This is a genomic window from Curtobacterium sp. MEB011, assembly GCF_030209655.1.
Taxonomy (GTDB): domain Bacteria; phylum Actinomycetota; class Actinomycetes; order Actinomycetales; family Microbacteriaceae; genus Curtobacterium; species Curtobacterium poinsettiae.
Window position 1 is genome coordinate 1 of sequence record NZ_JARVRN010000003.1, and the last position, 57409, is coordinate 57409.

At 70.6% G+C, this 57409-nt stretch carries 51 protein-coding genes (1 of these 51 cut by a window edge); 25 read left to right on the top strand and 26 right to left on the bottom strand.

Annotation, left to right across the window (positions count from 1 at the left end; genetic code table 11):
- Window positions 1-49: 49 nt before the first annotated feature.
- The 4 genes from QRN30_RS04050 to pnuC form a co-directional block, all read right to left on the bottom strand.
- Window positions 50-358 carry a winged helix-turn-helix domain-containing protein gene (locus QRN30_RS04050; protein ID WP_017888415.1) on the bottom strand — a complete coding sequence of 103 codons (309 nt, stop codon included), beginning with the start codon at window positions 356-358 and terminating at the stop codon, window positions 50-52.
- Window positions 355-789 (bottom strand): hypothetical protein, encoded by a 435-nt coding sequence (locus tag QRN30_RS04055; protein ID WP_017888414.1) that lies wholly within the window; start codon window positions 787-789, stop codon window positions 355-357. The genes QRN30_RS04050 and QRN30_RS04055 overlap by 4 nt, the downstream gene beginning before the upstream one ends.
- Before the next feature lie 142 nt (window positions 790-931).
- A complete protein-coding gene (locus QRN30_RS04060) occupies window positions 932-1564 on the bottom strand; it encodes a TetR/AcrR family transcriptional regulator (protein WP_042540330.1) in 633 nt (210 codons plus the stop codon).
- Between the two features lie 66 nt (window positions 1565-1630).
- Window positions 1631-2296, bottom strand: coding sequence for a nicotinamide riboside transporter PnuC (gene pnuC, locus QRN30_RS04065; protein WP_017888412.1), 666 nt, complete (start codon window positions 2294-2296; stop codon window positions 1631-1633).
- A gap of 395 nt (window positions 2297-2691) precedes the next feature.
- Here pnuC and QRN30_RS04070 point away from each other — a divergent pair, with 395 nt between their 5' ends.
- The 7 genes from QRN30_RS04070 (at window position 2692) to QRN30_RS04100 (ending at window position 8350) form a co-directional block, all read left to right on the top strand.
- Entirely contained in the window at window positions 2692-3246 is a 555-nt protein-coding gene (locus tag QRN30_RS04070) for an alternate-type signal peptide domain-containing protein (RefSeq protein ID WP_056070388.1), read from the top strand.
- A 49-nt stretch (window positions 3247-3295) separates the two neighbouring features.
- Window positions 3296-3874 carry a TasA family protein gene (locus QRN30_RS04075; RefSeq protein WP_071251972.1) on the top strand — a complete coding sequence of 193 codons (579 nt, stop codon included), beginning with the start codon at window positions 3296-3298 and terminating at the stop codon, window positions 3872-3874.
- A complete protein-coding gene (locus QRN30_RS04080) occupies window positions 3871-4767 on the top strand; it encodes a hypothetical protein (RefSeq protein WP_020381115.1) in 897 nt (298 codons plus the stop codon). Before QRN30_RS04075 ends, QRN30_RS04080 begins: the two co-directional genes overlap by 4 nt.
- Window positions 4764-5537, top strand: a complete 774-nt coding sequence (locus QRN30_RS04085; RefSeq protein ID WP_284760528.1) for a signal peptidase I — start codon at window positions 4764-4766, stop codon at window positions 5535-5537. Before QRN30_RS04080 ends, QRN30_RS04085 begins: the two co-directional genes overlap by 4 nt.
- A 7-nt stretch (window positions 5538-5544) precedes the next feature.
- The gene (locus QRN30_RS04090; protein WP_017888408.1) at window positions 5545-5934 is read left to right on the top strand and encodes a hypothetical protein; all 390 of its coding nucleotides are present in this window, start codon (window positions 5545-5547) and stop codon (window positions 5932-5934) included.
- 632 nt (window positions 5935-6566) lie between these two features.
- Window positions 6567-7886, top strand: coding sequence for a GNAT family N-acetyltransferase (locus tag QRN30_RS04095; RefSeq protein WP_262117870.1), 1320 nt, complete (start codon window positions 6567-6569; stop codon window positions 7884-7886).
- Window positions 7886-8350 carry a DUF2087 domain-containing protein gene (locus QRN30_RS04100; RefSeq protein ID WP_071251969.1) on the top strand — a complete coding sequence of 155 codons (465 nt, stop codon included), beginning with the start codon at window positions 7886-7888 and terminating at the stop codon, window positions 8348-8350. Before QRN30_RS04095 ends, QRN30_RS04100 begins: the two co-directional genes overlap by 1 nt.
- A gap of 213 nt (window positions 8351-8563) precedes the next feature.
- On the opposite strand, the gene QRN30_RS04105 is transcribed toward QRN30_RS04100, so the two are convergent.
- From QRN30_RS04105 to QRN30_RS04150, 10 genes are all read right to left on the bottom strand, one after another.
- The gene (locus tag QRN30_RS04105) at window positions 8564-9568 is read right to left on the bottom strand and encodes an ABC transporter permease (protein WP_017888405.1); all 1005 of its coding nucleotides are present in this window, start codon (window positions 9566-9568) and stop codon (window positions 8564-8566) included.
- A complete protein-coding gene (locus tag QRN30_RS04110; RefSeq protein ID WP_017888404.1) occupies window positions 9565-10500 on the bottom strand; it encodes an ABC transporter permease in 936 nt (311 codons plus the stop codon). Before QRN30_RS04110 ends, QRN30_RS04105 begins: the two co-directional genes overlap by 4 nt.
- Entirely contained in the window at window positions 10497-12299 is a 1803-nt protein-coding gene (locus QRN30_RS04115; protein WP_071251968.1) for a dipeptide ABC transporter ATP-binding protein, read from the bottom strand. The genes QRN30_RS04110 and QRN30_RS04115 overlap by 4 nt, the downstream gene beginning before the upstream one ends.
- A complete protein-coding gene (locus tag QRN30_RS04120) occupies window positions 12296-13963 on the bottom strand; it encodes an ABC transporter substrate-binding protein (RefSeq protein ID WP_071252045.1) in 1668 nt (555 codons plus the stop codon). Before QRN30_RS04120 ends, QRN30_RS04115 begins: the two co-directional genes overlap by 4 nt.
- A 203-nt stretch (window positions 13964-14166) precedes the next feature.
- Window positions 14167-15087: a DUF3106 domain-containing protein gene (locus QRN30_RS04125; protein ID WP_259576079.1), complete on the bottom strand. Its 921-nt coding sequence runs from the start codon at window positions 15085-15087 to the stop codon at window positions 14167-14169.
- A 511-nt stretch (window positions 15088-15598) separates the two neighbouring features.
- A complete protein-coding gene (locus QRN30_RS04130) occupies window positions 15599-16873 on the bottom strand; it encodes a D-arabinono-1,4-lactone oxidase (protein WP_214519565.1) in 1275 nt (424 codons plus the stop codon).
- A gap of 17 nt (window positions 16874-16890) precedes the next feature.
- A complete protein-coding gene (gene araA, locus QRN30_RS04135) occupies window positions 16891-18426 on the bottom strand; it encodes an L-arabinose isomerase (protein ID WP_017888398.1) in 1536 nt (511 codons plus the stop codon).
- On the bottom strand, window positions 18423-19133 hold the full coding sequence (locus tag QRN30_RS04140) for an L-ribulose-5-phosphate 4-epimerase (protein WP_017888397.1): 711 nt from the start codon (window positions 19131-19133) through the stop codon (window positions 18423-18425). The genes araA and QRN30_RS04140 overlap by 4 nt, the downstream gene beginning before the upstream one ends.
- Window positions 19130-20833, bottom strand: coding sequence for a xylulokinase (locus QRN30_RS04145; RefSeq protein WP_284760529.1), 1704 nt, complete (start codon window positions 20831-20833; stop codon window positions 19130-19132). The genes QRN30_RS04140 and QRN30_RS04145 overlap by 4 nt, the downstream gene beginning before the upstream one ends.
- A 486-nt stretch (window positions 20834-21319) precedes the next feature.
- On the bottom strand, window positions 21320-22318 hold the full coding sequence (locus QRN30_RS04150; RefSeq protein WP_017888395.1) for a LacI family DNA-binding transcriptional regulator: 999 nt from the start codon (window positions 22316-22318) through the stop codon (window positions 21320-21322).
- A 162-nt stretch (window positions 22319-22480) separates the two neighbouring features.
- Between QRN30_RS04150 and QRN30_RS04155 the strand changes: the two genes are divergently transcribed.
- The 4 genes from QRN30_RS04155 (at window position 22481) to QRN30_RS04170 (ending at window position 27807) form a co-directional block, all read left to right on the top strand.
- Window positions 22481-24490 (top strand): glycoside hydrolase family 127 protein, encoded by a 2010-nt coding sequence (locus QRN30_RS04155; protein ID WP_214532206.1) that lies wholly within the window; start codon window positions 22481-22483, stop codon window positions 24488-24490.
- Window positions 24487-25803: an ABC transporter substrate-binding protein gene (locus QRN30_RS04160; protein ID WP_236559471.1), complete on the top strand. Its 1317-nt coding sequence runs from the start codon at window positions 24487-24489 to the stop codon at window positions 25801-25803. Before QRN30_RS04155 ends, QRN30_RS04160 begins: the two co-directional genes overlap by 4 nt.
- A 77-nt stretch (window positions 25804-25880) precedes the next feature.
- A complete protein-coding gene (locus QRN30_RS04165; RefSeq protein ID WP_159556005.1) occupies window positions 25881-26849 on the top strand; it encodes a carbohydrate ABC transporter permease in 969 nt (322 codons plus the stop codon).
- A 4-nt stretch (window positions 26850-26853) separates the two neighbouring features.
- The gene (locus QRN30_RS04170) at window positions 26854-27807 is read left to right on the top strand and encodes a carbohydrate ABC transporter permease (RefSeq protein ID WP_284760530.1); all 954 of its coding nucleotides are present in this window, start codon (window positions 26854-26856) and stop codon (window positions 27805-27807) included.
- Window positions 27808-28059: 252 nt separating this feature from the next.
- Here the strand turns inward: QRN30_RS04170 and QRN30_RS04175 are convergent, their stop codons facing one another.
- Window positions 28060-29109 carry a LacI family DNA-binding transcriptional regulator gene (locus tag QRN30_RS04175; RefSeq protein WP_017888390.1) on the bottom strand — a complete coding sequence of 350 codons (1050 nt, stop codon included), beginning with the start codon at window positions 29107-29109 and terminating at the stop codon, window positions 28060-28062.
- A gap of 180 nt (window positions 29110-29289) precedes the next feature.
- Between QRN30_RS04175 and chvE the strand changes: the two genes are divergently transcribed.
- The 3 genes from chvE (at window position 29290) to mmsB (ending at window position 33245) form a co-directional block, all read left to right on the top strand.
- Entirely contained in the window at window positions 29290-30417 is a 1128-nt protein-coding gene (chvE, locus tag QRN30_RS04180; protein ID WP_017888389.1) for a multiple monosaccharide ABC transporter substrate-binding protein, read from the top strand.
- 106 nt (window positions 30418-30523) lie between these two features.
- On the top strand, window positions 30524-32077 hold the full coding sequence (gene mmsA, locus QRN30_RS04185) for a multiple monosaccharide ABC transporter ATP-binding protein (RefSeq protein WP_284760531.1): 1554 nt from the start codon (window positions 30524-30526) through the stop codon (window positions 32075-32077).
- Window positions 32064-33245, top strand: coding sequence for a multiple monosaccharide ABC transporter permease (mmsB, locus tag QRN30_RS04190; RefSeq protein ID WP_017888387.1), 1182 nt, complete (start codon window positions 32064-32066; stop codon window positions 33243-33245). The genes mmsA and mmsB overlap by 14 nt, the downstream gene beginning before the upstream one ends.
- An 81-nt stretch (window positions 33246-33326) precedes the next feature.
- On the opposite strand, the gene QRN30_RS04195 is transcribed toward mmsB, so the two are convergent.
- The gene (locus QRN30_RS04195) at window positions 33327-34667 is read right to left on the bottom strand and encodes an alpha-amylase family glycosyl hydrolase (protein ID WP_284760532.1); all 1341 of its coding nucleotides are present in this window, start codon (window positions 34665-34667) and stop codon (window positions 33327-33329) included.
- An 81-nt stretch (window positions 34668-34748) separates the two neighbouring features.
- On the opposite strand from QRN30_RS04195, the gene QRN30_RS04200 reads away from it, so the two are divergent.
- Complete coding sequence (locus QRN30_RS04200) at window positions 34749-35147, top strand: DUF3253 domain-containing protein (protein WP_017888385.1); 399 nt, start codon at window positions 34749-34751, stop codon at window positions 35145-35147.
- Between the two features lie 22 nt (window positions 35148-35169).
- Here QRN30_RS04200 and QRN30_RS04205 read toward each other — a convergent pair whose 3' ends face one another.
- The gene (locus QRN30_RS04205; protein WP_156463826.1) at window positions 35170-35556 is read right to left on the bottom strand and encodes a hypothetical protein; all 387 of its coding nucleotides are present in this window, start codon (window positions 35554-35556) and stop codon (window positions 35170-35172) included.
- 11 nt (window positions 35557-35567) lie between these two features.
- On the bottom strand, window positions 35568-36161 hold the full coding sequence (locus tag QRN30_RS04210) for a nucleotidyltransferase domain-containing protein (RefSeq protein ID WP_052481899.1): 594 nt from the start codon (window positions 36159-36161) through the stop codon (window positions 35568-35570).
- Between the two features lie 122 nt (window positions 36162-36283).
- Here QRN30_RS04210 and QRN30_RS04215 point away from each other — a divergent pair, with 122 nt between their 5' ends.
- On the top strand, window positions 36284-37384 hold the full coding sequence (locus QRN30_RS04215; RefSeq protein ID WP_042540354.1) for an SDR family oxidoreductase: 1101 nt from the start codon (window positions 36284-36286) through the stop codon (window positions 37382-37384).
- Window positions 37385-37399: 15 nt separating this feature from the next.
- Here QRN30_RS04215 and QRN30_RS04220 read toward each other — a convergent pair whose 3' ends face one another.
- Complete coding sequence (locus QRN30_RS04220) at window positions 37400-38473, bottom strand: spore photoproduct lyase family protein (protein ID WP_042540356.1); 1074 nt, start codon at window positions 38471-38473, stop codon at window positions 37400-37402.
- Window positions 38474-38514: 41 nt separating this feature from the next.
- Between QRN30_RS04220 and QRN30_RS04225 the strand changes: the two genes are divergently transcribed.
- Window positions 38515-38820 carry a hypothetical protein gene (locus QRN30_RS04225; RefSeq protein WP_056070334.1) on the top strand — a complete coding sequence of 102 codons (306 nt, stop codon included), beginning with the start codon at window positions 38515-38517 and terminating at the stop codon, window positions 38818-38820.
- Window positions 38821-38935: 115 nt separating this feature from the next.
- On the opposite strand, the gene QRN30_RS04230 is transcribed toward QRN30_RS04225, so the two are convergent.
- From QRN30_RS04230 to QRN30_RS04245, 4 genes are all read right to left on the bottom strand, one after another.
- The gene (locus QRN30_RS04230) at window positions 38936-40765 is read right to left on the bottom strand and encodes a glycoside hydrolase family 35 protein (RefSeq protein WP_284760533.1); all 1830 of its coding nucleotides are present in this window, start codon (window positions 40763-40765) and stop codon (window positions 38936-38938) included.
- Between the two features lie 87 nt (window positions 40766-40852).
- Complete coding sequence (locus QRN30_RS04235; RefSeq protein WP_017888380.1) at window positions 40853-42187, bottom strand: ABC transporter substrate-binding protein; 1335 nt, start codon at window positions 42185-42187, stop codon at window positions 40853-40855.
- 97 nt (window positions 42188-42284) lie between these two features.
- Window positions 42285-43256 (bottom strand): carbohydrate ABC transporter permease, encoded by a 972-nt coding sequence (locus QRN30_RS04240; protein WP_017888379.1) that lies wholly within the window; start codon window positions 43254-43256, stop codon window positions 42285-42287.
- Window positions 43253-44197 carry a carbohydrate ABC transporter permease gene (locus QRN30_RS04245; RefSeq protein WP_017888378.1) on the bottom strand — a complete coding sequence of 315 codons (945 nt, stop codon included), beginning with the start codon at window positions 44195-44197 and terminating at the stop codon, window positions 43253-43255. The genes QRN30_RS04240 and QRN30_RS04245 overlap by 4 nt, the downstream gene beginning before the upstream one ends.
- A 197-nt stretch (window positions 44198-44394) precedes the next feature.
- On the opposite strand from QRN30_RS04245, the gene QRN30_RS04250 reads away from it, so the two are divergent.
- Window positions 44395-45420: a LacI family DNA-binding transcriptional regulator gene (locus QRN30_RS04250; protein WP_031260382.1), complete on the top strand. Its 1026-nt coding sequence runs from the start codon at window positions 44395-44397 to the stop codon at window positions 45418-45420.
- Window positions 45421-45770: 350 nt separating this feature from the next.
- Here QRN30_RS04250 and arfA read toward each other — a convergent pair whose 3' ends face one another.
- On the bottom strand, window positions 45771-47276 hold the full coding sequence (gene arfA, locus QRN30_RS04255; RefSeq protein ID WP_017888376.1) for an arabinosylfuranosidase ArfA: 1506 nt from the start codon (window positions 47274-47276) through the stop codon (window positions 45771-45773).
- Window positions 47277-47570: 294 nt separating this feature from the next.
- Between arfA and QRN30_RS04260 the strand changes: the two genes are divergently transcribed.
- Genes QRN30_RS04260 through QRN30_RS04270 form a run of 3 tightly spaced genes read left to right on the top strand, consistent with a single transcriptional unit; the run spans window position 47571 to window position 50856 of the window.
- The gene (locus QRN30_RS04260; RefSeq protein ID WP_194590711.1) at window positions 47571-48923 is read left to right on the top strand and encodes an extracellular solute-binding protein; all 1353 of its coding nucleotides are present in this window, start codon (window positions 47571-47573) and stop codon (window positions 48921-48923) included.
- 54 nt (window positions 48924-48977) lie between these two features.
- Window positions 48978-49943, top strand: a complete 966-nt coding sequence (locus QRN30_RS04265) for a carbohydrate ABC transporter permease (protein ID WP_017888374.1) — start codon at window positions 48978-48980, stop codon at window positions 49941-49943.
- A 1-nt stretch (window position 49944) separates the two neighbouring features.
- Entirely contained in the window at window positions 49945-50856 is a 912-nt protein-coding gene (locus QRN30_RS04270) for a carbohydrate ABC transporter permease (RefSeq protein WP_017888373.1), read from the top strand.
- A 144-nt stretch (window positions 50857-51000) separates the two neighbouring features.
- On the opposite strand, the gene QRN30_RS04275 is transcribed toward QRN30_RS04270, so the two are convergent.
- The gene (locus QRN30_RS04275) at window positions 51001-51831 is read right to left on the bottom strand and encodes a siderophore-interacting protein (protein WP_042540362.1); all 831 of its coding nucleotides are present in this window, start codon (window positions 51829-51831) and stop codon (window positions 51001-51003) included.
- 28 nt (window positions 51832-51859) lie between these two features.
- Here QRN30_RS04275 and QRN30_RS04280 point away from each other — a divergent pair, with 28 nt between their 5' ends.
- Genes QRN30_RS04280 through QRN30_RS04295 form a run of 4 tightly spaced genes read left to right on the top strand, consistent with a single transcriptional unit; the run spans window position 51860 to window position 56062 of the window.
- Complete coding sequence (locus QRN30_RS04280; protein ID WP_231564117.1) at window positions 51860-52963, top strand: FecCD family ABC transporter permease; 1104 nt, start codon at window positions 51860-51862, stop codon at window positions 52961-52963.
- A gap of 50 nt (window positions 52964-53013) precedes the next feature.
- Window positions 53014-54120 (top strand): FecCD family ABC transporter permease, encoded by a 1107-nt coding sequence (locus tag QRN30_RS04285; RefSeq protein ID WP_042540364.1) that lies wholly within the window; start codon window positions 53014-53016, stop codon window positions 54118-54120.
- Window positions 54117-55031, top strand: a complete 915-nt coding sequence (locus QRN30_RS04290) for an ABC transporter ATP-binding protein (protein WP_259552895.1) — start codon at window positions 54117-54119, stop codon at window positions 55029-55031. Before QRN30_RS04285 ends, QRN30_RS04290 begins: the two co-directional genes overlap by 4 nt.
- Before the next feature lie 11 nt (window positions 55032-55042).
- A complete protein-coding gene (locus QRN30_RS04295; protein WP_284760534.1) occupies window positions 55043-56062 on the top strand; it encodes an ABC transporter substrate-binding protein in 1020 nt (339 codons plus the stop codon).
- Window positions 56063-56143: 81 nt separating this feature from the next.
- Here the strand turns inward: QRN30_RS04295 and QRN30_RS04300 are convergent, their stop codons facing one another.
- Window positions 56144-57409, bottom strand: the 3' portion of a protein-coding gene (locus QRN30_RS04300; RefSeq protein ID WP_052481901.1) for a transglycosylase domain-containing protein. Its footprint extends 789 nt past the window's final position; the window shows 1266 of its 2055 coding nt (coding positions 790-2055); its start codon lies beyond the right edge, outside the window — the gene reads right to left on this strand; its stop codon occupies window positions 56144-56146.

A 57409-nucleotide genomic window follows, 5' to 3' on the forward strand; every position in this document is an offset into this window, starting at 1 on the left:
AGACAGGGCTGACCGGCGGCGCGAGCGCCCGCAGCGCTCGCGCCGCCGGTCAGCCGGCGGCGATGCGGCGGAGCGCGTCCAGGTGGGCGGCCCAGACGGCCCGGCCCGAGGCGGTCAGGGTGATCGACGTCCGGGGCGTCTTGCCCACGAAGCCCTTCCCCACCGACACGTAGCCGGCCGCCTCGAGCGCGGACACCTGCTTGCTCAGCACCGAGTCACTGACCTCGACCGCGTCCCGCACCTCGCGGAACCCCAGCGTGCCGGCGCGGGTCAGGGCGGCGATCACCGAGAAGCGCACCGGGTGCTGCAGCAGGTCGTCGAGCTCGTGCCGCGGGTGCGTCCGTTCCGTGGTGCTCACGAGCGGGCCTCACGAGCCGCACAGACGAGCGCGACCAGCAGGACGAGCCCCGAGGTGATGCCCGACCAGAGCACCGAGCCGTGCACCCACCCGACCACGGCGATCGCCGCCAGGTAGGTGACCGCCCAGCTGGCGATGTAGACGGTCCAGCGGCGGCTCCGGGCGAAGGCCGAGCGGCCGCGGATGCTCACCATGAAGAACACCACCAGGGCGAACAGCGCGACGAGGGTACCGACGTAGACCGCGGCGAACGCGTCCCCCGTCGTGAGTCCCATGCCGAGCGTGCCGAGCGACGTCGCGACGCCGAGCGCGGTGATGAACGTGACGTACGGCCAGCGGACGGCGTCGTGCGCGCGTCGGCCGATCCGGTCCGCCTGGTCGAGCAGTCGGGCCGCCTCGGCGGGTCCGGGTCGTGCGGTGGTGTGGTCCATGGTGTCCCCTCTCGTTGACACCAGTATGGCAAGTACTTTCCAAATTGGCAAGCAGTTTCCGTATGCGCGAGTCCGCTCGCGATCCGCTTGCGTTCGCGGTGCGCGCTCGTTCGCGGTGCGCTCGCGTTCGCGCTCGCGGCCCTCAGACGCGGACAGGCGTCTCGTCGAGGTCCCACGAGGGAACGGCATGCCGCTTCCACCCCTGACGCAGGGTGTCGGCCGCACGGTCGAACTCGACCAGGACGTCGATGTGCGGGCGGACGAGCATCTGGATCTGCAGCCCCTCGTACATCGCGAGCAGCTGTGTCGCCGCCTGGTACGCGGGGATCCCGGCCTCTTCGGCGCCCTTGTCGAAGTCGCGCTGCAGCCCGACGGTCAGCTGCTCGGCGTACTCCTCGAACCGCTTGCGGAACAGTTCGGCGAACCCGGACTCCGAGCTGGCCACGGTGATCAGTCCGGCGAGGACCCGGACGAGGCCCGGATCGGCGACGTCCTCGGCGAGGGTCAGGCGGACGTGCTCGATCATGCACGTCGGCGGGGCCTTCCGTCGGGTCCCGCGCAGCCGCACCCACCGGTCGTAGGTGACCAGCAGCAGGGCGTGCCAGGTCGGGAACAGCCGCTCGACCGTCTCGAGCGGAACGCCGGCGACGTCGGCGATGACCGCGGCGTCGACGTCGTCGAACGGGTGCAACCGGTACGCGCGGATGGCTGCGCGCACGGTGCGCTCTGCGAGGGACTCGTCGTCCTCGACGCGTTCGCCGTGCAGGGGTTCCATCCGACCATTGCAGCGCATCGCGGGCCGTTTGTCTCGTCCCAGAGCGGGGGCCGTGCCCCCAGGCCGTCAGCCGACGGTGATCGGCGCCGCCGGCGGGCGGACCCGCTGGCGCATCCACACGAAGAACCCGGTCAGGGTGAAGACGCCGTAGAAGACGTACATCAGCCCCGATGCGTAGTACCCGGCGGAGAACAGCAGCGGCACGCCGACCAGGTCGACCGCCACCCAGATGAGCCAGAACTCGACCCACCCCTTGGCCATGCCGTAGGTGGCGAGCAGCGAGCCGACGAAGATCCAGGCGTCGCTCCACACCGGTTCGTAGGATCCGAGCGCGCGGAAGACGGGGGTCAGCAGGGCGGTGCCGCCGACCAGGCCGACGACGAGCAGCAGGCGGGACCGCCAGGAGGCCCAGTGCGGGTCGATCACGGTCGTCGCGTCCTCGGGGCGGTGCGTCCACCGGTACCAGCCGTAGACGCTCACGATGATGAACATGACCTGACGGCCCGCCTGGCCGAGCAGGTTGACGGGGTTGGGGGTGTCGAACAGCGCACCCATGAAGACGGTGAAGAGCAGGGCGTTGCCGACCAGTCCGACCGGCCAGGCCCAGACCTTGCGACGCATGCCGCCGAGGGCGCTGAGCAACCCGAAGACGTTGCCGATCACCTCACGCCACAGCACCGTCTGGTCGCCGATGACGATCTGCGCGTCGAACAACCAACGCACGATGTCCATGGGCCCTCCTCGTTTCCGCCGGACGGTGCAACGACGCCACCCGTACCGGCATTCCTTCCGGGTTTCCCCTGTCCGCACGGAGCGCACACCCAGAAATCGGGGTACAAACCATGTCCTCCAACACGAGGACTCAAATGCCCCCCGTTCTGGGGTCCCGGTGAACGCTCGTTCTCGCTTGTCCGCACTTTGGGGGACAGCTAACGTCGTCCCCAGAGCGAGTCCAGCCCGCCCGAGCAGCAGTCCCTGCGCTCAGAGGCCCGGCGACCGTTCTCGGCACCGGTCAGCCGCGACCCCTTCCAACCACTGGGTCGATGACAACCTCCCCACCGGGCAGGACACCCGAACGTCCCCGGTGGGCTTCAGCGCGCCCAGGCACGCAGGAACGGAACCACTCCATGCACAAGATCGTCACCGGTGCCATCGCCGGCGCAGCAGGCGTCGCACTCCTCCTCGGCGGTGCCGGCACGTTCGCCCTCTGGAACGCCAGCGCCTCGAGCGCCGCGTCCGCGGTGAGCGCCGGCACCCTGACGCTCAGCGCCAACAACGACGGCGCCTGGACCGACATCACGAACGGTCGTTCCGCCGCGATCGACCCGACGAAGGCGCTGATGGTGCCGGGCAACACGTTCCAGTTCACGCAGACGCTGAACATCGGCGCGACCGGCCAGGACCTCAAGGCCAACCTGACCTACGCCAACCAGAGCATCACCGGTGACAGCGCGCTGATCGCCGCCACGACGAAGACGCTGGCCGTCACGTCGACGAGCGCCTCGATCGTGCAGTCCTCGTCGAACGCGAACACCTTCGTCGTCTCGCCGTCGTCGTCCACCTCGACGGTCAAGGTCGTCTTCACCGTGACGCTGCCCGCCGCCGCGACCACCGGTCAGGGCGGATCGCTCAACCTCAGCGCGCTCGCCTTCACGCTGACCCAGACCGCGATCGGTTCCTGACCCACCGATCGCCCCCACCCCACCGACCACGACGACCAGGAGCAGGGACATGACCGCCACACCGCGGACGACGGGACGCCACCGCGCCTCCCGACGCCACCGCTGGGTGTGGCCGGTCGCGCTCGGCCTGGTCGTCGCGGTCGGCACGGCGCTCCTCGGCGTCGGCGGCACCTACGCACTCTGGAACGGCACGGCCAGCACGGCCGCCACCACCGTGCGCTCCGCGACGGCGACCATCACCGTCGGCGGCACGACGGCGATGAACACCGCGGTCCTCGGGCCGGGCACCAGCACCACCGGCACGTTCACCATGCGGAACACCGGGTCGATCCCGCTCTCCGTGCGCGTCACGACGACGTCCTCGAAGTCATCCGTCGCGGCGGCGTCCGGTGAGCTGACGCTCCACCTCGCGATGGTGTCGTCGACCGCGAAGTGCGTGCCCGGGCTCACCGGCACGAGCGCGCGGCTCGCCACCTTCGACACGGGCTCAGGTGTCGTCACCCTGCCGGCCGGGGGCAGCGGCATCGCATGCCTCGAGATGGCCCTCGACGCCGACGCCCCGCAGACCGTCGCCGGCGCAACCACCGACTTCACCCTCACCGTCACCGGAACGCAGGTCGCCGCATGAACCGCCGCCTCCGGCTCCTCGTCGCCGTGCTCCTCACCGCCGTGTTCGTCGGTGGCACCTCGAGTGCCGCGTGGGCCTTGTGGAGCGCCTCGGGCACCACCGCGGCGAGCACGACGGTCGGCACCGTCACGGCGTCGATCGGCGGCACGAGCGCACTCACCACCGCCTTCTCGGCGAGCGTCACCTCGACGACGAAGCCGATCACCCTGACCGACTCGGGCACCCTCGGCGGCACCGCCACCACCACGGTCTCGGTCGCCTCCGGCAGCTCCACCGCACTCGCCAAGGCCGTCACCGTCGTCGCCTGGCCGGTCGCCTCGACCACGGCCTGCACCACGAGCACGGCCGTCGGAACCGGATCCGTCAGCGGAACCTGGGCGTCGCTGCCGAGCATGAGCGCGAAGCTCGCCGCCGGGGCCTCCGCGATCTGGTGCACGCGCAGCACCCTGCAGTCGTCGGCCCCGGCCGGTGCGACCACCACAGTGAACGTCGGCCTCACCGTCACGAGCGGCACCTGGAGCTCGGGCGTCGTCACCGGCAGCTTCACGCTGACCACCCCGGCGGCGACCGTCGACACCACCCCGTCGCTGGTCTGCACCGACCACGGCGGCTGGTACGTCGAGGTGCGCTGGGACGCCGCGAACCGCCCGCAGGACACCTGGTACGGGGCCTTCGTCGGCTCGACCCCGGTCGGGAAGAAGGCGCAGGACTACTCCGCGTTCATCACGATCGCACCGCCGGACGTCCCCGCGAGCGCCGGCACCTCGGGCACGCTCACCGTCACCGTCAAGGTGCTCGACAGCGCCGGCAACCCCACCTCGACCGTCGCGGGCACCGGCAAGGTCACGCTCTTCACGCAGGACAACGGGGCGGCGATCCGATGCGGCGCATGAGCACCCCCGCCCCACACACCGGGTGGCGAGCGGTCGTCCGCGCCGTCGCGTTCGGGCTCAGCACCGGGCTCCTGCTCATCGTGGCTGCGCTGGCCGTCGTGCTGATCGTCGTCCCGAAGGCCACGGGGTCGATGCCGCTCACCGTCCTGACGCAGTCGATGGAGCCGACACTCCCCCCGGGCACCCTGCTCGTGGTCCGGCCGACCCCGGTCGAGGACATCCAGGTCGGCGACGTCGTCACCTACCAGATCGTCTCCGGCCAGCCCGCGGTCATCAGCCACCGCGTGGTGTCGGTGTCCTCGTCGTCGGACGGCGGACGGACCTTCGTCCTCAAGGGCGACAACAACGCCGAGGCCGACCCCGCCCCCGTCACCGCCGTGCAGATCCGCGGTGTCCTCTGGTACAGCGTCCCGGAGATCGGCCTGGTCAACCAGCTCGTCAACGGATCGCGCAGCTGGCTCATCCCGCTGGTCGCCGGCGTGCTCCTGACGTACGGCGCGGTCATGATGACCGCGGGCTTCGTCAGCACCGCTCGTCGTCGTCGGGCGGGCACCGGCCGCGGGCGTCGCAGCGCAGCACACCACGTCGAACGGAGCACCACCGAGACCACGACCCCCACCCGGTCTAGGCTCGGTGGACGTGACGGACGGAGTGCAGCGGGCGCGGGAGCTCCTCGACGCAGCGGCCCGACGGCTCCGCGCCGCGGACGTCCCCGACGAAGCGCTCGGCGAGTACGTCCAGCCGAAGGCCGTCCTCGGGATCCGTCGTGACCCCACCATGCGGCCGCTCGGGCGGGTGTGGCGGGTCGGAGCGCTCCTGATCGGGTCGTCCCCCGAGACCGCCGGCGGTGTCTGGGCCACCGGGTCGATCACCCGGGTCACCGAACCCGGTCGTTCGCAGTACCAGTCGGTCTCCGCCGAGGTCCGTCGCGCCTACCGTGCCGCCGCCGCGAAGGGACACTTCGCCGCCGGTGAGACGGTCAACCACGGCGCCGTCCCGATCCCCGTCGACGAGACCCTGGTCGCCGCCGACGGCGTGCTCTTCGTCGCCGACGACGTGCCCTCCGTCCGGTGGTCCCCGACGGCCGGCGCCGCCGTCCCCCTCGCCGACTACCTGGCCGACCGCGTCGGACTGCTCGTCGATCCCCCGCGGGGCGCGACCGACTGACACGGCACCGCCCGTCGCACGGTGCGGGGTTCGTCGTGCGGTGCAGGTTCGTCGCGCCTGCGCACCGTGCAGCGCGGGAGACTCCGTGCGCGTTCCCGCTCCCGGTGCGAGCTCCTGCCGCAGAGCAGCAGAGCCGCACCGTGCCGGATCGCCCGACCCGTGCGAACCTGCCCGCCCCGTGCCCCGCCACAACCCCGCACCGAGCCACCTCCACCGCCCCGGCCCACGAACCCCGCACCGTGCGGCTTCGGTCGAGCCCCCAGGACGCGACCACGGAACCGCACCGCGCCGGGTTCGTCGTGCGGTGCAGGGTTCGTCGTGCGGTGCAGGGTTCGTCGCGCGGTGCCGGTTCGTCGCGCCTGCGCACCGTGCCGGATCGCCCGACCCGTGCGAACTTGCCCGCCCCGTGCCCCGCCACAACCCCGCACCGAGCCACCTCCACCGCCCTGACCCACGAACCCCGCACCGTGCGCCCCGCACCCACCGCACACCGCCCACCGCCCCGCACGACGAACCCCGCACCGTGCGCCCCGCACCCCGCACCCCGCACCCCGACACCCAACTCCCGGCGCGTGACCCCATGCAGACCACCCGGCTGTCGCGACGTCACCCGGTCCCGATAGTGTCGGAACGTGAGCAACGATGCATTCGACGACCGCTACGAGCTGCGCGAGTTCGCGCCCGGGACGGACGGCAAGGGGGCACCGAACGCCGAGACGGCACCGTGGATGCAGGCCGTCGGGATGGGCTTCCACGAAGCCGACCCCGACGCCGAGGGCGCAGCCCGCATGGCGTCGCACTTCATCGCCGACGAAGAGACCTTCCTCGGGGTCTACGTGCGGAAGCCGTTCCCGGGGTCCGTCGACGAGACCTGGCCGGCCGGCACCTTCACCTGGTTCCGCAAGGCGCTGAGCTGGGGAGACGGGTCCTCCGTCGACACCCAGGCGATCTCCGCGGTCACCGTCCGTCCGACCGAACGCCGCCGCGGCATCCTGCGCCGGATGATGACGCACGCGCTCGAGCGGGGCGTCGCCGAGGGCTACGCCGTGGCGTCGCTGACCGCGTCCGAGGGCACCATCTACCGCCGCTTCGGCTTCGGCAGCGCCATCCGCGAGCGCGCGATCCACGTCCGCCGCGAACGCGCGCTCCCCCTGCTGGCGCCGACCTCCGGCACGGTGTCGGTCGTGACGCCGCAGTGGCTCGCCGACGGCCCGGGCAAAGCCGTCTTCGACCGCTTCCACGCCCGCACCCCCGGCTCCATGCTCCGCAACACCGGCACCTGGGACGTCGTCTTCGGCCTGCGTGGCCCCGACGGCCAGAAGGCGAAGGACGTCCGCGCTGCCGTGCACCGGCCCGACGGTTCGGACGACATCGACGGCTACGTCACCTGGCGCGTCAAGGAGACCAGCGGTTCCGACACCGCGCTCGAGATCGTCGACCTGGTCTACGCGGACGACCGGGCCTACACCGCCCTGTGGGAGTTCCTGCTGTCGGTCGACCTCAACGACGTCGTGAAGTACAACCGGTCCCGCCTCGACGACCCGATCGTCGCGGCGCTCGGCGACAACCGTGCGTACGACGTCGACCACGAGGAGGACCACGTCTGGCTGCGCGTGCTCGACGTGGCGGCGGTGCTCGAGTCGAGGCCGTTCGCCACCGACGGCTCGCTGACACTCGCGGTCACCGATGCGCTCGGCCACACGACCGGCACGTACCGGCTGGACGTCCAGGAGGCCCGTGGCACCGTCACGCGCGTCGCCGACGACGTCGACGTGGCCGGGTCTGACGTCCAGCTCGACGTCGCGGAGCTCGGTGCGGTGCTGATCGGCTCGGTCTCCCCCGTCACCCTGGCGGCCGCCGGCCTGGTCCGCGCTGCGGACCCGGCGTCGGTGGAGCTGCTCCGCGCGATGCTGTTGCCGCCGCGGACGCCGCACGGCATCACGTACTTCTGATGGACGTCGCCCGGGTGGTCGGCCGGGCGCGTCAGGTCGTCTCCGTCCTGGCGTCCCCGGCCCTCCGTGCGGCGGTGTTCGCCGGAGCCCCCGCCGACGACCGCACCCGGGCGGCGGTCGGCTCGTTCGACTGGGTCACCGACGACGGCCCCGACGCCGCGGTGCTCGGTCGGACGGCACGGGAACTCCAGCGATTGCAGTCGCCGGCAGCGGTGCTCGAGTTCGACCGGATCGAGCGGATGCCGGTGAAGGACGTCGAACGACATGCGCTGTCCGTCCGGATCGTGGAGCTCGTGTTCGAGCGCCTCGGGCGTGACCGCGCCGTGCCGGAGGCCGTGCTGAACGCCGCGATCGGCATGCTGGCGGCCGACGTGTCCATCGTGCGCCGGGATGCGGTGGACCTCGGTGTGCTGACGCGGACCGACGACGGCTCGGTCTACCGGTTCGTGGGGCGCCCGGCCTGAGGCAGCCGGGCAGGCGGGCAGGCGGGCAGCCGGGGCAGGGCGGGGCGGGCAGCCGTCGCAGGGCGGGGCGAGCCGGGCCCGGCGCAGACGCACGGTGCAGGGTTCGTCGGACCGTGACGGGCTACCCGCTCGGTGCGGCGCCGTAGTGCAGCACGGAGCGGGCAACCTCGCACGGACCAGCGCGCCCCGCACGGTGCGCGGGCCGACCGCGCCCTACGCCCGGCGCCGCACCCGCGGGTCGACGAACGCGTAGACGATGTCGACGATCACGTTCGCGGTCACGATCAGCAGCGCCGAGAACAGCGTGAAGCCGACGACCACCTGCAGGTCGAGCGTGTGCACCGCGTCGATCAGCAGCGCGCCGAGACCCTGCATCGAGAACACCTTCTCGGTGATGACTGCACCGCCGAGCAGCGACCCGAGGTCGAGCCCGAACAGCGTCACCACGGGCAGGATCGCCGTCCGGAGTCCGTGCCGCACGACGACCTGGCGCTCGCGCAGTCCCTTGGCCCGAGCGGTCCGGACGAAGTCCTGCGACATCGACTCGAGCATCTCGCCGCGGGTCAACCGGGCGTAGATCGCAGCGCTGATGAAGGCCAGCACGCACCACGGCAGGATCAGGTGGGTGAACCAGCCGACCGGGTCGTCACCGAAGGCCACGTAGCCGCTCGTCGGCAGGATCCCGAGCACGAACCCGAACAGCAGGATGCCGAGCAGTCCGACCAGGTACGCCGGCGACGAGACACCCGCGACCGCGACCGTCATCACGGCCCGGTCGACGAAGGTGCCGCGACGCAGCGCCGAGACGGTGCCCCCGAACACCCCGGCCACGAGCCACAGCACAGCGGCTCCGACGGCGATCGAGGCGGTGACGGGCAGGCGCGCGAGGATGAGCTCGGTGACGCTCTCGTGCAGCTGGAACGAGTACCCGAAGCACGGCGCCGCGCACTCGATGACGCTGTTGCCGCTGCCGAAGGTCCGGCCGGTGAAGATGCCGGCCAGGTAGGCGCCGAACTGTGCGAGCCAGGGCTTGTCGGTGCCCAGGAACGCCTGCACCTCGCGCAGTCGGTCCGGGGTGCAGGGCTTGTCGCAGATCGCCCGCGCCGGGTTGGTCGGCAGCAGCATGAAGAGCGCGTACGTGATGGCCGCGACGACGAGCAGCACGACCGCCGCACCGAGCAGGCGGATCGCGAGGAAGCGCAGGGTCGCGGCGTTCACGCGGTGCCCCCTCGCGGGTCGAGGGCGTCGCGCAGGGCGTCGCCGAGCACGTTGAAGGCGAGGGTGATGAGGAACAGTGCGGCTCCGGGGAACACGAGGTACATGGGGTCGGTCTGCACCCATCCGATGGCGTCACCGATGCTGCGACCCCACGACGGCGTCGGCGGGTTGACCCCGACGGCGAGGAACGAGAGCGCGGCCTCGGCACCGATCATCGACGGGATCGAGATCGTCGCGTAGACGGTGATGGTCGCGGCGAGGTTCGGCAGCAGCTGCGTGCGGATGACGTGCCACCGGCCGGCACCCATCGCGGTGGAGGCCACGACGTAGTTCCGGCTGACGAGCGACAGCGTCTGCCCTCGCACGACACGGGCCACGGCCGGCCAGCCGAAGAACCCGATGACGAGCACGACGAGCACGGGCTTCGGGAACGACGACGGCACGATCGCGGTGAGGGCGATCATGAACACGAGCGACGGGAACCCGAAGATCACGTCGACGACCCGCGAGAGCACCCGGTCGTACCAGCCGCCGAAGAACCCGGTCGTGACGCCGACGAGCACGCCGATGACGATCGACACCAGGGTGGCGGCGAGTCCGATGCCGAGCGAGGTCCGCGCGCCGTACGTGACGATCGAGAACAGGTCGCGCCCGGTCAGGGGCTCGACGCCGAACCAGTGCTCGCCGCTGATGCCGCCGCCCGGACCGCGCGGAGCGCCGAACGAGTTGAGCGCGTCGATGTCGTACGAGTACGGGTCCTGCCCGGACGCCTTCGCGATGAGCGGGGCCGCCACGGCGACCACCAGGAACACCGCGATGACGACGGCCGAGGCCACCGCCCAGCGGTCTTGCCGCACCCGCCGCACGACGGCCCGGAAGCCGGTCGTACGGCCGGACGGTGCGACCGGTCGGTCGACGACATTGGCCGTCACGAGGCCACTCCTTCCCACGCGCGCCACGCCTCGCGGCGGGCGGCCTGTCGCACGGGATCGGCGACGGGCGCTGCGGCGAGGAGCATGCGCGTGTAGTCCTGTTGCGGGTCGTCGAGCACCGCGTCGGTGCTCCCCCGTTCGACGATCCGGCCGTCGCGCAGCACGATCACCTGGTCGGCGAGCTGGCGGACGACGGCGAGGTCGTGGCTGATGAGCAGCATGCCGAAGCCGAACTCCTGCTGCAGGCCGGCGAGCAGGTCGAGCACGGCGGCCTGCACCGTCACGTCGAGTGCCGAGGTCGGTTCGTCGGCGATCACGAGTGCCGGCCGCAGCGCGAGCGCACGCGCGACGGCGACTCGCTGCCGCTGGCCGCCGGACAGCTGGTGCGGGAACCGCTCGGCCCACGTCGGGTCGAGCTGCACGGCGATCAGCAGTTCGCGGACACGCTCGGCGCGTTCGGCTGCGGAGTCGGTGCCGTGCACGAGCAGCGGTTCCGCGATGCTCCAGCCGATGGTCTGCCGCGGGTTGAGCGACGATGCCGGGTCCTGGAACACGATGCCGACCCGGCTGCGCAGTTCGCGCAGCCGGCGTCCGCGAGCAGTGCGCAGGTCGCTGCCGTCCACCTCGACCGAGCCGGCGACGACGGGCACCAGGCCCGCGAGCGCACGCCCGATCGTCGACTTGCCGGAACCGGATTCGCCCACCAGGCCGACGGTCTCACCGGCGTGCAGGTCGAGGTCGATACCGGACACGGTGGGTCCGCCTCGGCGCGAGTACCGCACGGCGACGTCGCGCAGGCGCGCCACGAGCGGACTGGGCCCACGCCGCCGGTTCCGGTCCGACGCGCCAGCGGCGGGCCGGCCGTGCCGGTGGGGAGAGGCGCGACTCGCGTCGTCGACGTCGGCCGGGGCCGAGGCGGTGCTCGCGTCTGCGGACAGATTGCGGCTTGCCGGAGCCGCGTCCGGTCCGGCAGGCCGAGTCTCGGTCGACGCGAGCGGCTCGGCGGAGCTTCCACGCGCCTCCAGGCTGGGGACGGCCGCGAGGAGCTCGCGCGTGTAGTCGGCGGTCGGGTGTGCGAAGACCTCGGCGACGGTCCCGTGCTCGACCGGGTCGCCGCGACGCAGCACCAGCAGGTCGTCCGCGACGTCCGCCACCACGCCCATGTCGTGGGTGATGAGCAACACGGCCAGGGAACGCTCGCGGCCGAGCCGCCGCAGCAGGTCGAGGATGCCGGCCTGCACGGTGACGTCGAGGGCGGTCGTGGGCTCGTCGGCGAAGAGTGCGACCGGGTCGCCGGCCAGGGCCATCGCGATCATCGCGCGCTGGAGCTGGCCGCCGGACAGTTCGTGCGGGTAGGCCTTCCGGATGCGCTCGGGGTCGGCGAGCCCGGCGTCACGGAGCAGTTCGTCGACGCGTGCCCGGACCCCGGCGCGGTCGAGTCCCGACGGGTGTACCCGGACGGCCTCGGCGATCTGGGTGCCGATCGACAGGACCGGTGTGAACGAGTTCATCGGCTCCTGGAACACCACCCCGATGCCCGCACCACGGACGGCGCGCACGGTCTCGGTGGGGGCACCGATGAGCTCCTCGCCGCGGAACCGGGCGCTGCCGGACACCGTGGCCTGCGTCGGCAGGAGCCCGAGCACGCTCATGGCGCTGACGGACTTGCCCGAGCCGGACTCCCCCACCAGGGCGAGGACCCGGCCGGGCGTCAGGTCGAAGGAGACGTTACGGACGACGGGCTCCGCGTCGCCGAACGCGACGCGGAGCCCCTCGACCTGCAGGATCGGATCGGTCACTGCTTGAGCGAGACCTTGAGGTAGTTCGGGTACGCGGGGAAGTCCGCGATCTGGAAGTTCTGCACGTTCGACCCGGCGAGGAACGACTGCTTCGCGTAGATCAGCGGTACGACCGGAGCGTCGGCCATGATCTTCTGGTCGGCCTGGGCCCAGAGCTTCTGCGCGGCGTCCTGGTCGACCGTCGAGCTCGCCTTCACGATGAGGGCGTCGACCTCGGGGTTGCGGTACTTCGAGACGTTGTAGCCGCCGCCACCGATCTGCGACGAGGCGTAGAGCGGCTGGAGGTTGGCGTTCGCGCTCGGGAAGTCCGGCTGCCAGCTCGACAGCGACAGGTCGAAGTCGGTGCCGTTGGTGGTCGCCTGCGTGAAGGAGTCGTAGTCGAGCGGCTTGAGCGTCACCGTGATCCCGGCACGCTTCAGGCCGGACTGCAGCGCCTGCGCCTGGGCGAGGTACGTCGGGTCGTTCTGCGTGACGAGGGTCAGCTTCAGGCCCGAGACACCGGCCTCCTTGAGCAGCTGCTTCGCCTTGTCGACGTCGCCGGTGGCCTTCGTCTTGTACAGGTCGTAGTCCTGGCGCCCCGCGATGCCCGGGGTGATCAGGGTCGAGGCGTACGACCCGGCGATCGCGCCGCCGGCGGCGATCCGGAACGACTTGCGGTCGACGGCGTACTGCAGGGCCTGTCGGACCTTGAGGTCCTTGAGCGCACCGCGCTGCGTGTTGATCGCCATGTAGCTGATCGGGCCGGCCTTCGAGGTGGCGAGGCGGTCCTGGGCGGCCGGGTTGCTGCGCACCTGGTTCAGCTCCGCGGCACCGAGGTAGATCGCCCCGAAGGAGTTCTTGGCGTCGCCGTTGTCCGCGATCAGGGTCTGCGTGGCCGTGGACTGGTCCTGGCTCTCCTTGAACACGATCTTCGACGGGCCGGCCGTGCGGACCTCGTCGGTCTTCGCACTCCAGTTCTTGTTGCGGACCAGCGTGACCTGCGAGCCCTGCGTGTTCGACTGCACCTGGTACGGGCCGGACGCGACCGGCTTCAGGTCGTAGGCGCCGGTGTCCTTGCCGTCGCCCTCGGGCACCGGGGTGAACGCCGGCATCGACGCGAGCCACGGCCAGTCGCCGTACGCGGCGTTGAGCTTGAAGACGATGGTCTTGTCGTTCGGGGTCTCGATGCTGTCGAGCGACTTGCCGTCGAACGGGCCCTTGTAGGAGTCACCACCGACCAGGAGCGACTTGTGGTAGCTCAGGCCACCGCTCAGCGTCGGCGCGAACGAGCGCTCGATGCCCCACTTGATGTCCTTCGTGGTGATCGGCGTGCCGTCCTGGAACTCGACGCCGTCCTTCAGCGTGTAGGTCCAGGTCTTGCCGTCGTCGCTCGAGACGCCGGTGTTGGTCGCCAGGTCGGGCACGACCTTCGCCGTCTTGCCCGGCTCGACGTCCCAGGTGGTGAGTCGACGCGCGACGAGCCCCATCGACGTGATGCCGAGACTCTGGCTGGTCGCCGGGTCGAGGTGGAACGAGGTCTGCGGCGTCAGGATGTTGAGCGTGCCGCCCTTGGCCGTGCCGTCGGCACCGTCGTCGGACGAGCCCCCACCCGAGCAGCCGGTCAGGACCAGGGCTGCTGCTGCGGCGACGGCCGCGGTGATCGTCAGGCGGTTGGGGCGTCTCATGACGGGGCTGCTCCTCGGGGAAGGGGGCGCGATCGCGGTGGCGGTCGCTGCGACGGCGGAACGGTCCACCCGCCGGGCGGCATCTATCCTGACACCGCGACGGTGGCCCGTCCGAATCTCGCGTGCGTCGGACGACGCACGACGAAACATTGCAAGCGCCGGACGCCGTCCCGCTATTCCCGATGCGTTCGCACCGTCGTGTGTCAGCGGTCGAAGAGCCCACCGAGGAAGTCGTTGCCGAGGTTCGACGCCTGCTCGCCGAGACCGGACGCCTGCTCACCGAAGCCACCGAGGAGCTGCTCACCCTGACCGGCGAGTCCCTCGACGCCACCGCTGAGGTCACCGAGCCCGAGGTCACCCATGCCCGAGGCGATGCCCTCGAAGTCCACGCCGAGGTCGGCAGCCCCGGCCAGCACCGGACCGGCGGCGGCGCTCAGCACCGCTCCCCCGGCCACCGCGGCGGCGAGGCCACCGAACGCCATCGCGCCAGCGCCGACCGCTGCACCGCCGGCGAAGGCCCCGGCGCGGCCGCGACCGTTGCCGTTGGCGTTGCCCGAGCGGCCGGAACCCCCGAGGACCCGTCGGACCAGACCCGGACGCGACATCTCCCCGCGGGTCATCGCACGGGCCATGCCGCCCGCCGAGTCGTCGCGCAGGTGCTCGTGGGGCGGGAGCTCGGAGTTCAGGCGGTCGCGGACCTGCTGGCGCTGCCCGGGGGTGAGCCGCGCGAAGGCGTCGTGGTGGACCTGTTCGAGCTGCTCCGGCGACGAGGTGCGGAGCAGGTAGTCGTACTTCGCCAGGGCGACCTTGTCGGCGTCGGCCCCGTGCTGCGGCGTGCCTGCGTGCTGCTGCTGGCCGTACTGCTGCGGCTGGCCGTACTGCTGCGGCTGGCCGTACTGCTGTGGCTGGCCATACTGCTGCGGCTGGCCGTACTGCTGCGGCGGCTGCTGCTGGCCCCGGTCGTCGCCGGTCAGCTTGTCCGCGGCGCTCCGCACGATGCCACGCCAGTCGGTTCCGCCCTGCTGCGATCCGGCGCCGGGCGCGGTTCCCCCCTGCCCACGCTTCTGGAGCTGCTTGTCGATGACCTTCGAGGCCATGCCGATGATGCGGTTGAGGTTCGCCATGCCCCGACCTTTGCGTCCTCACATGTGGACGACCGGTACCGAAGCGGGGGTTCGCCGGGGCATCCGATGGGGATCCCCTGTGAGAGTCGATCTGCATATCAGCGGACACATGCACGTCGGCTGGCTCCGGTCGCGTCACCGCCGGAGCGCGACCTGGGCGAAAGCGTGAGGCCCGGGACTGCGACAACAGTTCCGGGCCTCGATTCGCCTTCCGAGTGGAAAGCCAAGGGATGCATCAACCATCCCGATTCCAACGCTCGGAACCGATGGTAGCCGAGCCCGCTCGGCGACGCATCCCTCGGCCGAAGCTCCTCGTGTCAGCCGGCGACGACACCAGGAGGTCAGCGATGTCGAACGACGCCGATGATCGGTCCAGGCGTCGGGTGCCCTGGCTGGGGATCGCGAGCTTGCTCGTGACCGTGGTCAGGCTCCTGATCGACCTGTCCCGCAAGGACTGAGGACCCGGGTGTCCCGCACCACAGCCGGTGGTGCGGGACACCTGTCAATCGCGTCAGGACAGGATGCGCGCGAGGAACGCGTTGCGGAACCGCCCCGTGGGGTCGAGGTCACGGGCGAGTGCGGCGAAGTCGGACAGCCGCGGGTACGCCTCGTGCAGCCGCTCGGCGCCGGCAGCGGAGACCTTGCCCCAGTGCGGCCGCGGGTCGAAGGGCTCGAGGACGTCCTCGATCCGGGTGACCGCCGCGGCCACGGCGGCGGCGTCCCGGCGGAACGTGAAGTGCAGACCGACCGACTGTCGGCCGGATGACGGCGCGAGCCAGGCGGTGTCGGCCGCGATGGCGCGGACCTCGGCGGCGATGAGGATCGGCGCGAACAGCGACGCCAGCGGTCGGAGCGCCTCGAGTGCCGCCACGGCCGAGGCCGCGGGGATCAGGTACTCGGCCTGGATCTCGGCCCCGGTCGAGGGGGTGAACGAGGACCGGAAGTGCGGCAGCCGCTCGGCCCACGGCCCTGGCACGCCGCCCTGCTCGGTGACCCCGGCAGGGTCGTTCTCACCCGGGTGCACCGGACCCGAGGCCGCACGTGCTCCGAGGGCCACGAGGTCGACCGTCGGTGCGGCCTCGTCGACGCGGTGCTTGACCCAGACCTGCCGGGCGCCCCGGTCGTCGAACGACGTGAACATCGACACCGAGTACGCGTCGGACATCACCGGGTCGAACTGCGCGGCCACGGCCTCCCACGGCAGGTCGAGGTGCACCGTCGTGGCGACCTGGAACGTCGGCTCGATCGCGAGCTCCACCGCGGTGACGACGCCGAGCGCGCCGATCCCCACGCGGTGGGCGTCGAGCAGCCCGTCCGGCGACGCAGCGTCGACGTGGTCGAGCGCGCCGGAGGCGCGCACCACGTCGAGGCCGACCACCGCCTGCGCGAGCGACGGGTTCCGCACACCGGAGCCGTGCGTCCCCGTGGCGACGGCACCGGCCGTGGAGATGTGCGGCAGGGACGCGAGGTTCCCGAGGGCCCAGCCACGGGCCTCCAGTCCGGCCGCGACCTGGCTGTGCGTCATGCCCGCGGCCACACGGACCACCCGCCGGGCCGTGTCGATGTCGAGCACGGGCGGCAGGTCCGACAGCGAGACCTGGACGGCATCCGTGTCGGCGATGGTGTTGAACGAGTGTCGCGAGCCGAGCGCCGTCAGGCGCGGCGTCGAGGCGACGAGCTGCTGGAGCTCGTCCACCGACGTCGGGCGGGCCAGCGCCGAGGCGCGGTAGGTGACGTTGCCCGCCCAGTTCGTGCGCGTGCGCTCGGCCGCGATCACGTCGTCCATCGTGGGTCCTGACTCCCCTAGAAGCCGCGGTCGAGACGGTGCCACGTCTGCTGGAGACGCAGCTCGTCGCGGAACCCGCGTGCGGTGGTGTGCTCGTCGATCACCAGGAACTCCGTGCCGACCATCGTCGCGAAGTCCTCGACGACCTGCAGGCCGACCGCCGTCGTCATGACGGTGTGGTGCGCGGCGCCGGCGGTGAGCCAGGCCTCGGCGGCGACGGGGAACGACGGCCGGGGCTCCCAGACCGCACGGCCGACGGGAAGCTTCGGCAGGGCCTCGGTCGGGGGCACGACGTCGACGACGTTCGCGGTGAGGCGGAACCCGTCGCGGGTGTCGGAGAGCGCGACGACGACGGCCTCGCCGGAGTCGGCGGTGAAGACCAAGCGGACCGGGTCGTCCTTGCCGCCGATGCCGAGCGGGTGGATCTCGAGCGTCGGCTTCGTGGTGGTGAGCGTCGGCGAGACCTCGAGCATGTGCGCCCCGAGGATCTTCTCGGCGCCCGGGGTGAGGTCGTAGGTGTAGTCCTCCATCAGGCTCGCACCACCGGGCAGGCCGGCGCCGGCGACGTTCATCGCGCGGACCAGGACCGAGGTCTTCCAGTCGCCCTCGGCGCCGAAGCCGTAGCCGTCGGCCATCAGGCGCTGCACGGCCAGGCCCGGCAGCTGCTTGAGCGAGCCGAGGTCCTCGAAGTTCGTGGTGAAGGCGGCGCTTCCGTTCTGCGCGAGCAGCGTGCGGAGGCCGATCTCGATGGCGGCGCCGTCGCGGAGCGCGGCGTGACGCTCGCCACCGTCGCTGCGGAGTGACGGGTCCACGTCGTAGTCGCGCTCGTACGTCGCCACGAGCGCGTCGACCGCTGCCGTGTCCGCTGCTGCGGCGTCCACCGCTGCTGCGAGCTCGTTGACCGCCCACGTGTTGACCTGCACGCCGAGCTCGATCTCGGCCTCGGTCTTGTCGCCCTCGGTGACGGCGACGTAGCGCATGTTGTCGCCGAAGCGGGTGAGCTTCAGCTCGCGGACGGCCGCGGCACCTGCGGCGGCACGGGTCCAGTTCGCGACGCGCTGCTGGACGCGCGGGTCCGAGACGTGGCCGACGGCCGTGGCGTGCCGGACGCCCAGGCGGGCCAGGGCGTAGCCGAACTCACGGTCGCCGTGCGCGGCCTGGTTGAGGTTCATGAAGTCGAAGTCGATGTCCGCCCAGGGCAGCGTGACGTTCGCCTGCGTGTGCAGGTGCAGCAGCGGCTTGGTCAGGGCCTGCAGGCCGCCGATCCACATCTTGGCCGGGCTGAACGTGTGCATCCACGTGGTGACACCGATGACCTTGTCGTCGGCGCTCGCCTCGATGAGCGCCCGGCGGATGCCGTCGGCGTCCTTGAGGACGGGCTTCCAGACGAGCTGCACCGGCAGGTGCCCGGCGAGCTCCGCGTGGACGGCCTTGCTCTGCTCCTCGACCTGGCGCAGGGTCTCCTCGCCGTAGAGCCCCTGGGAGCCGGTGAGGAACCAGACCTCGTAGCTGTCGAGCGTGGCCTGGGGGTCGACGGTGGTGTCCTGCGTCATCGCATGGCTCCTTCGGGGTTCTGTCCGTAGACGTTCTGGTAGCGATCGAAGAGTCGATCGATGTCTGCTTCGGGGATCGGGACGACCTCGCCTCCCTGCTTCGCGATGTGGACGGTCCGTGCCACGTCCTCGCACATCACGGCGGCCTTGACGGCGTCCTTCGCGTCCTTGCCGATCGTGAAGACGCCGTGGTTCTGCATCAGGACCGCACGGCTGCGGTGACCGCTCAGGGTGTCGACGATGCCGTGGCCGATCGAGTCGTCGCCGATGATCGCGAACGGGCCGACCGGGATCGGTCCGCCGAACTCGTCCGCCATCGCCGTGATCACGCACGGGATCGCCTCGGCGCGGGCGGCCCAGGCGGTGGCGTACGTCGAGTGGGTGTGCACGACACCGCCGACCTCGGGCATGTTCCGGTACACGTAGGCGTGCGCAGCGGTGTCGCTCGAGGGGCCGTGCGCGTTGCCCCAGCCCTCGGCCGGCACGCCGTCGAGGGTGCAGACGACCTGGTTCTCCGGCGTCAGGTCGTCGCTCGACACCCCGCTCGGCTTGATGACGAACAGGTCCGTACCGGGCACGCGCTCGGAGACGTTGCCGCCGGTCCAGATCACGAGGCCGTAGCGGACGAGTTCGCCGTGCAGGCGCGCGACACGCTCCCGCGTCGTCGCCACCGCCTGGCGTGTGGTCTCGTCGATCGCGTCCGTCATCGGGTCACTTCCTCTGTCTGGAGGCGCGGGTCGGCGCCGTCGGTCGCTTCGGTCGGTCCTGTGGTCGCGCTGGGGCGGGTCGCCGCCGCGGCGACGTCCTGCACGGGCAGTGCCGCCCGGTAGCGGTCCAGGTACGTCTGGAACCCGGCGACGTCCGCCGGCTCGGGTTCGGCCACGTGCACGGCGTCCCCGCCGAACACGGTGTCCGACAGGTAGTCGGCGAGCTGCTGGTCGGTGTGCTCGAGGTAGGCGGCCAGCACCGCGATCCCCCACGCTCCGCCCTCGCCCGCGGTCTCCTCGAGCGCGATCGGCACGCGCAACGCCGCCGCGAGCAGCCGCTGCGGGCTGCCGGGCGTCCGGAAGAGCCCGCCGTGCGCAGTCATCCGGTCCACCTGCACCTGTTCGCCGTGCAGGACGTCCATGCCGATGGCCAGGGTCGCGAAGGCGCCGTGCACCTCGGAGCGCACCAGGTTGCCGAGCGTGAAGCGTGCGCCGGGGGTGCGGAGCAGCAGGGGCCGGCCGTCCTCGACGTGGGTGACCGGTTCGCCCGCCAGGTAGTTGAAGGAGAGCAGGCCGCCGGCGTCCGGGTCGGTGTCGTCGGCGACGGCCTCGGCGAGCAGCGTGGCGTAGACGTCGTCGATGCCGATCGGCGTCGCGCCGGTCCGCTCGCTCGAGGCCTCGGCGAAGCGCCCGAACACCCGGGCCCAGCTCGCGATCTCGCTCGCGCCGTTGTTGCAGTGCACCATCGCCACGGCGTCCCCGGCCGGGGTGGTGACGACGTCGAGTTCCTCGTGCGCCGTGGTCAGCGGCTGCTCGAGCACGACCATCGCGAAGATGCTCGTGCCGACACTGACGTTGCCGGTGCGCGGAGCGACCGCGTTCGTCGCGACCATGCCGGTGCCGGCGTCCCCCTCGGGCGGGCAGAGCGGCGCACCGGGTTCGAGCGTGCCGGTCGGGTCGAGCCAGGCCGCTCCCTCGGGGGTCAACTCGCCCGCTTCGGCGCCGGCCACCAGGACCTCGGGCAGCAGGGACCGCAGGTCCGGCAGGCCGATCAGGTCCTCCGCGGCGGCGAGCATGGCGGGGTCGAAGTCCTTGGCACCGGGGTCACCGGGGCCGCTGTCGACGGGGCCGCCCTCGATGGGGAACATGCCGCTGGCGTCACCGACACCCAGCGCGTTCCGGCCGGTCAGACGACGGTGGACGTAGCCGGCCAGGGTCGTCACACCGGCGATCTCGGCCACGTGCGGCTCGTCGTCGAGGACCGCCTGGTACAGGTGCGCGATCGACCAGCGCAGCGGGATGTTGAACCCGAGGGCGTCGCTGAGCCGTTCGGCTGCGGGACCCGTGGAGGTGTTGCGCCAGGTGCGGAACGGCACGAGCAGCTCGCCCGCGGCGTCGAACGCCAGGTAGCCGTGCATCATCGCGCTCACGCCCACCGCGCGGAAGGTCGTCGGGGTCACGCGGTACTGCGACTCGACGTCGGCGACCAGGGCGGCGTACGCGGCACGGAGTCCGGTCTCGACGGCATCGAGTGAGTAGGTCCAGCGCCCGTCGACGTACTCGTTCTCCCACTCGTGGGACCCGGCTGCGATGGGGACGAGGTCTTCGTCCACCAGACAGGCCTTGATGCGGGTGGAGCCGAGCTCGATCCCGAGCGTGGTGCGGCCGTCCACGATCCGCTGTCGGCGGTCGTCGCCCATGCGTTCCTCCAGAACCTCGTCGTCCTCAGTGAGCGCTCACATCCTGGCACGTGAGCGCTCACACACGCAACGCGGCGGCGCGCCGCCCGTCCTGCCCGTCCCACTCGTCCGCCCGCTTCCCCCGCCGGTCGAAACTCCCCGCTCAGTTCCGCCGACCGGTCACGAACCGTCGTCCGGCGCACCTGCAGCCGACCGTTCCTGACCACTCGACGTCCCACTCACGACGGGTCGTGACCGCGCGACGCACGAGGGCGAAGACGATGTGCGACCACACGCCGCCCCACACCCACGCGAGTCCTGACCCCTCGCTGCCCCGCACCCGGGAGCGCCGACCCGCCGAACCCGCGACACCCCGAACAGCGGCGCCCGGGACGGTCACGACACCCCGTTGCCTCCCCGCCCCGCGGTCACGAACGGTCGGCTGGAGGCGCACAGAGCGACGGTTCGTGACCACTCGACCACGGCGGACGGGGTGTCGTGACCGACCTAGGCCCCGACCGTGCTCTCGCGGATGACGAGCGACGGCGTCACGGCCGCCGACGCCGCGGTCCCGCCGTCGATCAGGGCGAGGAGCGCCTGCCCCGCGACGCGTCCGAGCTCCTCGAGCCGCAGGTCGACCGTGGTCAGCGGCGGCCTCGAGGCGAGCGCCATCACGTCCCAGTCATCGAAGCCCGTGACCGCGACGTCTCCCGGCACCGAGCGCCCGAGCTCCCGCAGCCGGTCGCACACGCCCCGGGCGATCTGGTCGCTGCCACAGACGATCGCGTCGACGTCGGGCGATTGCCGGGCCAGCACGTCCACGGCCTGCCGCCCCCAGCGCTCCGACCACTCGCCGTACAGCGGCTCGGTGACCAGGTGCGACCCGAGCACCGACGTGGCACCGGCGACGCGACGCGCTGCCGACCGGTGCCGCGCCGGCCCCGTCACGATCGCGACCCGCTGCCTCCCGAGCGAGTGCACGTGCGAGGCGACGAGTGCCGAACCGGCGGCGTCGTCGAGCGTGACCGACACGTCGCTGTCGTCGGTCGAGGGCGAGAAGGCGTACACGACGGGGATGGACGCGTCGATCGGGGGCCGGGCGTCGGCGGAGCGGCCGGTCACGATGATGCCGTCGACACCGCGGGCCGCCAGGGAGCGCAGGTAGTGGGCCTCGCGCACGTGGTCGTCGCGGGTGTCGCAGAGCAGCACGGCCATACGCCCGGCGGACAGGGCGTCCTCGGCACCGAGCAGCACCGGGATCGAGAACCGGCCGAACGAGTCGGTGGTGATCATGCCGACGGTGTAGGTCCGCCCCGAGGACAGCGCACGGGCACGGGCGTCGCCGACGAACCCGAGCTTCTCGGCTGCTTCCTTCACCCGCAGCCGGGTGGCGTCCCGCAGCTGTCCGGTGCCGTTCAGCGCCTTCGACGCGGTGCCGATCGACACTCCGGCGAGCGCCGCCACGTCGGTGATCCGGATCGGCTGTCCGGTGCGTTCGAGCGTCACGGCAACCACCTTTCCGATGACCAGGACGTGCCGATGACCTTACACAAAAGCACCGGAATGCTCTTGCGCGACGTGCGCCCCGTGTCGTAGCGTCCACCGCAGAAACCGTTTTCCGGATCGATGACGACCCGGACGGCCCGAGTCACATCGCAAGGAGGCGACATGACCACCACGCTCGCGACCGATCGCGGCGCGCACACCGCGACCCCGGTCCTCCCGACCGCCGACGCGCACCTCACGCTCCGGCCGCTGCCGACCGGCGACGCCCGGATCACGGGCGGCTTCTGGGCGCTCCGACAGGAGCGCAACGGCCGTGACGCCGTGCGGAGCGGCTACCAGCAGCTCGAGACGGCCGGCAACTTCCGGAACCTGCGCATCGCCGCGGGGCTCGAGGAGGGCGAGGCCGTCGGCCCGATCTTCATGGACTCCGACGTGACGAAGTGGCTCGAGGCCGTGGCGTGGGAGTACGGCCGTGCCCCCGCCGAGGACCTGCTCGACCTGCAGCGCGAGGTCACCGCGCTGTACGCCCGAGCCCAGGCCGAGGACGGCTACCTGGACTCCGTGCAGCAGGTCCGCGGCAAGGGCGAGCGGTACACGGACCTCAAGTGGAGCCACGAGATGTACTGCGCCGGGCACCTGTACCAGGCGGCCGTGGCCCAGCACCGTGCGACGGGCGACACCGGGCTGCTCGACGTCGCGATCAAGAACGCCGACCACCTGGTCCGCACGTTCGGCGACGGCACCGCCCCGGACGGCACGCCGAAGACCCGCGACGTCGACGGCCACCCCGTCGTCGAGATGGGCCTGGTCGAGCTGTACCGCGAGACCGGCGACCGCGCCTACCTCGACCTGGCGCACTGGTTCGTCGATGCCCGGGGCCACGGGATCATCGAGCGCGCCGGCGGCGAGCCGACGTACTTCTCCGACCGGGTGCCGAGCCGCGAAGCCACGACGGTGGAGGGCCACGCGGTCCGCGCCGTGTACCTGGCCGCGGGTGCCGTGGACGTCGCGATCGAGACCGGGGACACCGAGCTCCTCACCGCGAGCGAGACGCAGTTCGCGGACATGATGGCGACGAAGGCGTTCATCACCGGCGGCCTCGGGGCTCGCTGGGACTGGGAGGCGTTCGGCGACCCGTACGAGCTGCCGACCGACCGCGGCTACGCCGAGACCTGTGCGGCGATCGGCGGGGTGCAGTGGGCCTGGCGCCTGCTGCTCGCGACCGGCAAGCCCGTGTACGCCGACGCGATCGAGCGCCTGCTCTACAACGCGTTCCTCGCCGGGGTGAGCCTGGCCGGCACCGAGTACTTCTACGTGAACCCGCTGCAGCAGCGCGACCACGCCCACCAGGACGAGAACCGCTCCCCCGCCCACGGGCGTCGCGGCTGGTTCGACTGCGCCTGCTGCCCGCCGAACATCATGCGGACCTTCGCGAGCCTCGACGGCTACCTGGCGACCGCGACGGACGGCGGGTTGCAGATCCACCAGTACGCCACCGCGGACCTCGGTCCGGTGCGCGTCGACACCGACTCCCCGCACGACGGCCGCGTCCGTGTCACGGTCACCGAGGACGGCCCGCTCGCCCTGGGCCTGCGGATCCCGGCCTGGTCGGACACCACGACCGTCACGGGTCCGGACGGGTCCGCGAACCCCACGGCGGGCACGCTGCACGTCGTCGACCGCGAGTGGTCGGCGGGCGACACCGTCGAGCTCGTCTTCGACACGACGCCGCACCGGTACGTCGCCGACGCCCGCATCGACGCCGCCCGCGGGCAGGTCGCGATCGAGCGCGGCCCGCTCGTGTACGCGGTCGAGCAGGCGGACCAGCAGGGCTTCACGGTCGACGACCTGACGGTCGACGCCGACGCGCCGATCACCGAGGAACACCGCGACGACCTGCTCGACGGCGTCGTCACGCTGCGGATCCCGGGGCACGCCCCGGCCGAGCACGTGCAGCCGGCCTGGCCGTACCAGCGTCTGGACGGGCCGGGAGGCGCGACCACAGCCCGCGACGCGACCAACGTCGACGACGTGGCCGGTCTGCAGGGCGCCACCACGGGCCTCCAGGCCGGTCGCGACGTCCACGACGTCACCGCCACCGCGGTCCCGTACTACGCGTGGGCGAACCGGGGAGCCGCGCCGATGCGCGTCTGGCTCCCGCTGGCGCGGTGACCGGCGTGGACCGCCGTGCGTTCCTCGTCGGCGGCGTCGCCGGCGGGGCGGCCCTCGCCCTGGCCGGGTGCTCCGGCACCCTGCCGAAGGTCGTCGCGAAGCCCGCGAGCTTCGGGAAGAACGCGACCGGCACGGTGCAGGTGTGGTGCCGGTCGGCGACCCAGGCCGGCCTGACATCGGCCGTCGCCGGGTTCAACAAGGCGAACCCGGAGCTGCAGGTCCAGCTGACCCCGGTGCCGGACGCGCAGTACGTGACCAAGCTGGCGACCGCGATCCGCGGCGGTGAGCCGCCGGACGTCGTGGACATCGACGACATCAACTCGCAGCTGTTCATCTTCCGCGAGGCGTTCGCCGACCTGACCGACGTCGTCAAGAGCCTGGACTACTTCGATGCGATCTCGCCGGGGCACCTGCGCCTGCTCGAGTACCGCGACCGGTACTACGGGCTGCCGTACCTGGCGGACAACTCGCAGCTGTTCGTCAACACCGAGCTGTTCGAGCGTGCCGGGCTCGACGTCGAGGAGTCGACGAGGGACCTGTCGACGCTGCTCGACGCGGCGAAGGCCATCCGGAAGCTCGACGACGACGTGTACGGCTGGTCGATCTCCGGCAACGCCGCCGGCATCATCGGCTTCGTCACGCAGCCGCACGTCTGGGCGACCGGCGTCGACATGATGACCGGCGAGGTCGGCTCCCAGCGGCCGAACATCACCGGCAACGAGGCCCTCGAACGCATGCTCGAGTTCTACCGGCAACTGTGGAAGGACGGCGTGCTGTCGAAGGCGACGTACTCCGACGCCGGTACCACGTGGGGTGCCGACTTCCGGGCCGGCAAGGTGGGGATCTTCCCGACCTCGTACGGGGCGACCGTGCCCGCGGCCACCAAGGCGATGCGGGCGAAGATGCAGACGGTGCTCATCCCGTCGTGGGACGGCCAGCGGTCGTTCTTCGACGGCGGCGACAACATGTGCATCCCGAACGGGGCGGCGAACCCGTCCGGTGGATGGGCGTTCATGCAGTACGCGAACGCGCTCCAACAGCAGCAGGCACTGCCGGACGGCGGGTACTTCCCGACGCGGTCCGACGCCGCCACCCCGGAGTACCGCAAGCGGTTCCCGCTGGCGTACGGCCCGCTCGACGCCATCGAGAAGGGCTACGCGCCGCAGACGCTGGCGTACAACCTGCTCAACAACCAGCCGTCGTCGCCGTACTTCGCGATGTTCCGCGAGGCCGTGTTCGGGTCGGGGAGCGCTGCCGCCATGCGGACGGCGCAGTCCGACTACCAGCGGATCCTCGACCAGGTGCAGGCCTGAGTCTGCCTGCTCGCTCGTCCCGCTCGTCTCGGGCTCTGGCTCGTCTCGCTCTTGTTGATGCACAGAGAGGTGCACGCATGTCGACCATCTCCACCCGGCGTCCCGCCGGCCGGACCGGCCCGGGCCGTCCCACCGTGGGCCGCGGCCCGGGGCGCGGCGGCTCCGCCCGGACCCGCAACTCGCTCACCCACCCGCCGCGCACCGGCGCCGTCCTCGTCGCCCCGGCGATCCTGTTCGTCGCCGTCTTCGTGCTCGTCCCGCTCGTGTTCGCGCTCTACATCTCGTTCACGAACTGGCCCCTGATCGGCCCGTACCGGTTCATCGGGCTGCAGAACTACCTGACGCTGTTCCAGGACCCGACGTTCGTGCACGCGATCGGCTACACGCTGCTGTACACGGCGATCGTGACCCTGCCGATCCTGGCGCTCGGGTACTTCTTGGCCGTGCTCGTCCGGGCCCGCCGCCGCGGCAGCACGATCCTGCGGACGGTGTTCTTCCTGCCGTACGTGGTCGGGCTGACGACGCTCTCGTTCATGCTCGTGCTCGAGGCGCAACCGAACTCCGGCGCCGTCAACATGGTGCTCCGCTGGCTCGGGATCACCGACGGCAGCACCGCGTGGCTCGTGAACGGCACGCTGGCGACGGTGCTCATCTGCGTGCTCGTGGTCTGGGCGGTGTCGGGCTTGACGATGGTGCTGCTCATGTCGGCGATGCAGGGCGTCCCCGACGAGGTCTACGAGTCCGCGCAGCTCGAAGGGGCGTCCTGGTGGCAGACCGAACGCCTCATCACGTTCCCGATGATCCGCTCCACCGTCGCGCTGAGCGTCATCATCTCGGTGATCGGGTCGCTGCTGGCCTTCAACCAGTTCTACATCCTGACCCAGGGCGGGCCGGGCACCGAGACCACCACCATCGTGAACGCGATCTACAACCGCGGGTTCGTGAACCTGCAGCTCGGGGCCGCGACCGCCCAGTCGATCGCCCTCGTCGTGGTGATCGCCGCCGTGACGGTGTTCCAGTTCTGGGCACTGCGAGAGAAGGACTGACGCCATGAGCACCACGACCTCCCGTGCGGCCCTCTCGGCGCCGGACCTGTCCACCAGGACCCTGACCACCACGGGCGACGGCCGACGTCGGCGCCACCAGCAGGGCAGCGTCCAGCACCCGCGCGACACCACCGTGAAGCGCACCCTGTACGCGATCGCCGGCATCGGTTCCGCGCTCGTGTTCGGTCTCCCGCTCATCTGGTCGATCCTGCGGGCGTTCCAGTCCGAGGCCGTCATCACGCAGGCCCCGGACCCGGCGACGTTCTTCCAGCTCGGGTGGCAGAACTTCGCCGCCGTGTTCGCCTCGTCGTCGCACCTGCTCACCGGCGTCGTGAACTCGCTCATCGTGTCGATCGCCACGGCGGTGCTGACCGCGGTCATCGCGACGATGGCCGGCTACGGCTTCGCCCGCTTCCGGTTCCGGGGATCCGGCGTCGTGTTCGGCCTGGTGCTGCTGACGATGATGGTGCCGTTCCAGGCCATCCTCACGCCGCTGTACCTCGAGATGAACGCGATGGGGCTGACGAACTCGCTGCTCGGGCTCGTGCTGTTCTACACGACGGTGAACCTGCCGTTCGGGGTGTTCGTGATGCGGAACGCGTTCGAGTCGATCCCCACCGAGCTCGAGGACTCGGCGTTCGTCGACGGGGCCTCGCGCTTCCGGGTCGTCGTGTCGGTGCTCCGCCCGCTGCTCCTGCCCGGGGCGGCGACCGCGGCGCTCTACGCGTTCCTGGCGTCGTGGACGGAGTTCCTCGGAGCCCTGACGTTCCTGACGAAGGACTCGCTGTACACGCTGCCGGTCGCGCTGCTCAACCTGCAGACCGGGGCGTACGGGCAGGTGTCCTACGGCAACCTCGTCGCCGGGTCGGTGGTGGCGATGATCCCGTGCATCGCGCTGTACGTCGGGTTGCAACGGTTCTACGTCGCCGGGCTGTCGTCCGGGGCGTTGAAGGGCTGACGGTCGGGTCAGCTCGGGGTCGTGCGCGGTGTCGCACCGTGCGCGGCCCCTCGGTCGGTGCGGGGTCGTGCGCGGCTTCGCACCGTGCGCGGCCCCTCAACCGGTGCGGGGTTGATCGCTCGGTGCGGGACTGTAGCGCCGCACCGAGCGATCAACCTCGCACCGGCCGCACGACGCTGCACCGTGCGCCGCGGGCCGGCGCACGGAAGAACCTCGCACCACCCGCATACCGCCGCACGGTGCGACGGGGCGCTACGTGCTGCGCCGCACCACCAGCTCGGGCGCGAGCAGCGTCTCGTCGCGGGGCTCCCCCTCGACCAGGGCCCGCACGGTGTCGAGCACCCGCTCCCCCATCGCCCGGAAGTCCTGTCGCACGGTGGTCAGCGGCGGCGTGAAGTGCGCGGCCTCGGGGACGTCGTCGAAGCCCACGACCGCGATGTCGTCGGGCACCCGCAGCCCCTCGTCGGCGAAGGCGTGCAGCACCCCGAGCGCCATCTGGTCGTTGCCCGCGAAGACCGCGTCGACCGTCCCCACGTCGATGTGCCGGGCAGCTGCGAAGCCGCTCGCCGGGGTCCAGTCGCCCTCGAGCACGACGGGTTCGAGCCCGGCGTCCTGCATGATCCGCACGTAGGTGGCACGGCGGACCTCGGACTCCTGCGACACGTGCGGTCCGGCGATGTGCACGATCCGGCGGTGTCCGCGGTCGAACAGGTGCTGCATCACGAGCGAGGTGCCGGCGGCCTGGTCGATCGCGACCGCGGCGACGCTCGGCGCGACCGGGTTCCGGACGGCGTCGCGCTGCACCGCGTTCGACACCACGACGGGCACCGTGACCGGCACGGTGAGCGAGGCGAGGGCGTCGAGCACCCGGTTGTCGGCGGCGACGAGCACGATCGCGGCGACGTCCTGCGCGAGCAGCGTGGTGAGCGCGCCGGACAGGTCGGACGGCGTCGGTTCCTCGGGCAGGGTGGACAGCAGCACGTGGTACCCGGCGGACCGCGCGGCCCGTTCGAAGCCGATCGAGGTGCTCGACGGTCCGTACAGCGCGTCGCCGGCGGTGATGATGCCGAGCGCCTTGCTCCGCCCGCCGGCGAGTGCCCGGGCGGCGGCGCGGGGCCGGTACCCGAGCGCGGTGACGGCGTCGGTGACCTGCGTCCGGTACTGCTCGCGGACGGTCGGGTCACCGTTGATGACACGCGAGACGGTCTGGTGGGACACGCCCGCGCGTTCGGCGACGTCGAAGATCGTCGGGGCCTTCCGGCGCTTGCCGCCCGTGCCCTCGGGGGCGGTCCTGGTGCTCACGTGGCCAACCGTACCGCTCGGTCCGGCCACCGCGGCAAGATCACGAAACGGCGACGCTGAGTTGACACCCCGTCACGGAACCCACAAGATGTGAGCGCTCACACGAGCGCATCCCGCGGGGCACAGCAGCCCCGGCACCCGACCGCGTCGAGGACGACGCGAAGGAACAGAGGTACTTCGATGATGAAGCGCAGGATCATCGCGGGCGTCGCAGCCGTCGGCATCGCGATCTCGCTGGCCGCTTGCTCGGCCGGCGGCCGTGCATCCACCGATGGTGGCGGCAGCGGCGACAACAAGGGCGCCCTCGTCGGCGTCGCCATGCCCACCAAGGTCTCCGAGCGGTGGATCAAGGACGGCAACGCCGTCAAGAGCGACCTCGAGAAGGCCGGCTACAAGGTCGACCTCGAGTACGGCGACAACAAGGTCCAGCAGCAGGCCCAGCAGGTCAGCAACATGATCACCAAGGGCGCGAAGGTCCTGATCATCGCCTCGATCGACGGTGGCGCGCTCTCCGACCAGCTCGACGCCGCCGCCAAGGCCGGCATCAAGGTGATCTCGTACGACCGCCTGCTCACGGGCAACAAGAACGTCGACTACTACGTGTCCTTCGACAACGAGAAGGTCGGCGTCGACCAGGCGAACAGCCTGCTCACCGGCCTGGGTGTGCTCGACGCGGACGGCAAGAAGACCGGCGAGAAGGGCCCCTTCAACATCGAGGTCTTCGCCGGCTCGCTCGACGACAACAACGCCGGGTTCTTCTTCAACGGCGCCATGAAGACGCTCAAGCCGTACCTCGAGGACGGCACGCTGAAGATCCAGTCCGGCCAGGACAAGCTGTCCCAGGCCGCGACGCAGCAGTGGGACCCGGCCACGGCCAAGGCCCGCATGCAGAACCTGGTCGCCAAGTCCTACTCGGGCGGCACCACGCTCGACGGCGTGCTCTCCCCGTACGACGGCATCTCGATCGGCATCATCTCGGCACTGCAGGGTGCCGGGTACGGCACGAGCGACCGTCCGCTCCCGACCGTCACGGGCCAGGACGCCGAGGCCGCCTCGGTCAAGTCGATCATCGCCGGGCAGCAGTACTCGACCATCTACAAGGACACGCGCAAGCTCGCCAAGCAGTCGGTCACCATGGCCGAGGACCTGCTCACCGGCAAGAAGCCCGAGGTCAACGACACCAAGAGCTACGACAACAAGGTCAAGGTCGTCCCGACCTTCCTGTTCCAGCCGACGGTCGTCACGAAGGACAACTACAAGGAAGTCCTCGTCGACTCGGGGTACTACACCGAAGCCGACCTGAAGTAGTCAGGGCCCATCTCTCGGACCGGAGGCGCGGTGCCAGCTGCGCACCGCGCCTCCAGTCCGTCTCCACCAGCGCGCGCACGCGCGCGCACGACGGAAAGGCGTCCACATGGCGGACACCATCCTCGAGATGCGGGACATCACCAAGACGTTCCCCGGCGTCAAGGCCCTGCAGGGGGTCACGATCGAGGTCGAGCGCGGCCAGGTCCACGCGATCTGCGGCGAGAACGGCGCAGGCAAGTCGACCCTGATGAAGGTGCTGTCGGGGGTCTACCCGGCCGGCTCCTTCGACGGCGAGATCCTGCTCGACGGCGAACCCGTGCGGTTCGCCAACATCAACGACTCCGAGGCCGCCGGCGTCGTCATCATCCACCAGGAGCTGGCCCTCAGCCCCTTCCTGTCGATCGCCGAGAACATCTTCCTCGGCAACGAGCAGTCCAAGGGCGGCTTCATCGACTGGAACAAGACGAACCTGACGGCAGCCGAGCTGCTGGGGCGCGTCGGGCTGAAGGACAACCCCGTCACCAAGGTCGTCGACCTCGGTGTCGGCAAGCAGCAGCTCGTCGAGATCGCGAAGGCGCTCTCGAAGGAGGTGAAGCTCCTCATCCTCGACGAGCCCACCGCCGCGCTGAACGACGACGACTCCGCGCACCTGCTCGAGCTCATCCGCTCGCTGCAGGCCGAGGGCATGACGGCGATCATCATCAGCCACAAGCTCAACGAGATCAAGGCGATCGCGGACAAGGTCACGATCATCCGTGACGGCAAGACCATCGAGACGCTCGACATGCGCGCCGACGATGTGTCCGAGGACCGCATCATCCGCGGGATGGTCGGCCGCGACCTGTCGAACCGGTACCCCGAGCGCGAGCACCCCGTCATCGGCGAGGAACTGCTGCGCATCGAGGACTGGACCGTCCACCACCAGCTCGACTCGTCGCGCGAGATCATCCACCGGGCCAACCTGAACGTCCGGGCCGGCGAGGTCGTCGGCATCGCCGGGCTGATGGGTGCCGGCCGCACCGAACTCGCGATGAGCGTCTTCGGCCAGTCGTACGGCACCGGCATCAGCGGCACCGTCTGCAAGCGCGGCACGCCGATCAAGACGCACACCGTCTCGCAGGCGATCGACAACGGCATCGCCTACGTCACCGAGGACCGCAAGCGCTACGGCCTGAACCTGATCGACGACATCAAGCGGAACATCTCCGGGTCGGCGCTCGGCAAGCTCGCGAACTGGGGGTTCGTGAACTCCTCGGAGGAGACCACGGTCGCGAGCCAGTTCCTCAAGAGCCTCAACATCAAGGCGCCGAACGTCGACGTCGTGACGGGGAAGCTCTCCGGCGGGAACCAGCAGAAGGTCGTCCTGTCGAAGTGGATGTACGCCGACCCCGACGTGCTCATCCTCGACGAGCCCACCCGCGGCATCGACGTCGGCGCGAAGTACGAGATCTACACGATCATCAACCAGCTCGCCGACCAGGGGAAGGCGGTCATCGTGATCTCCTCCGAGCTCCCCGAACTGCTCGGCATCTGCGACCGCATCTACACGCTCTCCGAGGGCACCATCACGGCCGACGTCCCGCGCTCCGAGGCGACGCCCGAGGTCCTCATGCAGTACATGACCCAGGAACGGGAGACCCCTGTCAATGAACGCGCTTAAGTCCGCCGTCGGCTACCTCACCGGGCAGCTCCGACAGATCGGCCTGTTCATCGCGCTGATCGTCATCGTCATCTTCTTCCAGGTGACCACGAACGGCATCACGCTGGCCCCGATCAACGTCTCGAACCTGATCGTCCAGAACAGCTACATCCTCATCCTGGCCATCGGCATGGTGATGGTCATCATCGCCGGGCACATCGACCTGTCGGTCGGTTCGGTGGTCGCCTTCACCGGTGCCATGGCCGGCGTGATGATCACGCAGTGGAACATCCCGTGGCCCATCGCGGTCGTGCTCTGCCTGGTCGTCGGTGCCCTCGTCGGTGCCTGGCAGGGCTTCTGGATCGCCTACTTCGGGATCCCGGCGTTCATCGTGACGCTGGCGGGCATGCTCGCCTTCCGCGGCGCGGCCCAGATAGTCCTGCAGAACCAGCAGATCTCGCCGTTCCCGACCGGCTTCCGCTCGCTCGGCTCCGGCTTCCTGCCGTCCTTCGGCACCACCGGGTACGAGCCGCTCACGATGATCCTCGGCTTCGCCGCCGCGGCCGTCATGGTGATCGCAGCGTTCCGCGGTCGCATCACGCGTCGCAAGTACCAGCTCGAGAGCGAGCCGTTCGCCTGGTTCATCGTGAAGACGGCCTTCGGCGCCGTGCTCGTGATCTACGTGGCGCTCCTGCTCGCCAGCTACAACGGCACCCCGATCGTGCTCGTCGTGCTCGGTGCGCTCGTGGTGATCTACTCGGTCGTCATGCGGAGCGCCGTGTTCGGCCGCCACATCTACGCGATCGGTGGCAACGCGCTGGCCGCGCAGCTGTCGGGTGTGAAGACGAAGCGGGTCACGTTCCTGCTCTTCGTCAACATGGGTGTCATCTCGGCCCTGGCGGGCGTGGTCTTCACCGGCCAGCTCAACCTGGCGGCTCCGGGCGCCGGCAACGGCTTCGAGCTCGACGCCATCGCCGCCGTGTTCATCGGTGGCGCTGCGGTCACCGGCGGCATCGGCACCGTGCCGGGCGCCATCGTCGGCGGTCTCATCATCGGCCTGCTGAACAACGGCATGTCGATCCTCGGTGTCGGCACCGAGTTCCAGTCCCTGATCAAGGGTCTGGTGCTGCTCGCCGCCGTCGCGTTCGACGTGTTCAACAAGCGCCGGGCGGCGTCCGCCCGCAAGTAGGGAGCGCGCGTTCGCGTTCGCTCGCGTTCGCTCGGTGCGCAGAAACGGTCGGGTCCTCGATGGGGACCCGACCGTTTCTGCTCACGAACGCGACAGGACGGCCCACCCCCCGGCCGGGAGGCGCAGGGTCCCGTCCCCGAGATCGGCCCCGCCCGCCTCGACCTGCGTCGCGTCGGCCACGGGCACCTCGACGGGGTCGTCCGCCAGGTTCAGGGCGGTCACCACGGCGGCGTCCGCCGTCGCGGTCCGCAGCACCACGGCGGTGTTGGTCAGGTGCACGACGTCGGTGTGTGCGCGGTGCAGCCACGGGTTCCGGCGACGCAGGGCGATGAGCGCCTCGTACGCGTGCGTCAGGTCCGTCGGCGCGGGCACCTCGGCCGGGAACTCCGGGCGGACAGCATCGTCGCCGCCCTCGCGTTCCTCCTTCACACCGGTCCAGCCGTACTCGTCACCGGCGTAGACCACCGGCGTCCCCGCGACCGTGAACAGCACGGCGGCGGCGTGCCCGGCGAACCGCTCCCCCACCGCGCTCGCGATCCGGGTCACGTCGTGGTTGCCGACGAACGTGGTCGGGGCGAAGGTGGCGAGCAGGGCGTCGTGCCGCTCGATCGCGTGCGCGAGCTCGTGGCCGTTGCGGTCCGCGATGCCGTGCCAGATCCCCTGCCACAGCTCGTACTGGGTGAGCGAGTCCATCGTCGAGTCGCGTGCGATCGCCGCCGCGTCGCCGTGGATGACCTCACCGCTGAACCAGGCGTCCGGGAACCGTTCCCGCACCCGTGGCAGCACCCGCGCCCAGAACGTCGGCGGCACCGCGTACGCCGCGTCGAGCCGCCAGCCGTCGATCCCCCGCTCCAGCCAGTGCGTCATGACCTGCACCACGAGGTCCTCGGTGACGCGGCTGTCGTGGTCGAGCGCGACGAGGATGTCGTGCCCCTCGAACAGCCCGACGGGCACGGGCTGTCCCGGCTGCCAGCCGGACCAGTCGATGGCGAACAGGTCGGCGGTCGGTGCCTCGGGGCCCTGTTCCGACAACGCGGTGAAGGCCGGGTGCTCGCGGCCGACGTGGTTGAACACCCCGTCCAGCAGGACCCGCACGCCACGCTCGTGCGCCGCGGTGACCAGACGGTCGAAGTCGGCGTCGTCGCCCAGGCGCGGGTCGATCCGGAAGTGGTCGACCGTGTCGTACCCGTGGGTCGAGCTCGCGAACACCGGGCCGAGCAACAGGCCGTTCAGACCGAGGTCGACGACGTGGTCGAGCCACCCGGTCAGGCCGTCGAGGCGGTGTTCGAGCGGACGCTCCCCCACCGGTGACGCAGGGCGGACCTCGGCGCCGACGAAGCCGAGCGGGTAGACGTGCCACCACATCACGTGCTGGACCCAGGCGGGGTCGGACGGACGGGTGGGGGCGGTGTCGGGGTTCACCGCTCCGATGCTGCCAGGTGCACCTGGGCCGGGTGCGTGGTCGCTGTGTACCCCCGCGGACGGCAGGACGAGGATGGGGTGATGGGACGGGCGATCAGGACGGAAGCCGATGCGTCGGCGTCGGAGTCGGCACACGCCGAGCGGACCTGCGCCTCGTGTGGTCGGCGGATGCCGTCCTCGGCGGCACCGGAGGCGAAGTGGTGCTCGGGCGCCTGTCGCCGGCACGGTCTCGACGACACCGATCGGGCCCTCGAGCAGCGCATCGACGAACTGCTCGCAGCCCGGGCACGGACCTCGAGCATCTGTCCGTCCGAGGTCGCACGCTCGCTGGACCCGGACGACTGGCGACCGCTGATGGAGCCGGCACGGCGAGCCGCCCGGCGCATGGTCGCGCGCGGCGAGGTCGAGATCACCCAGGGCGGGTCCGTCGTCGACCCGTCGACCGCCAAGGGTCCGATCCGCATCCGCCGTCCGCGGTGATCCGGGTCGCGGCGCGCCTGTTTCAGGTGCGCTCGTGAACCGTGCGGATGAGCCGTTCGAGCGCGGTCACCAGCGCCCGTGTCTTCTCCTGGGTCACGCGCGACGTCGAGTACTGGAAGTTCGTCTTCTCATCGGTCAGACGCTTGAAGTGCAGGCCGGGTCGCGTGTCCGGTGCGCAGGCCTGGTCGAGCAGCCGACGAGCGGCAGCGTGGTCGTCACCGAGGTGGTGGTAGCCGAGGATCGCACCGCAAAGAGCGTCCGACGCCGCGATCCCGCCGAGCACAGCGTTCGCACCGGCGGCCTTCCAGTCCGCGTGACTCGTCGACTCGACGTAGAGGAGCGCGACCTCGAGGTAGGACTGCGCTTCGTCTCGGCGCATCGCGACTGCGGCCCTGTCGACGGCGCGCACGCGGGCGCCCATCAGATGTACGTCCTGATCTCCTCGCCGAAGACTGTTCGGGCTTCTTCTCGCCACGACCCGACGAGCGGGTCTCCCTCGGCCACGAACCGACGGAGATCAGCGCGGGTCACGTCGAACACCTGGCACTCGTTGCCGGTCCACCGCCGGACGAGGTCACCGAGGCGGACGACGACGTCGGTGTCGACGGTCTGCTCGAAGACGACGAGGAGGTCCAGGTCGGACGCCGGCGTCGCGGTGCCCCGGGCGACTGACCCGAAGATCGAGACCGAGAGGACCCCGGCCTCCGCCGACTCGACGTAGGCGCCGATCCGACGTTCGAGTTCGTCGCCTGCTTCGAGGCCGAGTTCCACCGCTGGCCAGAGCAGGTGTTCCCGGTTGACCCGGTAGGCGGAGTGCTGGAGACCACGCTCGACCTGCACGAGCCCTGCTGCCTCGAGCTTGTCGAGCGCGCGTTTGATGCCGGTGTGCTGCGCAGCGCCCGCGACCCGCGCCACCTGGCGTCCGGTCATGCCGGAATCGGTCCGGGCGAGGACGCGGAGCGCGTCAGCCTGCGTGGCCCCCAGCAGTGTGGCGAGTGGTTTCACGAGTTGCATGTCGATGCCTCCGCAAGAATTGTACCGATCAGCGGTACACATGGGGCGTTTTTGTGCACACTCAGCGCGCGACGGTACGTGAGGAGGGAACACGTGTCGTCCAACGTCGGTTGCATCGAAGGATGACTGCAACCGGATCGACCGAACAGACCTCTGCCCGCCGCGAAGCCCTGGTCGTCGGAGCCAGTGGCATCACCGGTTCCGCCCTGGTGCGCCACCTGCTCGACCTCGGCTGGGACGTGACGGCGCTCTCCCGCCGACCGCTCGCTGAACAGGGCGTCCGGACCGTCGCGGCCGACCTGCGCGACCCCGAGAGCCTGGCGGCCGCACTCGCCGACGAGCACCCGACCCACGTCTTCTTCACCGCCTGGCAGCGGCAGGACACCGAGGCGGAGAACATCCGCGTGAACGGTGGCATGGTCCGCGACCTGCTCGCGGCGCTGTCGCACGCTCCGCTCGAGCACGTCGCCCTGGTCACCGGCCTGAAGCACTACCTCGGCCCGTTCGAGGCGTACGCCGCCGGCGAGATGCCCGACACCCCCTTCCACGAGGAGGAACCGCGCCTCGACACCCCGAACTTCTACTACGCGCAAGAGGACGAGCTCTTCGCAGCCGCCGAACGCCAGGGGTTCACCTGGTCCGTGCACCGCTCGCACACCGTGATCGGGCACGCGGTCGGCAACGCCATGAACATGGGCCTCACACTCGCCGTGCAGGCCACGCTGGCGAAGGAACTCGACCTGGACTTCGTGTTCCCGGGCAGCGAGGCACAGTGGAACGGCCTGACGGACATGACCGACGCCGGCATCCTCGCGGAGCACATGGTGTGGGCCTCGACGTCACCCGAGGGTGCCGACGAGTCGTTCAACATCGTCAACGGTGACGTCTTCCGGTGGCGCTGGATGTGGCCGCGCCTGGCCGCGCACCTCGGTGTCGACCCCGCGCGCGTCGTGGGCTACGAGGACGCTCCGCGACCGCTCGAGGAGCAGATGGCGCCGTACGAGTCCGAGTGGGCCGGCATCGCCGAGCGCCACGGTCTCGCCGAGGCCGACATCACCCGGCTCGCCTCGTGGTGGCACACCGACGCCGACCTCGGTCGTGCGATGGAGGTCGTCACCGACATGGGGAAGAGCCGCGACGCCGGGTTCACGGCGTTCCGGCGGACCGAGCAGGCCTTCGCGGACCTGTTCGCCCGGTACCGGGCCGACCGCCTCATCCCCTGATCGGTCGGGGGCCGGTCAGAAGGCGTACCGGATCCGGCACGACGGCAGGTGCTCGGCCACGAGTTCGCGGAAGCGCTCGACGAGCTGCCCCTTCATGCCGGACCGGTAGCGCACGTTCACGGCACCGTTCTGGGACACCTTCTGCTCCTGCAGGTCCGGACGCCACAGCAGCTCCTCGGCCTGGGGGTGCCACCCGAGGTTGACCTCGTGCAGGGGCTGGTTGTGGGTCAGGAAGATCACCTCGGCCGCGAGCTGCGCCTTGGCGGCCGGGGACAGCACGTCGTCGACCTGCCGGAGCAGCTCGGCCCAGTCCGACTCCCACGTCGGCGTGAGGATGACCGGCGAGAAGTTCAGGTGGACCTCGTAGCCGGCGTCGACGAAGTCGTTCACCGCGGCGATGCGCTCGGCGATCGGGCTCGTGCGGATGTCGGTGACCTTCGCGGTCTCGTGCGGCATCAGTGAGAAGCGGATCCGGGTCCGGCCCATCGGGTCCCAGTCGAGCAGGTCGCGGTTGACGTACTTCGTGGCGAACGAGGCCTTGGCCGTCGGCGTCATCCGGAACAGGTCACAGAGGTCGCGGACGTTGTCGCTGATCATCGCGTCGACCGAGCAGTCGCTGTTCTCGCCGATGTCGTAGACCCAGGACTCCGGGTCGCACTGGTTCGGTTCGGTCTTCGGCCCCTGCTTGGCGATGTTCCGCGCCACGTGCTTGGTGATCTCGTCGATGTTTGCGAACACGGTGACCGGGTTGCTGTAGCCCTTGCGCCGCGGCACGTAGCAGTAGGCGCACGCCATCGCGCAGCCGTTCGCGGTGGACGGTGCGATGAAGTCGGCGGAGCGACCATTCGGCCGGGTCACCAACGACTTCTTCACGCCGAGCACGAGCGCCTCGGTCTTGATCCGCACCCAGCGCTGGACGTTCCGTTCGTCGCCGTGCACCTCGGGGATGTTCCAGTGCGACTCGACCGGGACGATCTCGGCGTCCGGCCAGCGCCCGACGATCTCCTGCCCGCGCTGGAGTTCGAGGGCGGCCGGCTCGGCGTAGATGCGTCGGACGTCGAGCATCGGGCGGACGCGTTCGTGGCTCATCGGCTCCTGTCTACCCACCACCGACGGAGCAGACTCGGACCATGACCGCCGAACCCGACGACCACTTCTTCGTCGTGGACGGCCGACGTTGGCGCCGCACCGACCCCGCCCTGCCCGAGGAACTCGCCGCCGCACTCCGCTCGCACCTGGGGCGCGGCCGCAACGCCGTGAAGACCGCGAAGCGCGCAGGCGACGACGAGGCCCTGGCGGCGGCGCGGCACCGGAACGGCCTGGCCAAGCACGGCCTGGGCGAGCGCGGCCCCGAGTGGTGGAGTCGCCCCGAGGCCGACCGGATCGCCGACGCCGAGCGGGCGCTGGCAGACCTGGACGCCCTCGACAGCGACTGATCCTTCCCATGACGCCCGCGCTGGAAAGCGGAATCGGGCGTACCTGGTCGAAACTTCCGACCAGGTACGCCCGATTCGACCAGGTACGCCCGATCTGACCAGGGCGGCCGCGCGGCTACGCCTCGGTGTGGCCCAGGTCGGGCTCGACGAGCAGGCACGCGGTACGGGAAGCGGCGGCGTGCAGTTCGAGCACGACGAGCTCGTTGCGACCGTGGCGGAGCACCGGCCCCGGGATCGCAAGGGTCCGCTGCGGGCCCCGCGACCAGTACCGGCCGAGGCAGAATCCGTTGACCCAGGCGACTCCCTTGCGGAACCCGACGAGCGACAGGTACCGGTCGTTGACGGTGTCGAGGTCGAACGACCCCGCGGCGAACGTCGGCCCCGCGAGCACGTCCCCACCGGAGGCAGCGACCTCGGCCAGTGCCGCCACGGCTGCCGGCGCGACGGGGTCGAGTGCGAGCGGGGACGCCGTCCAGCGGGCCACCGGGACGCCGTCGATCGAGACGCCCCCGATCAAGCCCTTCGGCTCACCGATGCGGACGCCGTAGTCGACCCGGCCCTGGTCCTCGACGAGGAGTTCGAGCGTGCCGGTCACCGGCGGCAGGGTGATGGCCCGGTCGTGGTGCTCGCGCTCCAGGACCCCGACGACGACACCGTCGGCCGACACGATCGCACGGTCACGCACCTCGGTGCCGACGGTCAGCACCCCTCCGGCGGGCAGGTCGGCCTCGGCGCGGTAGACGACGAAGCCGCTCGCGGCTCCGAGGGCGTCGAAGGTCGGCGGCTCGTCGTGCGCGGACCACGTCGTGAGCGTGGGCAGCAGGGAACGGAGCGAGGCGACGCGGTCCAGCCGGACGGCGAGGTCCGTGGCGGGGGTGATCCGGGCCTCCAGGCCGTCGCCGGACGCGGCCACGGGACCGAGGCGACCCGACCCACCCGGCTCCATCGCTGCGGGCAGCGGCGGCACGGGCGCGTAGCGCTCGATGACCGAGCGGAACGCGTGGAACTTCGACGTCGGTCGGCCGGCCTCGTCGAGCGGGGCGTCGTAGTCGTACGACGTCGCGATCGGACGGTAGACGCCCTTGTCGTTCGCGCCGTTCGTGAAGCCGAAGTTCGTGCCGCCGTGGAACATGTAGATGTTCACCGAGCCGCCGGCGGCGAGCAGGACGTCCAGGTCCTCGGCACTGGCGGACGCCGGCGTGGTGTGGTGGTGCTCGCCCCAGCTGTCGAACCAGCCGTCCCAGAACTCCGAGCACATCAGGGGGCCGGTGGGCTGGGCCTGCCGCAGGCGCTCGAGCCGGGCGGCGGAGCGGGAGCCGAACGAACCGGTCCTGTGCAGTGAGGGCAGCGAGCCGTCCTCGAGCATGGTGCCCATCGGCTGGTCGACGCTCGTGAAGGGGACGGTCAGCCCGATGTCGCGGTGCATCTGCTCCAGCGCGCGCAGGTACTCGGGGTCGGAGCCGTAGGCGCCGTACTCGTTCTCGACCTGCACCAGGACGATGGGCCCGCCCTGGTCGATCTGCCGCGGGACCAGCACGGGGGCCAGGTGCTGCAGGTACGTCTCGACCGCTGCGAGGAACCCGGGCTCGTTTCGGCGGACCCCCACGGAACCGTCCGCGAACAACCAGTACGGCAGCCCGCCGTTGGTCCACTCGGCGCAGATGTAGGGGCCGGGGCGGACGATGGCGTGCATGCCCTCGGCCGCGACGAGGTCGAGGAAGCGGCCGAGGTCCAGGCCGCCGGACAGGTCGAACTCCCCCGGCGACGGCGCGTGCGCGTTCCACGCCACGTAGGTCTCGATGGTGTTGAGGCCCATCAGCTTGGCCTTGCGGATCCGGTCGGCCCACAGGTCGGGGTGGACACGGAAGTAGTGGATCGCGCCGGACAGGACCCGGTGCGGCTCGCCGTCGAGCAGGAAGTCGGTGTCGCCGATGGCGAAGCGCATGGTGTGACCTTCTCATGGCCGGCCGGAGCCGGGCGTGGAGCGGGGCCGTGCGGACGTGTCCGCACGGCCCCGCGGGGATACCGGGAACTACTTGGTCGAGACCGTGAAGCCCTGGTCCTTGCCGTACTTGGCGAGGGCCTTCTGCCAGGCCTGCAGGCCGGCGTCGAGCGAGGTGCCGTTCTCGTACGCCTGGCCGACGGTGTCGGCGTAGACGCTGTTCGCGTACACCTGGTACGGCAGGTACGTGAAGTCGTTGTCCGAGGACTTCGACGCGTCGACGAGCACCTTGTTGATCTGCTGGCCGCCGAAGTAGGACGGCTTCTCGTCGAGGAAGGCCGACGAGTCCAGGTCAGCGGTGGTCGACGGGAAGCCGCCGGACTCCATGAAGACCTTCGTGGACTCCTTCGAGGAGTTCAGCCACTTGAGGAAGCCCGCGGCGAGTGCCGGGTTCTTCGACTGCTTCATGACGACCTCGGCGCTGCCGCCGTTGTTCGCGGTCTGGGCGGTGCCACCGTCGTAGGTCGGCATCGGGGCGACACGCCAGTCACCCGAGGCCTGGGCGACGCCGGACTCCAGGTTGCCGGGCATCCAGGCGCCGGTGATCAGCGTGGCGATCTCGCCGTTGCCGAGCTGCTTGTACCAGTCGTCGGTCCAACCGACCGTCTTCGACAGCAGGCCCTGCTCGACGAGCTCGTTCCAGGTGCTCGTCCACTTCTTCGAGCCCGCGTCCTGCAGGTTGATGGTCACCTTGTCACCGTCGGTGGTGAAGGGGGTGCCGCCGGCCTGGGCGATCATGCTCGTGGTGAAGCCGGCGTCGCCGGAGTCCGCGGCGATGTACGCCTTCGGGTCGGCCTGGTGCAGCTTCTTGGCCGCGGTGACGTACTCGTCCCACGTCTTCGGCACGGCGATGTCGTGCTTGTCGAAGACCTTCTTGTTGTAGAACAGCGCCATGGGGCCGGAGTCCTGCGGCAGGCCGTAGACCTTGCCGTCGATCGACACCGAGCTCCAGGTGCTCTTCGCGAAGTCCTTCTCGAGCGAGTCGAAGCCGTAGCTCGACAGGTCGAGGAGCGACTCGGACAGGGCGAACTGCGGCAGGGCGTAGTACTCGACCTGGGCGACGTCGGGGGCACCCGAGCCGGCCTTGATCGTGTTCTGCAGCTTGGTGTACTGGTCGGCGCCGGTGCCGGCGTTGACGAGCTTGACCTTCACCTTCGGGTACTGCTTCTCGAACGCGGCGACCTGGGCCTTCGCCGACGGGGTCCACGACCAGTAGGTCAGGGTGCCACCGTCCTTCAGGGCCTTGTCGATGTCGTCGGCCGAACCGCCGGAGCCGGAGCTGCCGGAGGCGCACGCGGCGAGGGCGATCGCGGCGGTGACGCCGATGGCGAGGGCGCTGAGCCCGCGCCGGAGACGCTTGTTCATGGGAGTGCCTTTCACTTCTTCGTGGAGGGGGTGGTGCTGCTGTGTGCCGGACCGGGCGGCGCGTGGCGGGGTCGCCGTGCGCCTGGTGTCCGAGGGGTCAGGCCTTGACCGACCCGGCTGCGAGGCCGGACTGCCAGAAGCGCTGGAGGAAGAGGAACGCGACCACGATCGGGATGATCGTGAGGAGCGATCCCGTGACGACGAGGTTGTAGATCGGCTGCGCGCCGGACCCGGTGGCCTGCGCGTTCCACTGGTTCAGGCCGACCGTCAGTGGGTACCACTTCGGGTCGCTCAGCATGATCAGCGGCAGGAAGTAGTTGTTCCAGGTCGCGACGACGGCGAACAGCAGGACCGTGACGACACCGGGAGCGAGCAGGCGGAGCGCGATGGTGAAGAAGATCCGGAACTCGCCGGCACCGTCCATGCGGGCGGCCTCGAGCAGTTCGGCGGGGATCGCGTCGACCGCGTAGGTCCAGATCAGGTACATGCCGAACGGGCTGATCAGTGAGGGCAGGATGATCGACCACGGGGTGTTCGTCAGGCCCACCTGCGAGAAGAGCAGGAAGGTCGGGACGGCCAGTGCCGTGCCGGGGACCGCGATGGCGCCGAGGACGACGGCGAAGACCGCACGGCGCCCCGGGAACTGGAACTTCGCCATGCCGTAGCCCGCCACCGTGGCGAGCAGGGTGGCCCCGCCGGCGCCGACGACCACGTAGAGCAGCGTGTTGCCGAACCACTGCAGGAAGATGCCGTCGTTGTACGTCACCGTGTCGACGATGTTCTGCCAGAGGTTGAAGTCCCCGCCGAACCACAGACCGAAGGTGGAGAGCAGCGACGACTGCGTCTTCGTGCTGTTCACGAGCAGGTAGAACAGCGGCGCGAACGAGTACACGACGAAGACGACCATGACCGCGGTCAGCAGGCCGGAACGCTTCGGCTTGCGTCCGCCTTCCGCGGTGCGGAGCTGCCGGGAGGCGCGGATCGAGCGGGTGCGCGGCGCACGTTGCGTCGTGGTCGCCTCGGTCACCGTGGCCGCTGCGGGCCCGGCGGGGTGCTGGATGGTGCTCATCGGTTCTCCTCGCGGGTGCCGCGGACCTGGACGACGTAGGCGATCACCGCGGTGATCACGCCCATCACGATCGCGACCGTGGCGGAGTAGTTGAACTGCTGGCCGCTGAAGGACAGCGAGTAGGCGTACATGTTCGGGGTGAAGGCGCTGCCGATGACGTTCGGGGCGAGCGTCTTGAGCAGGTTCGGCTCGTTGAAGAGCTGGAAGCTGCCGATGATCGAGAAGATCGTGGCGATGACCATCGGGCCGCGGAGCGCCGGGAGCTTGATCGAGAGGACCGTGCGCATCGGGCCGGCGCCGTCGAGCTCCGCCGCCTCGTACAGCTCACCGGGGACGGTGCGGAGTGCGGCGTAGAAGATCAGCATGTTGTAGCCGAGGAACTCCCACGTGACCACGTTGCCGATCGACGTCAGGACCCAGCTCGGGCTGAACGGCTGCAGCAGGTCGATGCCGAGCGCGTCGTTCGCGGCACCGGTCAGACCGAACTGGTTGCCGTAGATGAAGCCCCAGATCAGGGCTGCGACGACACCGGGGACCGCGTAGGGCAGGAACACCGCGATGCGGAAGAAGCTCGTCCCCCACAGTCGGGCGCTGTCGAGGGCCAGGGCGGCGACGAGCGCGAGGCCGAGCATGATCGGCACCTGGACGACCAGGAAGATCGCGACCCGACCGAGCCCGGACCAGAACTTGGCGTCCTGGAAGAGCTGCACGTAGTTGGCGAACCAGACGAACTGGTTGCCGCCGATGAGCTGGTCGCGGAACAGGCTGAGCCAGAGCGCGTACCCGATCGGCACGATGAGCATCAGGACCAGGACGACGACGAACGGGCCGACGAACAGCCATCCGGTGAACCGTCCCCGCGGCTTGGGGCGGCGGCCGGCGGGGCGCTCGGCGGTGGGGCGCGGTGCTGCCTCACCGGGGCGCGCTGCGAGCGTGCTCATGTGACTCCTTCGTCTGCTGCGTTCGGGTGGTCGATGTCGGCGGCTCGGCCCGGGCCGGATCAGGGTGTCCGGGCGGTCACCGATGTTGACGTCAACATCGAACGTCGCGACGATAGCATGGCAACGTCAACATGCGCTAGCGTCCGGGGGAGGCCGACCGTTCGGCCCCTCGATCCGGAAGGAGCGCCAGCGTGACGATGGAGTCCCCCGCCGGCACCCGCCGCGCCCCCTCGATGGCCGCCGTCGCCGACGCCGCGGGGGTCTCGATGCAGACCGTCTCGCGGGTCGCCCGCGGCTTCGACAACGTCAGCCCGGAGACCCGCGACCGCGTCCAGCGCGCGATGGAGTCCCTCGGCTACCGGCCGAACCGTGCCGCCCGCGCCCTGCGCTCGGGCCGCTTCCGCACCATCGGCGTGATCATGTTCACGCTCGCGTCCTTCGGCAACATGCGCACGCTCGAGGCGATCGCCGACGCCGCCGGGGTCGCCGACTTCACGATCACCCTGCTGCCCATGGCCTCGCGCACCGAGGCGGGCGTCCGGTCCGCCTTCTCACGCCTGCACGAACAGGCCGTCGACGGCGTCGTGATCATCATCGAGTCGCACATCATCGACACCGCCGAGGTCGTGCTGCCCGACGGCGTCCCCATGGTGATCGTCGACTCCACGGGCAGCACGGACCACCCCGCGATCGACACCGACCAGGCCGACGGCGCCCGGCAGGCCACGCAGCACCTGCTCGACCTGGGCCACGAGACCGTCTGGCACGTCGCCGGTCCGGATTCGTCGTACTCGGCGGCCCGTCGCCTCGCCGCGTGGCAGGACACCCTGTCGCGCGCCGGCCGCCCCGTCCCCCCGGTGTTCCGCGGTGGCTGGACGACCGAGCACGGGTACGAGGCCGGGCTCGAGATCGCCGCACGGCCGGAGATCACCGCGGTGTTCGCCGCGAACGACCAGACCGCCCTCGGGGTCCTGCGCGCCGCACACGAGTCCGGCCGCCCGGTGCCGTCGTCGCTCAGCGTGGTGGGGTTCGACGACTCCCCCGAGTCCGACTCGTTCTGGCCGCCGCTGACCACCGTGCACCAGTCCTTCGACGAGGTCGGCCGCCGAGCGGTCGCCACGCTGCTCGCCCAGATCGACGGCGAGCGGGTCAGCGTCGCGTCCGACCTGGTGCCGGTGCGGCTCGTCGAGCGCGCGAGCACGGCGGCACCGCCGGCGCGCTGACGCGGCGCGCTCGTGCCGAGACTCGGCCCCGCGGACAGGCTGCGCCATCCGCGTGCCGCGCTCTGTCCGCTCAGACGAGACTCGGTCGTGGTCTCGCCGGACGCCGGACGGGAGGCTCGGTGCCAGGCCGCCACGGGCCTCCCGGCCGCCGCGTCCACGTCCGCGGCCCGAGACTCGGCCATGCGGACAGGCTGCGCCATCCGCGTGCCGCGCCCTGTCCGCCCAGACGAGACTCGGCCGCGGCCCGCCGCGCGCCGCGCCCCCGCAACGAGCAGAGGACGTCGGGCGCGAGCGCCCGACGTCCTCTGTGCTCACTCGACGCCCGCCGTGGCGTGCGCCGAGGCGTCTTGTCAGCCGATCGAGACGGCGGTCCAGGAGACCGGCGGGAGCTCGATCGTGACGGTGTCGCCCTCGCGGCGGACCGACTCGTTCGTGCGCAGCCCCACGCGCGAGGTGTTCTCCAGGTCGTTCACGGCGTGCAGGTCGTCGTCCCAGACACCCTCGGCGTGGACGTCGCCCGTCGCACCGATGCCTGCGAGGTCGATCGTCACCGTGGTCGGCTCGGACGGGTGGCGGTTCACCAGGAAGACCGCGGCCTTGCCGTCCTCGGTCACGGTGGCGGCGGAGTCCACGACCGGGACCTCGCCGTGCTTGCCACCGTCGACGGTGTCACCGGAGGCCTTGACCTGCAGCGAAGTCCCCTGCGCCAGGCGCGAGGTGACCGAGAACGGGAAGAACGTCGTCTGGCGCCAGGCCGGGCCGCCGGGCTCGGTCATGATCGGGCCGATCACGTTGACGAGCTGGGCGAGCGAGGCCGAGGCGACGCGGTCGGCGTGGCGGAGCAGCGAGATGAGCAGGCCACCCACGACGACGGCGTCCGCGACGGTGTAGACGTCCTCGAGCAGACGCGGGGCGACGGGCCACTCGTCGAGCGTGAAGGTCTTGGCCTTGGCTTCCCACTTCTTGATCGACCAGACGTTCCACTCGTCGAACGAGATGTCGATGCGCTTGTCGGACTTCTTCTGCGCCTGGACGTGGTCGGCGGCCGTGGTGACCGTCTTGATGAAGTGGTCCATGTTGACGCCCGAGGCGAGGAACGACGGCAGGTCGTCGTCCTCCTCGTAGTAGGCGTGCGCGGAGATGTAGTCGACGTCGTCGTAGGTGTGCTCGAGGACGGTGCGCTCCCACTCGCCGAACGTCGGCATCGACGCCCCGGAGGAACCGCAGGCGACGAGCTCGAGGTCGGGCTGGATCTGTCGCATGGCCTTGGCGGTCATGGCGGCGAGCTTGCCGTAGTCGTCGGCGTTCTTGTGGCCGAGCTGCCACGGGCCGTCCATCTCGTTGCCGAGGCACCACATCGTGATGGCGAAGGGTTCCTGGCGACCGTTGGAACGACGGTAATCGGACAGTGCGGTGCCGGCGTCGATGTTGGCGTACTCGAGGAGCTCGATCGCCTCCTGCGTGCCGCGGGTACCGAGGTTCACGGCGAGCATGAGCTCGGAGCCGACCCGGTCGAGCCAGTGCTGGAACTCGTGCAGGCCGACCTCGTTCGTCTCGGTCGAGTGCCAGGCGAGGTCGAGACGGCGGGGGCGCTGCTCGACGGGGCCGACGCCGTCCTCCCACTTGTAGCCGGAGACGAAGTTGCCACCGGGGTAGCGGATGGCGGAGACGCCGAGTTCCTTGACGAGTTCGACGACGTCCCCTCGGAAGCCGTGCTCGTCGGCGGTCTCGTGGGCGGGCTCGTGGATGCCGTCGTAGACGTGGCGGCCGAGGTGCTCGACGAACCCGCCGAACAGGCGACGTCGCACCGGCCCCACGGTGAACGCGGCGTCGAGGACGAGGTGTGTGCGGGGCATGGATCTCCTTCGATCGTGGCAGTGCGGTTCGTGCGGGGAGCGGTGGGGGCGCGTACGGGAACCGAAGCGGGCCGTCACGAAAGTGAGCGCTCACCTGACGGAAACGCTACCGGGTTCCACGCCGTCGCGAAAGGGGTGGCGGATGACAGTGGCGAGCGCTAATGTGAGCGCTCACGGAGCACCGGAAGGTCGTTCCGTGTCCGGAGCAGCAGTGCTCCGGGTCCGGAGCAGCGATGCTCCGGCGGGAGCACCGACCCTGTTCCCGAGCCCGGCCCATCCCGATGGAGTGATGCCATGCCGATCCCACCCGCAACACCTGCGTCGCGCCTCTCGCGGCGGGGCTTCCTCGCCGCCGGTGCAGCGGCCGCGACGGTCCTGCCGCTCGCCGCCTGCTCCAGTCCCCTCGCCGCCGGTCTCGCCGGCAGTGCCCTCAACCCCGAGACCCTCGTCTTCTGGAACCTGTTCGGCGGCGGTGACGGCGTCCGCATGCAGGACATGGAGGCCGGCTACGCCAAGCAGCACGGCGGATCGAGCGCGCTGCAGGCCACCACGTTCGCGTGGGGCAACCCGTACTACTCGAAGGTCACACTCGCCACCGTCGGGAATAAGCCGCCGGACGTCGCGATCTCCCACCTGACCCGGGCGAAGCCCCTGTGGGACGGTGACCTGCTCGACCCAATCACCTCCGAGGACCTCGCCGGCGTCGGTATGAGCGCCGCCGACTTCAACCAGAAGGCCTGGACGGCGCAGAAGACCGACGGCAAGAACATCTGCGTGCCGCTCGACACCCACCCCTTCGTGCTCTTCTACAACGTCGACGTGTGCCGGAAGGCCGGCCTGCTCGACAGCGACGACAACCTCAAGGACCTGACGGGGATCGACGCCTTCGAGAAGGCCCTGGCGGCAGTCTCGAAGGTCACCGGCGGCACGGCGCTCAACGTCGCGAACGTCAGTGAGGTCGCGACCCCGTGGCGCTTCTTCTGGACGATGTACAACCAGATCGAGGGGGCGACGCCGTTCATCAGCGACGGCGGCTCCAAGCTCACCGTCAACGAGGACGCCTACACGAAGGTCACCGACATGACCCAGAAGTGGGTCAAGCAGGGCTGGCTCAACAAGGGCCTCGACTACGCCACCGCGCAGACGCTCATGTTCACCGGCAAGGCCGGCTTCTTCATGCAGGGCGAGTGGGAGATCAGCACCGCCCAGTCGATCAAGGGGCTGAAGTTCGGGATGGCTCCGATCCCGCAGCTCTTCGACAAGCCGGCGACCCAGGCCGACTCGCACACGTTCATCCTGCCGAAGAAGGACCGTACGCCGGAGCAGAAGCAGGCGGCGATGCTGTTCATCAAGCAGATGCTCGAGCAGAGCCTGACCTGGGCACAGGGTGGTCACGTGCCGGCGTACCTGCCGACGTACGACAGCTCGGCCTACAAGAAGCTGACACCGCAGTCGAACTACGCCTCCGCTGCCGAGACCGCGGTGTTCGACGACGCTGCCTGGTACGGCGGCTCCGGGTCCACGTTCGAGAACACCGTGGGCGCCCAGCTGGCCCTCGTACAGCAGGGCAGCAGTTCCCCCGCCGCGGCCATGAGCGCGATCAAGTCCCAGTTGTCGACCTACCTCAACACGCCGAGCCCGCTGTGATCGGGCCTGCGACCACCACGAACGACGTGAACACCCTGCGAAAGGCACGATGACGTGACCACAGCACCTGTCCTCGACCGCCCGACGGACGCGGCGAGCGCGCCGCGACGACTCCGCCCGTACCGCTCCAGCCTGACCCGCGGCCAGGGCCGCAGCGGCTGGCTGTTCCTCGCCCCGTTCGGCCTGTTCTACATCGCCTTCCTGCTCGGTCCGACGGTCTGGATGATCGTCACGAGCTTCTTCAACACCTCGACGGTCCGCACCGGGCTCGGCAGCTTCGCCGGGTTCGCGAACTACGCGGAGATGCTCGGTCGCGACGACTTCTGGTCCTCGCTCTGGCACACGCTGCAGTTCACGCTGTACACGACCCCGCCGCTCGTGATCCTGGCGTTCGTGTTCGCCGTGCTGACGAACCGGATGAACCGCGGCCAGTGGTTCTTCCGTCTGGCGTTCTTCCTGCCGTTCATCCTGCCGTCGGCGACGATCTCGCTCATCTGGGTGTTCATCTTCACGCCGAGCACCGGTCTCTTCGCGAGCGTCCAGTCGCTGCTCGGGATGACTCCGGGCGCCGGTGTCCTGGCCAGCCCGAACACGGCGATGATCGGTGTCGCCATCGCCACCGTGTGGTGGACCCTCGGCTTCAACTTCGTGCTCTACCTGGCCGGCCTGCAGGAGATCCCGCGCGAACTGTACGAAGCCGCCGCCGTCGACGGTGCCTCGAACTGGCAGCAGATCAAGTCGATCACGCTCCCCCTGCTCGGCCGCACGACGACCCTCGTCATCCTGCTGCAGATCATCGCGAGCCTGAAGATCTTCGACCAGGTCTACCTGATGACGAACGGCGGCCCGGGCATCTCCACCCAGGTCTCGCTGCAGCTCATCACCGGCGTCGGATTCACCGACAACCGACTCGGTGCCGCGTCGGCCGCGTCGGTCCTCCTGTTCATCGTGATCGTGGCGATCGCGGTCATCCGGCAGCTCGTCGAGCGCGCTGCCGCCAAGCGAGAGATCGGTGCCTGACATGACCGCCACCGAGAGCATCACCACCGGCCGGAAGCTCCGCACCGGGGTCTCGTCCGCCGCTCCCACGAGCGCCGCCAAGATCGGTGTCAGCGGGCGCGGCTTCACGATCGCGTCGGGCATCATCCTGACGATCTTCGCGATCATCTGGCTCATCCCGAGCGTGTTCGCGCTGAAGACGTCGCTGTCCGACAACGGCGTCGCCGCGCTCGGCGCGAACTCGATCCTGTCGACCTGGAACCCGACGCTGCACTCGTACGCGTCGCTGTTCCAGGCCGGCGACATCTGGAACTGGTACCTGGCCAGCGGCATCACGAGCGTCGTGACCGCGGTGCTCACCGTGCTGTTCGCCTCGATGGCGGCGTTCGCGCTGTCGCGGCTGGTGTTCCGCGGCCGGAACATCGCGTTCCTGCTCATCATCCTGGGCATCATGATCCCGACCCAGGTGCTGATCATCCCGATCTTCCAGGAGCTCAACGCGGTCGGCCTGCTCAACACGTACTGGTCGGTGATCTTCCCGCAGGTGCCCGCCGTGATCGCGGTGTTCATCTTCAAGCAGTTCTTCGACGGCATCCCGAAGGAGCTCGAAGAAGCTGCGCGCATCGACGGCGCCGGTATCTGGAAGGTCTACTGGTCGGTCATCCTGCCGCTGTCGCGTCCGGTGATCGCAGCGGTGACGATCCTGACCTTCGTCGGGGTGTGGAACAACCTGCTGCTGCCGCTGTTCGTGCTGTCCAACCCGGACCTCATGACGATCCCGGTCGGGCTCGCCACGGTCCAGGGCAGCTTCGGGCAGCGCTACGCCGACATCCAGGCGGGTGCGCTCCTGGCGGCGTTGCCGCTGATCATCCTCTACCTGATCTTCCAGCGGCAGATCGTGGAGGGCGTGACGGGCTCGGGCCTCAAGGGCTGACGCGGCCCCACCACGGACGGGAGGCCCGGTGCCAGCTGGCACCGGGCCTCCCGTCCGTCCGTTGGTCGCGCCACGGGCGCGGCGTACCTGGCGAGGGCGGGCGTACCTAGCGGGACCGGGCACACCTGCCAGGCAGCGCGCGGGTCAGGCGGGGACGGAGACCTTCGTCTCGTGCTTCCAGAACCCGGAGAACGTGATGCGCGACTTCGGCAGTCCCGCACGGTGCAGGTGGCGGCGGCCCTCGGTGGCGAGCTTCGACTCCCCCACGACGAACGCGTAGCCCCTGTCGTCGGACGGCACGTGCCGCTGCAGCTCCGCGAGGGCGCCGCTGCCGGGGACCGCGCCCGGCTGCCGGACGATCCACGTCACCTGCACGCCGGTGGGGGCGTCGAGGTCGCGGATGTCGGCGGCGGTCGGGACCTCTTGGATGATGCGGCCGACAGTGTCGCGCGGCAACGACTCGGCGATGCCGACGATGCCGGGCAGGCCGGTCTCCTCCGCCGCGACGACGACCTCGCTGGTGCCGGCCGGGACGTCGAAGATGCAGCCCTGGTCGAGCATCGCGAGCTCTTCGCCGGGGCGGGCGGAGCAGGCCCAGATCGCGGCACGGCCCTCGAGCTGACCGCGGTGGTCCAGGTGCACGACGAAGTCGATGTCGAGCTCGGCGGTGCCGTCGGCGAGCAGCCGGTAGGCGGCGACGGTGTAGTTCGCGCAGTGCGGGCGGATGTCCTCGGGGATGCCGAGGAACGTCGGCCACCACTTCTTGCCGTCCAGGTCGGGCATCCGGAAGGCGTCCTGGTCGGGGCGCCGGACGAACAGGCGGAACCAGTGGTCGAAACCGAGGTAGCCGAACTCGTGCAGGTCGTCGCCGGTGACGGTGACACGCTGCATCGAGGGGGTCACCCGCTGGGTCCGGAGGACACGGGCGCGGAAGAGCCGGGGGTTCGTCGGCAGGAGCCGCGGGGTCTTCGCCATGAGGCAAGGCTAACCTAAGATGACTTCCGTGCCAGCCCCCAATCCCGTTCTGGCTTCCGGTCCGGAGGCCCCCGAACCCGTCGTGTCCAGCGCCCGGGACGGCGACGCGTCCCGCGCCCTCGGTGTGCACCGGACCGCGATGCGGCGACGGACCGCGGTCATCATCGGCCTCGTCGTCGCCCTGGTCCTCGTCGCCGTGGCGAGCATGCTGCTCGGCAGCAACCGCATCGGCGTCGCCGAGGTGTGGGCGGGGCTCACGCGCACCGGATCGAGCACCGACGAGGCGATCGTGTGGGGCTCCCGGATCCCGCGCACGCTCATCGGCGCAGCGGTCGGCGCGGCCCTCGGCATCGCCGGACTGCTCATGCAGGGACACACCCGCAACCCACTCGCCGACCCCGGTCTGTTCGGCGTCTCGTCGGGCGCCGGGCTCGCGGTGGTGCTCGGCGTCTACGTGTTCGGGGTGACCAGCACGAGCGCGACCGTCTGGTTCGCACTGGTCGGGGCCCTGGTCGCCAGCGTCGTCGTCTTCTCGGTGACGATCGCCGGCAGCGGCACGGCCAGCCCGGTGCCGCTCGCCCTCGCCGGCGCCGCGGTCTCGGCGCTGCTCGCCGCCCTGACCTCGTTCGTCGTGCTGACCGACCAGGCGTCGCTCGACGCGTACCGGCTCTGGGTCGTCGGGTCGCTCGCCGCACGCCAGCTCGACATCCTCGGGGCGGTGTGGCCGTTCCTGGCCGCCGGACTCGTGCTCGCGGTGCTGAACGTCCGCGCCCTCGACGCCCTCGGGCTCGGGTCGGAGCTGGCGAAGGGCCTGGGCGAGAACGTGCTCGTCGCCCGGCTGGTCGGCCTGGGCGGGATCACGCTGCTCGCCGCCGGGGCGACCGCGGCGGCCGGCCCGATCGGCTTCGTCGGCCTGACGGTCCCGCACGTCGCCCGCGCGCTCGTCGGCACCGGACACCGCTGGACGCTGCCGGTGTCCGGTCTGGTCGGCGCCGCCCTCGTGCTGGTCGCCGACGTCATCGGTCGCCTGATCGGCGGGTTCTCCGAGGTCGAGGTCGGCATCGTGCTCGCCGTCATCGGGGGCCCGGTGTTCGTCGCCGTGGCCCGCCGCCGATCGCTGGTGTCACTGTGAGCGGGGCAGCGGTGCGCAGCAGCGGGAGGACGCCCGGCAGCACAACCGGCATGCCCGGCAGTACACCCGGTGCGCCGGGCACGAACGGCCCCGCGGCCCGCACCCCCGGCCGTGCCGGCATCCGCATCGGCCCCGTCGGCCTCGCCTGGCGCCCCCGGGTGTTCTGGTACACCGTCGCGTCGCTCGCCACCGTCCTGGTGCTCATCGTCCTCGGCACCGCGGTCGGCTCGACGTGGATCGCGCCCGGGGTCGTCATCCGGTCCCTGCTCGGGTTGGAGTCCGGTCCCGACGCCTTCATCATCACCACCCTGCGCCTGCCCCGCGTGCTGACCGGCGCACTCGTCGGCCTGACACTCGGGGTCGCCGGGGCACTGACCCAGACCTTCACGCGGAACCCCCTCGGCACCCCGGACATCATCGGCGTCACCGCGGGCGCGAGCGTCGGTGCGGTCGCCGCGATCGTCCTGGGAGGCGGGACGTACTCGGTGTCGTCCCTGGTGCTCGGTGGCGGGATCCCGGTGGCCGCCACGATCGGCGCCCTGGTCGCAGCGGTCCTGGTCTACGGCCTGGGTTGGCGCGGTGGCGTGCAGAGCTACCGGCTCGTGCTGGTCGGCATCGGCGTGAGCGCGACCCTCGACGCCGTGACCAGCTACCTGCTCGTCCGGGCGAAGATCACGGTCGCGACCGCGGCCTCGCAGTGGCTGGTCGGCAGCCTGTCGAGCACCTCGTGGGAGAGCGTCTGGCCGCTGCTCCTGGTGGCCGTGGTCGCGGTGCCGATCGCACTCGCGACGAGTGCGGCACTCGGCATCGGGCAGCTCGGCGACGAGGTCGCGACCGGCGTCGGACTCGGCGTCCAGCGACACCGGCTGCTCGTCATCGCACTCGCGGTCGTGCTGACCGCCGCCGCCGTGGCCGCCGCGGGACCGGTGGGCTTCGTCGCGTTCGTCGTGCCGCAGGTCGGGCTCCGGCTCGCCGGCACGAACCGGCCGCCGCTGCTGCTCGCCGGTGCTCTGGGAGCCGTGCTCGTGCTCGCCGCCGACCTGCTGTCCCGTTCCGCGTTCCCGTGGCAGGTGCCGGTCGGCATCATCACCACCGTGATCGGGGCGCCGTACCTGATCTGGCTCCTCGTCCGTCACCGCAAGGAGATGTCCCGATGACAACAGCGCACGACCGCGACCACCAGCACGAGCACGAGCACGACAGCGTGCTCGAAGCCCAGGGCCTGTCCGTCGGCTACGACCGCCAGCCGGTCCTGCGCGACCTGGACCTGCGCATCGAGCGCGGCACCGTCACGACGTTCCTCGGCGCGAACGGCTGCGGCAAGTCGACCCTGCTCAAGGCGTTCGGCCGCGTGCTCAAGCCGCAGGCCGGCGAGGTCCTGCTCGACGGCGCCCCGATCCGCAAGGAGCCGAACCGCCAGGTCGCCCGCAAGCTCGCGATCCTGCCGCAGTCCCCCGTCGCCCCGGCCGGCACCAGCGTGCTCGACCTGGTGATGCGCGGCCGGAACCCGCACCAGTCGTGGGCGAAGCCGTGGACCGCCGAGGACGCCGCCGTCGCCGAGGACGCGATCGCCGCCACCGGACTGACCGAGGTCGCGCACCGCGACGTCACGAGCCTGTCCGGCGGACAGCGCCAGCGCGCCTGGATCGCCATGGTCGTCGCGCAGCAGGCCGAGACGCTCCTGCTCGACGAGCCGACGACCTACCTCGACCTCGCGCACCAGCTCGAGGTCCTGCGGCTCGTCCGACGGCTGAACCGCGAGCAGGGGTCGACGATCGTGATGGTGCTGCACGACCTGTCGCTGGCGGCGCGGTACTCGGACCGGCTCGTGGTGCTGCACGACGGCGGGGTCGTGGCCGACGGCACACCGCACGAGGTCCTCACCCCGGCACTGCTCGAGCACGCGTTCGGCCTGCACGCCCGGGTGTTCCCCGACCCCGTGACCGGTGCGCCGATGATCGTGCCCGAAGCGGACGAGCACGACCCGGTCCCGCACGCCCCGGCCGAGCACACCGTCACACGCACGAAAACCGAACACGCGCTGGCGAGTGCCGCAAAGTTAGGTTAGCCTCTCCTAATGTGAAGACCTCCCGACGTGGCCACCTGCGCGCCGCCCTCCTGACCTCCGTGACCGTCTCGGCACTCCTCCTGACCGGCTGCTCGAGCACCGGCAACTCGAACGACTCCGACTCCGACGGCGGCACCGCCGCGTCGAAGGCGTGGTCGTACCAGGACGCCACCGGCGCGACCGTCAAGGTCGACCACACGCCGAAGCGCGTCGTCGTGCTGAACGACATCGCCCTGTCGTTCATCGAGTACGGCCTGAAGCCCGTCGGCACCTTCGGGCAGCTGACGATGGCGAAGGACGCCCGGTTCAAGGGCCTCGACACCGACGGCATCACCCAGCTCGGCACCGCCTACGGCGACATCGACCTGGAGCAGCTCGCCGCGCTGAAGCCCGACCTCGTCGTGACCTCGGTCTACCCGACCGACGCGAAGGGCACGCTCGACACCACGCAGCCCGGCTACGGCTTCAAGGACAAGGCGCAGGAGAAGCAGATCAAGGCGATCGCGCCGGTCGCCGAGGTGAAGTGGGGCGGCAAGGGCGAGGACGTCATCGAGGAGATCGCGAAGCTCTCCGAGTCGCTCGGCGCGAAGGAGTCGACGGTCGACGCCGCCGAGAAGCGCTTCGACACCGCCGCCGACGAGCTCGAGAAGGTCTCGAAGGACACGGACCTGTCGGTCGTCTCGATGTACGCCGACGGTGACGGCGCGTACGTCACCCGCCCGACCGACGAGCCGTCGCTGCAGATGTACGCGTCGTACGGGGTCGACTTCGTCAACCCGAAGCCGAAGGGCTTCTACTGGGGCATCTACTCGTGGGAGAACGCCGGTCAGATCACCGGTGACGTGCTGCTGCTGTCGCAGCAGGGCTACCACGTCGTCGACCTCGAGAAGCAGCCGACCTTCGCCGACAACGCCGCGCTCAAGGCCGGCCAGGTCCACAGCTGGACATTCCCGGCCCTCGACTACACGTCGCAGGCCGACTACATGACCAAGCTCGCGGGCTGGCTCGAGGACAGCAAGAAGCTGTCGTAGGACGCAACCGAGAACCGGCCTGGAGGCGCGGTGCCAGCTGGCACCGCGCCTCCAGGCCGTTCGTGGCTGCGTTCCGGGCCGTCAGCCGACCGGCAGCGCCGCGTTCACCGCCGTCTGCGCGTCGCGCCAGACGGCCGCACGCGACCCGGCGTAGGTGCCGCCCTGGCCGTTGGAGAACGTCCGCAGGTTGTGCTTCGCGCCGTCCGTGTTGCCCTGCCAGTAGGCGGTGACGGCACGCGAGGTCCCGCCCACCAACCACACCTGGTCGGCCGCGTCCGTGGTACCGGTCTTGCCGAACAGTGTCGCGCCGTCGGGGGTCTGCCCACCGCTCGCCGTCCCGCCGCGGAAGGCGCCCTGCATGACGTCGAACGCGGTGGCCGCGGTCTGCCGGGACACCGCCTGCGTGCACGAGCGGGGCTGTCCGCCGAGCTCCTCGCCGTCGGGCGCGACGACCTGGTCGATCACCACGGGTGCGCAGAACCGCCCGCCGTTCGCGATGCCGGCGTAGGCCGAGGCCATCGTGAGCGGGGCGATGCTCTCGGTGCCGAGCAACGACCCCGGGTTCCACGGCAGTTCGCCGCCGCTCGCCAGGTGCACGCCCAGCCGCTCGGCCACGTCGCGGATGTCGCACAGGTCGAGCTGCTCGGCCATCGACTGGTACGCGGCGTTGACGGACTGCGCCGTCGCCGACCGGACCGAGTACGGACCACGCTGCCCGGCTGAGTCGTTCTTCGGCTGCCAGAACGCCGAGGCGGGTTCCCCGCACGCGGTCCACTCGCTGTGCGGGTGCGGCGTGCCGTCCACGACGGTGTCCGGGCTGCGGCCGGCCTCGATCCACGCGAGCAGGGTGAACATCTTGTAGGTCGACCCGGTCTGGAAGCCGGTGGAGCTGCCGTCCGCCTCGTCGGTGGCGTAGTTCAGCGAGGTCGCGGTGCGGGGCGCGTCGGACGAGCGGTCGTGGTCGGTGTTCTGTGCCATCGTCAGCACGCGGCCCGTCCCTGCCTCGACCGTGTTGAACGTGGCCCCGAGTGCCAGCCGGGTCTCGGTCTTCGGGTCGTACCGTTCGAGCAGCCGCTTCTGCGCCGCGTTCAGGTCGAGGTCGAGCGTGGTCTGGATCCGGTACCCGCCGGTGCGCCAGGCGTCCGCCCGCTGCTGCTTCGTCGCGCCGAGCTGCGGGAGCCGCTGGGCGATGGTCTCCGCGTGGTCGCAGAAGAACGCGGCGCCCACCTCGACCGCCTCGCACCCCTGGTGCGGTGCCGTCAGGTGCACGGAGTCGGCGACACGGGACAGCCGAGCCGTGCGGTACTCCTCGGCCGACAGGTGCCCCTGCTCGTGCATCGACCGCAG

Coding starts and splice junctions, on each gene's coding strand:
- QRN30_RS04055 (WP_017888414.1), bottom strand. CDS start 789: ATGGACCACACCACCGCACGACCCGGACCCGCCGAGGCGGCCCGACTG.
- QRN30_RS04060 (WP_042540330.1), bottom strand. CDS start 1,564: ATGGAACCCCTGCACGGCGAACGCGTCGAGGACGACGAGTCCCTCGCA.
- pnuC (WP_017888412.1), bottom strand. CDS start 2,296: ATGGACATCGTGCGTTGGTTGTTCGACGCGCAGATCGTCATCGGCGAC.
- QRN30_RS04070 (WP_056070388.1), top strand. CDS start 2,692: ATGCACAAGATCGTCACCGGTGCCATCGCCGGCGCAGCAGGCGTCGCA.
- QRN30_RS04075 (WP_071251972.1), top strand. CDS start 3,296: ATGACCGCCACACCGCGGACGACGGGACGCCACCGCGCCTCCCGACGC.
- QRN30_RS04080 (WP_020381115.1), top strand. CDS start 3,871: ATGAACCGCCGCCTCCGGCTCCTCGTCGCCGTGCTCCTCACCGCCGTG.
- QRN30_RS04085 (WP_284760528.1), top strand. CDS start 4,764: ATGAGCACCCCCGCCCCACACACCGGGTGGCGAGCGGTCGTCCGCGCC.
- QRN30_RS04090 (WP_017888408.1), top strand. CDS start 5,545: ATGCGGCCGCTCGGGCGGGTGTGGCGGGTCGGAGCGCTCCTGATCGGG.
- QRN30_RS04100 (WP_071251969.1), top strand. CDS start 7,886: ATGGACGTCGCCCGGGTGGTCGGCCGGGCGCGTCAGGTCGTCTCCGTC.
- QRN30_RS04120 (WP_071252045.1), bottom strand. CDS start 13,963: ATGAGACGCCCCAACCGCCTGACGATCACCGCGGCCGTCGCCGCAGCA.
- QRN30_RS04125 (WP_259576079.1), bottom strand. CDS start 15,087: ATGGCGAACCTCAACCGCATCATCGGCATGGCCTCGAAGGTCATCGAC.
- QRN30_RS04130 (WP_214519565.1), bottom strand. CDS start 16,873: ATGGACGACGTGATCGCGGCCGAGCGCACGCGCACGAACTGGGCGGGC.
- araA (WP_017888398.1), bottom strand. CDS start 18,426: ATGACGCAGGACACCACCGTCGACCCCCAGGCCACGCTCGACAGCTAC.
- QRN30_RS04140 (WP_017888397.1), bottom strand. CDS start 19,133: ATGACGGACGCGATCGACGAGACCACACGCCAGGCGGTGGCGACGACG.
- QRN30_RS04145 (WP_284760529.1), bottom strand. CDS start 20,833: ATGGGCGACGACCGCCGACAGCGGATCGTGGACGGCCGCACCACGCTC.
- QRN30_RS04155 (WP_214532206.1), top strand. CDS start 22,481: ATGACCACCACGCTCGCGACCGATCGCGGCGCGCACACCGCGACCCCG.
- QRN30_RS04165 (WP_159556005.1), top strand. CDS start 25,881: ATGTCGACCATCTCCACCCGGCGTCCCGCCGGCCGGACCGGCCCGGGC.
- QRN30_RS04170 (WP_284760530.1), top strand. CDS start 26,854: ATGAGCACCACGACCTCCCGTGCGGCCCTCTCGGCGCCGGACCTGTCC.
- chvE (WP_017888389.1), top strand. CDS start 29,290: ATGATGAAGCGCAGGATCATCGCGGGCGTCGCAGCCGTCGGCATCGCG.
- mmsA (WP_284760531.1), top strand. CDS start 30,524: ATGGCGGACACCATCCTCGAGATGCGGGACATCACCAAGACGTTCCCC.
- mmsB (WP_017888387.1), top strand. CDS start 32,064: ATGAACGCGCTTAAGTCCGCCGTCGGCTACCTCACCGGGCAGCTCCGA.
- QRN30_RS04200 (WP_017888385.1), top strand. CDS start 34,749: ATGGGACGGGCGATCAGGACGGAAGCCGATGCGTCGGCGTCGGAGTCG.
- QRN30_RS04210 (WP_052481899.1), bottom strand. CDS start 36,161: ATGCAACTCGTGAAACCACTCGCCACACTGCTGGGGGCCACGCAGGCT.
- QRN30_RS04215 (WP_042540354.1), top strand. CDS start 36,284: ATGACTGCAACCGGATCGACCGAACAGACCTCTGCCCGCCGCGAAGCC.
- QRN30_RS04220 (WP_042540356.1), bottom strand. CDS start 38,473: ATGAGCCACGAACGCGTCCGCCCGATGCTCGACGTCCGACGCATCTAC.
- QRN30_RS04225 (WP_056070334.1), top strand. CDS start 38,515: ATGACCGCCGAACCCGACGACCACTTCTTCGTCGTGGACGGCCGACGT.
- QRN30_RS04230 (WP_284760533.1), bottom strand. CDS start 40,765: ATGCGCTTCGCCATCGGCGACACCGACTTCCTGCTCGACGGCGAGCCG.
- QRN30_RS04235 (WP_017888380.1), bottom strand. CDS start 42,187: ATGAACAAGCGTCTCCGGCGCGGGCTCAGCGCCCTCGCCATCGGCGTC.
- QRN30_RS04240 (WP_017888379.1), bottom strand. CDS start 43,256: ATGAGCACCATCCAGCACCCCGCCGGGCCCGCAGCGGCCACGGTGACC.
- QRN30_RS04245 (WP_017888378.1), bottom strand. CDS start 44,197: ATGAGCACGCTCGCAGCGCGCCCCGGTGAGGCAGCACCGCGCCCCACC.
- QRN30_RS04250 (WP_031260382.1), top strand. CDS start 44,395: ATGGAGTCCCCCGCCGGCACCCGCCGCGCCCCCTCGATGGCCGCCGTC.
- arfA (WP_017888376.1), bottom strand. CDS start 47,276: ATGCCCCGCACACACCTCGTCCTCGACGCCGCGTTCACCGTGGGGCCG.
- QRN30_RS04260 (WP_194590711.1), top strand. CDS start 47,571: ATGCCGATCCCACCCGCAACACCTGCGTCGCGCCTCTCGCGGCGGGGC.
- QRN30_RS04270 (WP_017888373.1), top strand. CDS start 49,945: ATGACCGCCACCGAGAGCATCACCACCGGCCGGAAGCTCCGCACCGGG.
- QRN30_RS04275 (WP_042540362.1), bottom strand. CDS start 51,831: ATGGCGAAGACCCCGCGGCTCCTGCCGACGAACCCCCGGCTCTTCCGC.
- QRN30_RS04285 (WP_042540364.1), top strand. CDS start 53,014: ATGCCCGGCAGTACACCCGGTGCGCCGGGCACGAACGGCCCCGCGGCC.
- QRN30_RS04290 (WP_259552895.1), top strand. CDS start 54,117: ATGACAACAGCGCACGACCGCGACCACCAGCACGAGCACGAGCACGAC.